The sequence below is a fragment of the Rhodococcus sp. Eu-32 genome, assembly GCF_003336925.1.
Taxonomy (GTDB): domain Bacteria; phylum Actinomycetota; class Actinomycetes; order Mycobacteriales; family Mycobacteriaceae; genus Rhodococcoides; species Rhodococcoides kyotonensis_B.
Genome location: NZ_QGNK01000016.1, coordinates 53,317 through 108,845 on the forward strand (window position 1 = coordinate 53,317; position 55,529 = coordinate 108,845).

The 55,529-nt window shown below is 64.6% G+C and carries 66 protein-coding genes and 3 tRNA genes (2 of these 69 only partly in view); 52 read left to right on the forward strand and 17 right to left on the reverse strand.

What is annotated here, in order from left to right; translation table 11 throughout:
- From DK926_RS18895 to DK926_RS18990, 20 genes are all read left to right on the forward strand, one after another.
- Positions 1–124, forward strand: the 3' portion of a protein-coding gene (locus DK926_RS18895; RefSeq protein WP_125833418.1) for a hypothetical protein. Its footprint begins 110 nt before the window's first position; the window shows 124 of its 234 coding nt (coding positions 111–234); its start codon lies beyond the left edge, outside the window; it ends in the stop codon at positions 122–124.
- Entirely contained in the window at positions 121–294 is a 174-nt protein-coding gene (locus DK926_RS26705) for a hypothetical protein (protein ID WP_165839610.1), read from the forward strand. The genes DK926_RS18895 and DK926_RS26705 overlap by 4 nt, the downstream gene beginning before the upstream one ends.
- Positions 291–572: a hypothetical protein gene (locus DK926_RS18900; protein WP_114331686.1), complete on the forward strand. Its 282-nt coding sequence runs from the start codon at positions 291–293 to the stop codon at positions 570–572. Before DK926_RS26705 ends, DK926_RS18900 begins: the two co-directional genes overlap by 4 nt.
- Positions 569–1,333 carry a hypothetical protein gene (locus DK926_RS18905; protein ID WP_125833419.1) on the forward strand — a complete coding sequence of 255 codons (765 nt, stop codon included), beginning with the start codon at positions 569–571 and terminating at the stop codon, positions 1,331–1,333. The genes DK926_RS18900 and DK926_RS18905 overlap by 4 nt, the downstream gene beginning before the upstream one ends.
- A 274-nt stretch (positions 1,334–1,607) precedes the next feature.
- Positions 1,608–1,676, forward strand: a tRNA-Ala gene (locus tag DK926_RS18910).
- A gap of 1,589 nt (positions 1,677–3,265) precedes the next feature.
- The gene (locus DK926_RS18920; protein ID WP_114331688.1) at positions 3,266–3,607 is read left to right on the forward strand and encodes a hypothetical protein; all 342 of its coding nucleotides are present in this window, start codon (positions 3,266–3,268) and stop codon (positions 3,605–3,607) included.
- Positions 3,597–5,168, forward strand: coding sequence for a hypothetical protein (locus DK926_RS18925; protein ID WP_114331689.1), 1,572 nt, complete (start codon positions 3,597–3,599; stop codon positions 5,166–5,168). Before DK926_RS18920 ends, DK926_RS18925 begins: the two co-directional genes overlap by 11 nt.
- A gap of 13 nt (positions 5,169–5,181) precedes the next feature.
- On the forward strand, positions 5,182–6,456 hold the full coding sequence (locus DK926_RS18930; protein ID WP_243636897.1) for a DUF935 domain-containing protein: 1,275 nt from the start codon (positions 5,182–5,184) through the stop codon (positions 6,454–6,456).
- A complete protein-coding gene (locus DK926_RS18935) occupies positions 6,453–7,694 on the forward strand; it encodes a head maturation protease, ClpP-related (RefSeq protein WP_114331690.1) in 1,242 nt (413 codons plus the stop codon). Before DK926_RS18930 ends, DK926_RS18935 begins: the two co-directional genes overlap by 4 nt.
- A complete protein-coding gene (locus tag DK926_RS18940) occupies positions 7,694–8,104 on the forward strand; it encodes a hypothetical protein (RefSeq protein WP_114331691.1) in 411 nt (136 codons plus the stop codon). The genes DK926_RS18935 and DK926_RS18940 overlap by 1 nt, the downstream gene beginning before the upstream one ends.
- 3 nt (positions 8,105–8,107) lie before the next feature.
- Positions 8,108–9,037 carry a hypothetical protein gene (locus DK926_RS18945; RefSeq protein ID WP_114331692.1) on the forward strand — a complete coding sequence of 310 codons (930 nt, stop codon included), beginning with the start codon at positions 8,108–8,110 and terminating at the stop codon, positions 9,035–9,037.
- Positions 9,037–9,420 carry a hypothetical protein gene (locus tag DK926_RS18950; RefSeq protein ID WP_114331693.1) on the forward strand — a complete coding sequence of 128 codons (384 nt, stop codon included), beginning with the start codon at positions 9,037–9,039 and terminating at the stop codon, positions 9,418–9,420. The genes DK926_RS18945 and DK926_RS18950 overlap by 1 nt, the downstream gene beginning before the upstream one ends.
- A gap of 13 nt (positions 9,421–9,433) precedes the next feature.
- Complete coding sequence (locus tag DK926_RS18955) at positions 9,434–9,790, forward strand: Gp19/Gp15/Gp42 family protein (protein WP_114331694.1); 357 nt, start codon at positions 9,434–9,436, stop codon at positions 9,788–9,790.
- Positions 9,790–10,122, forward strand: a complete 333-nt coding sequence (locus DK926_RS18960; protein WP_114331695.1) for a hypothetical protein — start codon at positions 9,790–9,792, stop codon at positions 10,120–10,122. The genes DK926_RS18955 and DK926_RS18960 overlap by 1 nt, the downstream gene beginning before the upstream one ends.
- Entirely contained in the window at positions 10,115–10,447 is a 333-nt protein-coding gene (locus DK926_RS18965; protein ID WP_114331696.1) for a hypothetical protein, read from the forward strand. The genes DK926_RS18960 and DK926_RS18965 overlap by 8 nt, the downstream gene beginning before the upstream one ends.
- Positions 10,447–10,854 (forward strand): hypothetical protein, encoded by a 408-nt coding sequence (locus tag DK926_RS18970; RefSeq protein ID WP_114331697.1) that lies wholly within the window; start codon positions 10,447–10,449, stop codon positions 10,852–10,854. Before DK926_RS18965 ends, DK926_RS18970 begins: the two co-directional genes overlap by 1 nt.
- 71 nt (positions 10,855–10,925) lie before the next feature.
- Entirely contained in the window at positions 10,926–11,600 is a 675-nt protein-coding gene (locus DK926_RS18975) for a hypothetical protein (RefSeq protein ID WP_114331755.1), read from the forward strand.
- A 135-nt stretch (positions 11,601–11,735) separates the two neighbouring features.
- Positions 11,736–13,157 carry a hypothetical protein gene (locus DK926_RS18980; protein ID WP_114331698.1) on the forward strand — a complete coding sequence of 474 codons (1,422 nt, stop codon included), beginning with the start codon at positions 11,736–11,738 and terminating at the stop codon, positions 13,155–13,157.
- Between the two features lie 8 nt (positions 13,158–13,165).
- Positions 13,166–13,384: a hypothetical protein gene (locus DK926_RS18985; RefSeq protein ID WP_114331699.1), complete on the forward strand. Its 219-nt coding sequence runs from the start codon at positions 13,166–13,168 to the stop codon at positions 13,382–13,384.
- A 99-nt stretch (positions 13,385–13,483) separates the two neighbouring features.
- The gene (locus DK926_RS18990) at positions 13,484–14,320 is read left to right on the forward strand and encodes an SGNH/GDSL hydrolase family protein (protein WP_165839611.1); all 837 of its coding nucleotides are present in this window, start codon (positions 13,484–13,486) and stop codon (positions 14,318–14,320) included.
- 6 nt (positions 14,321–14,326) lie between these two features.
- Here the strand turns inward: DK926_RS18990 and DK926_RS26710 are convergent, their stop codons facing one another.
- A complete protein-coding gene (locus DK926_RS26710; protein ID WP_165839612.1) occupies positions 14,327–14,503 on the reverse strand; it encodes a hypothetical protein in 177 nt (58 codons plus the stop codon).
- An 11-nt stretch (positions 14,504–14,514) separates the two neighbouring features.
- Complete coding sequence (locus DK926_RS26715; RefSeq protein ID WP_165839613.1) at positions 14,515–14,664, reverse strand: hypothetical protein; 150 nt, start codon at positions 14,662–14,664, stop codon at positions 14,515–14,517.
- Positions 14,665–14,777: 113 nt separating this feature from the next.
- Between DK926_RS26715 and DK926_RS18995 the strand changes: the two genes are divergently transcribed.
- Both DK926_RS18995 and DK926_RS26720 read left to right on the forward strand, forming a co-directional pair.
- Positions 14,778–15,110, forward strand: coding sequence for a hypothetical protein (locus DK926_RS18995; RefSeq protein WP_125833420.1), 333 nt, complete (start codon positions 14,778–14,780; stop codon positions 15,108–15,110).
- The gene (locus DK926_RS26720; protein WP_165839614.1) at positions 15,110–15,271 is read left to right on the forward strand and encodes a hypothetical protein; all 162 of its coding nucleotides are present in this window, start codon (positions 15,110–15,112) and stop codon (positions 15,269–15,271) included. The genes DK926_RS18995 and DK926_RS26720 overlap by 1 nt, the downstream gene beginning before the upstream one ends.
- On the opposite strand, the gene DK926_RS19005 is transcribed toward DK926_RS26720, so the two are convergent.
- Complete coding sequence (locus DK926_RS19005) at positions 15,240–15,503, reverse strand: hypothetical protein (RefSeq protein ID WP_125833421.1); 264 nt, start codon at positions 15,501–15,503, stop codon at positions 15,240–15,242. The two genes, DK926_RS26720 and DK926_RS19005, sit on opposite strands and share 32 nt — an antisense overlap.
- Before the next feature lie 219 nt (positions 15,504–15,722).
- On the opposite strand from DK926_RS19005, the gene DK926_RS19010 reads away from it, so the two are divergent.
- From DK926_RS19010 to DK926_RS19100, 19 genes are all read left to right on the forward strand, one after another.
- The gene (locus DK926_RS19010; RefSeq protein ID WP_114331704.1) at positions 15,723–16,052 is read left to right on the forward strand and encodes a hypothetical protein; all 330 of its coding nucleotides are present in this window, start codon (positions 15,723–15,725) and stop codon (positions 16,050–16,052) included.
- Positions 16,049–16,411 carry a hypothetical protein gene (locus DK926_RS19015; protein WP_243636898.1) on the forward strand — a complete coding sequence of 121 codons (363 nt, stop codon included), beginning with the start codon at positions 16,049–16,051 and terminating at the stop codon, positions 16,409–16,411. Before DK926_RS19010 ends, DK926_RS19015 begins: the two co-directional genes overlap by 4 nt.
- Before the next feature lie 44 nt (positions 16,412–16,455).
- A complete protein-coding gene (locus tag DK926_RS19020; protein WP_243636899.1) occupies positions 16,456–17,211 on the forward strand; it encodes a hypothetical protein in 756 nt (251 codons plus the stop codon).
- Between the two features lie 20 nt (positions 17,212–17,231).
- Entirely contained in the window at positions 17,232–22,613 is a 5,382-nt protein-coding gene (locus DK926_RS19025; RefSeq protein ID WP_114331706.1) for a hypothetical protein, read from the forward strand.
- 179 nt (positions 22,614–22,792) lie between these two features.
- A complete protein-coding gene (locus DK926_RS19030) occupies positions 22,793–23,449 on the forward strand; it encodes a hypothetical protein (protein WP_243636900.1) in 657 nt (218 codons plus the stop codon).
- A gap of 3 nt (positions 23,450–23,452) precedes the next feature.
- Positions 23,453–25,021 carry a hypothetical protein gene (locus DK926_RS19035; protein WP_114331708.1) on the forward strand — a complete coding sequence of 523 codons (1,569 nt, stop codon included), beginning with the start codon at positions 23,453–23,455 and terminating at the stop codon, positions 25,019–25,021.
- Between the two features lie 8 nt (positions 25,022–25,029).
- Positions 25,030–25,422 (forward strand): hypothetical protein, encoded by a 393-nt coding sequence (locus DK926_RS19040; protein WP_125833422.1) that lies wholly within the window; start codon positions 25,030–25,032, stop codon positions 25,420–25,422.
- Positions 25,419–25,949, forward strand: coding sequence for a M23 family metallopeptidase (locus DK926_RS19045; RefSeq protein ID WP_243636901.1), 531 nt, complete (start codon positions 25,419–25,421; stop codon positions 25,947–25,949). Before DK926_RS19040 ends, DK926_RS19045 begins: the two co-directional genes overlap by 4 nt.
- Positions 25,949–26,773 (forward strand): hypothetical protein, encoded by an 825-nt coding sequence (locus DK926_RS19050; RefSeq protein WP_114331710.1) that lies wholly within the window; start codon positions 25,949–25,951, stop codon positions 26,771–26,773. The genes DK926_RS19045 and DK926_RS19050 overlap by 1 nt, the downstream gene beginning before the upstream one ends.
- 1 nt (position 26,774) lies before the next feature.
- Positions 26,775–27,062: a hypothetical protein gene (locus DK926_RS19055; protein ID WP_114331711.1), complete on the forward strand. Its 288-nt coding sequence runs from the start codon at positions 26,775–26,777 to the stop codon at positions 27,060–27,062.
- A complete protein-coding gene (locus tag DK926_RS19060) occupies positions 27,062–27,349 on the forward strand; it encodes a hypothetical protein (RefSeq protein ID WP_114331712.1) in 288 nt (95 codons plus the stop codon). The genes DK926_RS19055 and DK926_RS19060 overlap by 1 nt, the downstream gene beginning before the upstream one ends.
- On the forward strand, positions 27,349–27,549 hold the full coding sequence (locus DK926_RS19065) for a hypothetical protein (protein ID WP_165839615.1): 201 nt from the start codon (positions 27,349–27,351) through the stop codon (positions 27,547–27,549). The genes DK926_RS19060 and DK926_RS19065 overlap by 1 nt, the downstream gene beginning before the upstream one ends.
- Positions 27,550–27,552: 3 nt before the next feature.
- Positions 27,553–27,951, forward strand: coding sequence for a hypothetical protein (locus DK926_RS19070; RefSeq protein WP_125833423.1), 399 nt, complete (start codon positions 27,553–27,555; stop codon positions 27,949–27,951).
- 3 nt (positions 27,952–27,954) lie between these two features.
- On the forward strand, positions 27,955–28,917 hold the full coding sequence (locus DK926_RS26725; RefSeq protein WP_165839616.1) for a hypothetical protein: 963 nt from the start codon (positions 27,955–27,957) through the stop codon (positions 28,915–28,917).
- 9 nt (positions 28,918–28,926) lie between these two features.
- A complete protein-coding gene (locus DK926_RS19080; RefSeq protein ID WP_114331716.1) occupies positions 28,927–29,187 on the forward strand; it encodes a hypothetical protein in 261 nt (86 codons plus the stop codon).
- Between the two features lie 324 nt (positions 29,188–29,511).
- Positions 29,512–29,829, forward strand: coding sequence for a hypothetical protein (locus DK926_RS19085; protein WP_114331717.1), 318 nt, complete (start codon positions 29,512–29,514; stop codon positions 29,827–29,829).
- A 33-nt stretch (positions 29,830–29,862) separates the two neighbouring features.
- Positions 29,863–30,207 carry a hypothetical protein gene (locus tag DK926_RS19090; protein ID WP_114331718.1) on the forward strand — a complete coding sequence of 115 codons (345 nt, stop codon included), beginning with the start codon at positions 29,863–29,865 and terminating at the stop codon, positions 30,205–30,207.
- A 2-nt stretch (positions 30,208–30,209) separates the two neighbouring features.
- The gene (locus DK926_RS19095) at positions 30,210–31,364 is read left to right on the forward strand and encodes a hypothetical protein (protein ID WP_114331719.1); all 1,155 of its coding nucleotides are present in this window, start codon (positions 30,210–30,212) and stop codon (positions 31,362–31,364) included.
- 157 nt (positions 31,365–31,521) lie between these two features.
- Positions 31,522–31,737, forward strand: a complete 216-nt coding sequence (locus DK926_RS19100; RefSeq protein WP_114331720.1) for a hypothetical protein — start codon at positions 31,522–31,524, stop codon at positions 31,735–31,737.
- Between the two features lie 252 nt (positions 31,738–31,989).
- Here DK926_RS19100 and DK926_RS19105 read toward each other — a convergent pair whose 3' ends face one another.
- Both DK926_RS19105 and DK926_RS19110 read right to left on the reverse strand, forming a co-directional pair.
- Positions 31,990–32,175: a hypothetical protein gene (locus DK926_RS19105; RefSeq protein ID WP_125833424.1), complete on the reverse strand. Its 186-nt coding sequence runs from the start codon at positions 32,173–32,175 to the stop codon at positions 31,990–31,992.
- A gap of 104 nt (positions 32,176–32,279) precedes the next feature.
- A complete protein-coding gene (locus DK926_RS19110) occupies positions 32,280–32,489 on the reverse strand; it encodes a hypothetical protein (protein WP_114331722.1) in 210 nt (69 codons plus the stop codon).
- A gap of 139 nt (positions 32,490–32,628) precedes the next feature.
- On the opposite strand from DK926_RS19110, the gene DK926_RS19115 reads away from it, so the two are divergent.
- Positions 32,629–32,871 (forward strand): hypothetical protein, encoded by a 243-nt coding sequence (locus DK926_RS19115; protein WP_114331723.1) that lies wholly within the window; start codon positions 32,629–32,631, stop codon positions 32,869–32,871.
- Positions 32,872–33,160: 289 nt separating this feature from the next.
- Here the strand turns inward: DK926_RS19115 and DK926_RS19120 are convergent, their stop codons facing one another.
- The 4 genes from DK926_RS19120 to DK926_RS19135 form a co-directional block, all read right to left on the reverse strand.
- Positions 33,161–33,784 (reverse strand): MmpS family transport accessory protein, encoded by a 624-nt coding sequence (locus tag DK926_RS19120; protein ID WP_114331724.1) that lies wholly within the window; start codon positions 33,782–33,784, stop codon positions 33,161–33,163.
- Positions 33,785–33,821: 37 nt separating this feature from the next.
- Entirely contained in the window at positions 33,822–34,436 is a 615-nt protein-coding gene (locus DK926_RS19125) for a DUF2637 domain-containing protein (RefSeq protein ID WP_114331725.1), read from the reverse strand.
- Between the two features lie 245 nt (positions 34,437–34,681).
- Positions 34,682–34,755, reverse strand: a tRNA-Ile gene (locus DK926_RS19130).
- Positions 34,756–34,789: 34 nt separating this feature from the next.
- Entirely contained in the window at positions 34,790–36,925 is a 2,136-nt protein-coding gene (locus DK926_RS19135; RefSeq protein ID WP_114331726.1) for a molybdopterin-dependent oxidoreductase, read from the reverse strand.
- 159 nt (positions 36,926–37,084) lie between these two features.
- On the opposite strand from DK926_RS19135, the gene DK926_RS19140 reads away from it, so the two are divergent.
- From DK926_RS19140 to DK926_RS19155, 4 genes are all read left to right on the forward strand, one after another.
- Positions 37,085–38,212, forward strand: coding sequence for an NDMA-dependent alcohol dehydrogenase (locus DK926_RS19140; RefSeq protein WP_114331727.1), 1,128 nt, complete (start codon positions 37,085–37,087; stop codon positions 38,210–38,212).
- 114 nt (positions 38,213–38,326) lie between these two features.
- Complete coding sequence (locus DK926_RS19145) at positions 38,327–39,139, forward strand: serine hydrolase domain-containing protein (RefSeq protein WP_114331728.1); 813 nt, start codon at positions 38,327–38,329, stop codon at positions 39,137–39,139.
- Between the two features lie 143 nt (positions 39,140–39,282).
- Positions 39,283–39,795: a DUF3145 domain-containing protein gene (locus DK926_RS19150; RefSeq protein WP_114331729.1), complete on the forward strand. Its 513-nt coding sequence runs from the start codon at positions 39,283–39,285 to the stop codon at positions 39,793–39,795.
- A 71-nt stretch (positions 39,796–39,866) separates the two neighbouring features.
- A complete protein-coding gene (locus DK926_RS19155) occupies positions 39,867–40,292 on the forward strand; it encodes a cold shock domain-containing protein (RefSeq protein ID WP_114331758.1) in 426 nt (141 codons plus the stop codon).
- Between the two features lie 76 nt (positions 40,293–40,368).
- On the opposite strand, the gene DK926_RS19160 is transcribed toward DK926_RS19155, so the two are convergent.
- The 6 genes from DK926_RS19160 to aceE form a co-directional block, all read right to left on the reverse strand.
- A complete protein-coding gene (locus DK926_RS19160) occupies positions 40,369–41,802 on the reverse strand; it encodes a carboxyl transferase domain-containing protein (RefSeq protein ID WP_068420917.1) in 1,434 nt (477 codons plus the stop codon).
- A 121-nt stretch (positions 41,803–41,923) separates the two neighbouring features.
- The gene (locus DK926_RS19165) at positions 41,924–43,174 is read right to left on the reverse strand and encodes a KasA/KasB family beta-ketoacyl-ACP synthase (RefSeq protein ID WP_068420921.1); all 1,251 of its coding nucleotides are present in this window, start codon (positions 43,172–43,174) and stop codon (positions 41,924–41,926) included.
- A gap of 8 nt (positions 43,175–43,182) precedes the next feature.
- Positions 43,183–43,482 (reverse strand): meromycolate extension acyl carrier protein AcpM, encoded by a 300-nt coding sequence (gene acpM / locus DK926_RS19170; protein WP_068420919.1) that lies wholly within the window; start codon positions 43,480–43,482, stop codon positions 43,183–43,185.
- Positions 43,483–43,634: 152 nt separating this feature from the next.
- Complete coding sequence (locus DK926_RS19175; protein WP_114331730.1) at positions 43,635–44,543, reverse strand: ACP S-malonyltransferase; 909 nt, start codon at positions 44,541–44,543, stop codon at positions 43,635–43,637.
- Positions 44,544–44,671: 128 nt separating this feature from the next.
- Positions 44,672–46,036: a helix-turn-helix domain-containing protein gene (locus DK926_RS19180; protein WP_114331731.1), complete on the reverse strand. Its 1,365-nt coding sequence runs from the start codon at positions 46,034–46,036 to the stop codon at positions 44,672–44,674.
- Positions 46,037–46,111: 75 nt separating this feature from the next.
- Entirely contained in the window at positions 46,112–48,934 is a 2,823-nt protein-coding gene (gene aceE, locus DK926_RS19185) for a pyruvate dehydrogenase (acetyl-transferring), homodimeric type (RefSeq protein WP_243636904.1), read from the reverse strand.
- Between the two features lie 267 nt (positions 48,935–49,201).
- Here aceE and DK926_RS19190 point away from each other — a divergent pair, with 267 nt between their 5' ends.
- The 3 genes from DK926_RS19190 (at position 49,202) to DK926_RS19200 (ending at position 50,256) form a co-directional block, all read left to right on the forward strand.
- A complete protein-coding gene (locus tag DK926_RS19190) occupies positions 49,202–49,624 on the forward strand; it encodes a DUF3052 domain-containing protein (RefSeq protein ID WP_114331732.1) in 423 nt (140 codons plus the stop codon).
- Positions 49,625–49,650: 26 nt separating this feature from the next.
- Positions 49,651–50,109, forward strand: a complete 459-nt coding sequence (locus tag DK926_RS19195; RefSeq protein WP_068420500.1) for a peroxiredoxin — start codon at positions 49,651–49,653, stop codon at positions 50,107–50,109.
- 75 nt (positions 50,110–50,184) lie between these two features.
- Positions 50,185–50,256 (forward strand) — tRNA-Val (locus DK926_RS19200).
- 93 nt (positions 50,257–50,349) lie between these two features.
- Here DK926_RS19200 and DK926_RS19205 read toward each other — a convergent pair.
- Positions 50,350–51,660 carry an MFS transporter gene (locus DK926_RS19205; protein WP_114331733.1) on the reverse strand — a complete coding sequence of 437 codons (1,311 nt, stop codon included), beginning with the start codon at positions 51,658–51,660 and terminating at the stop codon, positions 50,350–50,352.
- 192 nt (positions 51,661–51,852) lie between these two features.
- Positions 51,853–52,599 (reverse strand): FCD domain-containing protein, encoded by a 747-nt coding sequence (locus tag DK926_RS19210; protein ID WP_068420922.1) that lies wholly within the window; start codon positions 52,597–52,599, stop codon positions 51,853–51,855.
- Positions 52,600–52,742: 143 nt separating this feature from the next.
- Here DK926_RS19210 and DK926_RS19215 point away from each other — a divergent pair, with 143 nt between their 5' ends.
- The 3 genes in view from DK926_RS19215 to DK926_RS19225 are tightly spaced (at most 10 nt apart) and all read left to right on the forward strand, a layout consistent with a single transcriptional unit that may run on beyond the window.
- A complete protein-coding gene (locus DK926_RS19215) occupies positions 52,743–54,380 on the forward strand; it encodes an AMP-binding protein (RefSeq protein ID WP_114331734.1) in 1,638 nt (545 codons plus the stop codon).
- A gap of 10 nt (positions 54,381–54,390) precedes the next feature.
- Positions 54,391–55,155 carry an enoyl-CoA hydratase-related protein gene (locus tag DK926_RS19220; protein ID WP_114331759.1) on the forward strand — a complete coding sequence of 255 codons (765 nt, stop codon included), beginning with the start codon at positions 54,391–54,393 and terminating at the stop codon, positions 55,153–55,155.
- Positions 55,152–55,529: the 5' portion of an acyl-CoA dehydrogenase family protein gene (locus tag DK926_RS19225; protein WP_114331735.1), read on the forward strand. Its footprint extends 834 nt past the window's final position; only the first 378 of its 1,212 coding nucleotides appear in the window; the start codon lies at positions 55,152–55,154; its stop codon lies off the right edge, out of view. The genes DK926_RS19220 and DK926_RS19225 overlap by 4 nt, the downstream gene beginning before the upstream one ends.

Sequence of the window (55,529 nt, forward strand, 5' to 3'; positions counted from 1 at the left end):
GGAGTGCGACCGCGTGATCGCCGAGGCCCAGGCGCGGATTGACGCACGCAAGAGCGAGCTGGAGGGGACGCCTGAACTTGCCGAGCGCGACGGGCGGATGTCCGCGCGAAAGGACGAATCATGAACGAAACCATCGGGCAGTTGCCTGCGAAGTGGCGCGCTCGCGCGGAGGGTGAGCCCGACGCGGGATACCAGTGCGCACTCGGGAACTGCGCGGACGAACTCGACGAGGCGCTGAAAGTCACCGGCGAGAACATCATTGCCACATTCAAAGCGTTGGGAGATGCACTGTGAGCACCGTGAACGAACGCGCTGTGAGGCGCATCGGCAAGCAGCGCGTCGAGCGACAGTGGGCCGCGGTAGCCCGTAACTCGTCCGCCATCCTGATGCCCACAGGTGCCGACCTTCAGGTCAACCCTGCGAGCGGCGTCATCTCGCTCCCGGAGTCCGGAGGTCTCTGGTGGCCAGGCCCGGTGGCGGATCGTGTCGACCTCGAAGCCTGGGGCGATCCGATTGTCGACCGCCGCAAGGCCGAGTCCAAGACCGCTCGACCATGGTGGTGGTTCTGGTGACCGACGACCACCTGCTGATTCCGCGGTTCGTACTCACCGCGATGAGCGAAACCCTGCGCAAGATCCCCGATCTCGCGATCGATATCGAGATCACGGCGACGAGGCAGGACCGTCTCGGCTCACGTCAGGGCGGGGGAGGATCACCGCGCGAGAAGGTCTACCCGCTGCCGTTCGACGAGGCCGGCGCCGAAGCGATGTGGATTCTGCACAACGTGCTCACGACGTGGGTGCGGCACGTGCTCGAGTATCGCCAGATGACGTTCCTGCCCGTGGGCTACACGCATCGGCACGGCGAGTTCATCGGACCACTACGGCCGAACGAGCGGCGCGTGCCACCGGGTTACAACGTCGACACGCCCGCATGTCTGGCGAAATGGCTCGACGCACACCTGATTAGCCTCGCGATGACCGAGGGGTGTGAGGAAGCGCCGCACGAGATCAAGGATGCGTACACGCAGGCGTTCGCGTGCACTGATCGGCCGCCTCGTGAGCGGTTCGCGTTCATCACCGACGAGAAGCTGCAGCGAGCGCGCAAGACCAGGCTCAATGCGGCCGGAATCGTCTCACTCGCAAAGGAACTCGGCGGAGCAGTGGAGGGGCTGAACAAGAAGCGGTTCGAGACGCTCCTCGCGGCAGGCATACTCACGCCCGCGCCTGGACCGTGGAGGCCGGACTATCCGACGCTCTACATCGTGGGCGAGGTGTTCGATGCGCACGAGAAGTACCCGTCACGGAAGTCGAGATTGAAGATCAGCGCTTAGCAGGGGATACGCGCTTAAGTGCCTAGTGGACTGGTACGCTTGCGCTGGCGCGAGTGGTGACGATATCCCACAGCGCAAATCCCAATCTTCTCGGTTCAGCGTGAACGCTGGATCTTTTGTCGCTTTCTGCCAGCAAAGCAAGACACCATGGCCCGCGCCAACGGGCACGTCGCGCTGCGCTGAACCGAGACCAGATCATCCAGGGGTGCGACTGGACTGCCGACGTAACCGTCACTGCACACGTGCAACTGCAACGTCGGAACCAACGCACACACGGGTTCTCGTCCAACGGTAGGACGGCGGGTCGCGCCCGTTATTGCAGGTTCGAGTCCTGTATGCCCGACAACGCTTAGGGGTGAGCATGATCGATTGGTTGATCTACAACCTGACCCGATTGATCGTGCGGCTCACCGTGTTACGCCGATAAACGAACGGAGTTGGCATGCAGACAGCAACCGTATCGATCGCGACCAAGCAATGCTCGGCATGCGGCGAACGGAAGCCTCTCGCCGAGTTCTACTTCAATCGACGATTCCAGCGCCATTTCGCTCGATGCAAGCCCTGCCAATCCGCGTACACGCTCAAGCGCTATCACGAACGCAACCCTGGAACAGGGGAGCGCAAGGCGAAGCGTGACGCGAGTAGACGGGCGCAGCTGACAACCCCGCCCGATGTGACGTCCTCGAACACGAGGGAGAGAGGGCTGGGTTGGCAGCATCAACTTCAACGTGAGCGCCTAATAGAAGCGCTCGCAGAAGGTGAGCCATGCTGGTGGTGCGGACAAGAGCTTCACGCCAGCGCTAGCGACAATTGGGATGGCCGCAGCCTAGAAGCGGATCACAGCGTGCCGCGTGCGCACGGTGGGATCATTGCGGATCGTCTTCTACACATGCGATGCAACCGCGCTCGCGGCAACGGTGAGCGTGACCATCTGCGTCCTGCCATCTTTCTGCAGCGCGAGACGTAAGCGCACTTATGGCTGGACCTGCCCAATCGAGACATGAGCGCGGGTATGGGTACGCGCACGTCAAGGCCCGAGACGCTCTACTGCGTGACCTCGTTGATGGCACGCCCTGCTATTGGTGCGAGCTGGACCTCTTTCGAAATCCCGAATCGAACTGGGACAAGTCACCGCTAGCGGCTGACCACTCGGATGAACGGGCCGCCGACGGCGGCAAGGCTGACAGACTCCTTCACCTGCGCTGCAACTCACAGCGCCAAGACGGCTCGCGCGACGACGAACGACCCGCCGTCACCGGTATCCCGCCGTGGGAATGGGGCGCGACGCCGGGCCTGAGTCCAACGCAGAAGCCTGAACAATTGGGCGACGACATGGACATCGGAACGACCTGGTTCGACTGGCCAGAGCTCGACTGACACCCCCTCGCTTTTTCTTCAGGGTGGGGGGTGCTTCGGGACCGCCGCAGTCCCCATCCCTTTTTTTACGGCCGGCCTCAATCGCCCCAGCGAAGTAGGGGTCGAGCTAGTCAGCGACCGCGCCGAAGGAAGTCCTCAAGGCTGAAATCCGAGCTCGCTGTGGACAGCGTCGGACGTGTCGAGGGGGTGCTCCTGGTGCTCTTGGTCGGGCGAGTGCTTCTCGTGCTCTTGGTCGGTGAGGTGTGAACAGTCGTCGGGCAAGCTTGACGATTGAACCCAACTCGATGCCCGCGAAGATCGAAGATGATGCCGCGTACAAACCAGCCGAGATGCGATCCGTTCCATCCGTAGACGCGATCGTCGACGAGATAACACTGGGGAGTTCCTGACCAGCTGTAGATCGCCCCATCGTCGACGATGTATGCGACGGGCCTGCCATTTCGCTCGTAGAGCGTCGTCTGATCCATCGGGCCATTCTCGCCGGTCTTCAGTTCGCGAAGCGTCGTATTTCGCTGCGGGCGTAACCGTTCGAGCTAGCAGGGGGGTGTCGCTGCGATGGACGAAATCGACGCCCTCGACTACCCCGGTCGCGCCCTCTACGACGCGCTGCACCGCCCCACGGACTCGTACGACATCACGTCACTGACGATTGAGGCGGCGAGAGTCAAGGATCGACTCGACAAGCTCGATCTGGTCCTACGCGGCGACGTCGACACGTGGGCAGTTCTCGTACACGACCTGCGCACCCAGGACTACGAGCTGCGCATCAACAACGCGGCCGCCGAAGCGCGACAACAGGCCTCGGTGCTACGCCAGCTCATCTCCGAGATCCGCAAACAGCAAGGCGACGGCGGTGAACCGCCGAAGGCCGAAGAGGACGGCCTCGATGATCTGTGAGGAGTTCCCCACCCTCGAAGGGCGGCAGGAACCGCACGAAGAATCCATTTTCCCCGGCGATCTGACGCATGCAGGCAAGGCGATCGAGCTTGCTCGACGGGCCGGCGCGATCTCGATGCCGTGGCAGAAGCGCGCTCAGAACGCCATCCTCTCGACGACGCCAGCTGGACGATGGACGCACTCGGATTGCTGCCTGATCATCCCGCGCCAGAACGGCAAGTCGGAGATCCTTATTCTCCGCTGCCTATACGGGCTGTTCAAGCTTGGCGAGACTATCCTCTACACGGCGCAGCGCTGGAAGACGGCGCGCGACGGCTGGAAACGGCTGATGTCGATCATCAAGTCGCGGTCCTGGCTGAGCAAGCGCGTCACCCGTGCAACGTGCTCGCAGGGTGAAGGCGTCATCGAGATCAACGGCGGCGCAGGTGAACCGAACGGAGCGTCGATCTCGTTCGGCACCCGCTCGAACGACACCGGTCGAGGTCTGACCAAGGTCGATCTCATCATCTACGACGAGGCATACAACCTCACCGACGGTGAGATCTCGGCCATGTCGTTCACGCAGATGGCCGCCGACAACCCGCAGACGATCTACGCGTCGAGTGCGGTGAACAAGGACGAGCATCCGAACGGCGCGGTGCTGGCCGCGGTGCGAATCCGAGGCCTGAGTCGCGAGCCGGACCTGTACTTCGCCGAGTACATGGCGCCCGAGGGCATGCCGCACGACTCCGAGGAGACGTGGAAGTACGCCAACCCGTCATACGGCGTGGTGCAGACGGCAGGCAAGATCCGCAAGATCATGCGCGGTCTGTCGACGCCGGCCGGACGCAAGGGATTCGGCGTCGAGGCACTCGGCCGCGGCGATTGGCCCGTTGCCGATGCCGCACCGCAGTGGTCGGTCATCAACGAGGACGACTGGAACGGCCTGAAGGTCTACGAGAAGCCCGAATTCGTAGGCCCAAAGGCGATCGGCGTCGACAGGACGATGGATCGCGCGCTGTGGTGCATCGCCGCAGCGCAGCGGACAACCGAGGGCCGAATCCACGTCGAAGTCGGCTACTTTCGGCCGTCGACACAGGCTGGAATGGTCTCGAATCTGGCGAATCTCGTCGGGATTTGGGACCCCTGCGCCACCGGAACCGACGGAAAATCGCCGTCGACCGTCCTTGAACCGCTACTGGCCGCGCCTGGTACCGATATCGAGCTGTCGAAGTCGAATACCGGTCAGATCGCGGTTGCATGCACAGGAATGCTCGACGACATCGAGTCGGGGGTGCTCTCGCTCGCCGATCAGCCCGCGCTCAACGCGTCCGCCGAGGGCGCGGTCAAGCGGGAACTGCCCGGGGGCGATTGGGTCTGGTCGAAACGCGGCGAGGCGCAGATCGCACCACTCAATGCCATTACGCACGCCAGATGGGCGCTCCTGACATTCGAATCACGCTGGTCCGGACCGCCGGTAGCACCCGCGTGGGACCGAGAAGCGCAACCCGACAACCGTTTCGGCGGCGGGGCGTGGCACACGAACCCCAATGACTTCGATGCCCTCGCAGTCGGATTCTGAAAGGCGGTGACCAATGGTCGACATCGTCGTGCCGTCGCGCGAAACCGGTTACGTCACCGATCAGGCCACGGCGCTGCAGCTCTGGAACGACGACGAGGAACTGGTCGAACTTCAGTGGCCGCAGTGCAACCGCGTCTACAGCCGAATGATGAAGGAGGACGGCCGAGTGTCGTCCGTTCTCCAGGCGATCGGCCTGCCGATTCGCAGCGCGAACTGGTGGATCGACCCGAACGGAGCCCGCGACGAGGTCACCGAAGACGTCGCGCGCAACCTTGGGCTGCCGATTCTCGGGTCCGAGCCCGATTCGTTGCCGCGCACGAAGGGCCGATTCTCGTGGGCGCAGCACCTGCAGACCGTTCTGCTGATGCTGCCGTACGGGCACAGCTACTTCGAGCAGGTGTACTCGATCAACGAAGACGGCACTCGGGCTCGGCTGCACAAGCTCGCACCGCGTCCGCAGAAGACGATCTCGGACATCCTGGTCGCCCTCGATGGCGGACTCGAAGCGATCGAACAGTACGCCCCGGCGAGCACCAAGCGCGTGGTCTACGGACTCGGCAAGGTCAAGATTCCGGTCTCTCGGCTGGTGGCCTACGTCCGAGATCCGGAACCCGGCGACTGGAAGGGTAGCTCGATCCTGCGACCGGCCTATAAGCACTGGCTGCTTAAGGACGAGTACCTGCGCCTGCAGGCCGCAACGGCTCGTCGAAACGGCATGGGCGTGCCCGTGGGCACCGCGGCGACCAAGAACGACGACGAGGTCAAACACATGCAGGACCTCGCGTCGAGCTATCGCGGCGGAATGTCCTCGGGCGTCGGTCTCGCGCCCGGTCAGACGCTCGAACTGAAGGGCGTCTCGGGAAACCTGCCCGACATGCAGGCCGCAATCAACTACCACGACAAGTCGATTGCGCTCGCAGGCCTCGCCCACTTCCTGAACCTCGATCGCGGCGGCTCGTACGCGCTCGCGTCAGTCCTCGCTGACCCGTTCGCTCAGTCCGTCCAGGCGCTCGGAGAGTTCATCCGCGACGTCTCCAACGCGCACGTCGTCGAGGACCTGGTCGATCTCAACTTCGGCGAGGACGAGCCCGCGCCGCGAATCGTGTTCGACGAGATCGGTTCTCGTCAGGACGCGACTGCAGCAGCGCTCGGAACCCTGGTGCAGAACGGACTCCTCGAGCCCGATGACGACCTGAAGATCGCGCTGCGGCAGAAGTTCGGGCTCACCGCACCCGATCCCGACAGCGCCGATCGGGCGCCCGACACCGCCGAAGGGGTGGACGAGTGAACATCCGAAACGGCATGGGAGTGCCGACGAACACCTCGGCGAAGAAGCGGGACTGGTACCGCATTCAGAACAAGGCCGACGACGACGGACCCGCCGAGATCTACATCTACGACGAGATCGGCGAATCGTTTTGGGGCGGAATCAGTGCCAACCAGTTCGCGCGAGACCTCGCCGAGATCACGGCGGACGAGATCACGGTCCACATCAACTCACCCGGCGGATTCGCCTACGACGGCATCGCGATTCTGAACGCGCTGCGCGGACACAAGGCAAAGGTCACCACCATCGTCGACGGCCTCGCCGCGAGCGCCGCATCGATGATCGCAATGGCGGGTGAGACGGTCGTGATGAATCGCAACAGCCAGATGATGATTCACGACCCCAACGGCGTCTGTGTCGGCAACCCGAAGGACATGGCCGACTACGCGGCGTACCTCGACAAGATGGGCGAGAACATCGCCAGCATCTACGCCGAACGCGCAGGCGGCGAAAACGCCGAGTGGCGCAGCGCCATGCAGGCCGAAACCTGGTACTCCGCCGAGGAAGCCGTCGAAGCTGGCCTCGCGGACCGCGTCGAGGGAACCGACGCCGACGCCGACAAGGCGACCAACAAGTTCGACCTGACCATCTTCAACTACGCGGGACGACACGCGGCGCCCAAGCCGGCGAACCTCGCCACCCGCCCCAAGAATTCCTCTGCCACCGAGGCCGGGGACGCAGGAAAGGAGGGCACTGTGCCCACTCTTAAGGAAGGCCTCGCTGAACGCTTCGGATTCGACGCCGATGCTGACGACGAGACCGTACTCTCGGCCGTCGACGAGGCGCTCGCAGAGCAGACATCCGACGCCGGCAGTGACACCACCGGCGAGCCGACGCCGTCGCAGGTGTCGAACTACGCGCGCAAGCACGGCCTGACGATCATCGACCAGGCTCAGTACGACGAGGTCGTCGCATCCGCCAGCCAGGGACGCGAAGCCCGCGCCCAGCAGTTGCGCGACGCCGACGAGGCGCTCGTGACCAACGCGATCAAGGACGGCCGCATCGCTCCCGCTCGCCGCGAGCACTGGCTCACCGCACTGGCCGCCGACCGCGACGGCGCAACCCAGGTCCTCGACAGTCTCGAGAAGGGTCTGGTTCCCGTCGCCGAGCTCGGTCACGGGCAGAACGAGTCGACTGACGTCGACGAGGTCACGAACATTCGCGAGAGCGATGCCTACAAGGGTCTGGAGGGCTTCTGATGCCGGGAATTACCGTCAAGTTCGACAAGGGTCGGATCACCCACACGGCCGAGGCGCCGATCGTCGGCGGCCAGGTCGTCCACCCGGGCACGGGACCGCGGAGCGCCGTCCCCGCAACCGCAGACTCCGAGAAGGTTCTCGGCGTAGCGCTGACCGACGCCGCGCCGAAGGCAGCACCCGCACCCGGCGTGCTGTACGTCGGCACCGATCAGGTCGCGGTCGCATCCGCGCCTGCCGTGGTGCCGATCAAGTCCAACGGCTCCGCGAATCCGGGCGATCTCGTCGTCGCACACACCGCAGGCGCGGTGAAGAAGGCGTCCGAGACGGCGAAGGTCACCCAGATCGTGGGCCGCGTCATCGAAAAGAACACCGACGCGGACAACACGGTCCTCGTCCGATTGGGAGGCTGATTCATGGCTAGCACGAAGTCGACCGTCTCGATCGACGACGGCCGAAACATCACCGTCGATCAGATCATGGGGAATCCGAAGGCGATTCCCCAGCGCGTCATCGACCTGGTTCGCGACAACATCATCGGCGAAGCGATGTTCCGCAACGCCGGCAACCCCGGCAGCCTGTTGGTGCAGTTCGAGCGCTCGGTACCGCTGTTCCTCGACGGTAACCCCGAGGCCGTCGCCGAGTTCGGCGAGATCCCGGTGTTCGACCTGGGCGAGGGTCTGCCCGAGGTCGCTCGCGGCGTCAAGACCGCTGCGGCGGTGCGTGTCTCGCGCGAGATGCGTGACTTCAACCAGATCGACAAGGTTCGCAAGCAGATTACCGCAGTCTCGAACACGGTGATCCAGGCGAACGATCTGGCATTCCGCGACGCGCTGGAATCTGCCTCGGTGCCCGAGGTTGCAGCGACCGCCGAATGGGAGGACGCGACCAGCAAGATCCGCTCGGACGTCAAGGAAGCCGCCAAGCTCATCGCGAGCACGGTCCACAACGGCGACCCGACCAAGCCCAAGGGGTTCCGTCCCGACACCCTCGTCCTGAACAGCTCCGTGCTGTACGACTTCATGGACAACGAGGAGTTCAACAAGATCTACGTCGGCAACGTCGCAGACAAGTCGATCACCTACACGGGCCTGCTCCCGAACAAGGTGCTCAACCTGAACGTGCTGCACTCGCCGCTGTGGCCGCTCGATCGTGGCCTGGTGTGCCAGCGCGGAATCACCGGCTTCTACGCCGATCCTCGCCCGCTCGAAGGCACCGGCACGTACCCCGAGGGCGGCGGCCCCAACGGCGGACCGACCGAGTCGTGGCGTTCGGACACCACGCAGATCCGCATGATCGGCGTGGACGAGCCCGAGTCCGCTTGCTGGATCACGGGGATCGCCTGATGTCCGGGGCGTACGTCGTCACGGCGTCACTGTGGAAGGACGCGGAGGGCGTTCGGCACCGGAAGGGCTCGCTGCTCGATCCGCCAGCCGACCAGGTCGCTCGCTTGCTTCGCGCCGGGGCGATCAAGCTCGCCGACGACGTCGAGGATGACTCGACCGACCAGGGCGATGCCGAGGCCCAGAAGAAGGCCGAGGCCGAGCGTGTCGCCGCCGAACAGGAAGCGGCTCGCAAGGTGATCGAGCAGGGCAAGGTTCCGCCGCGTCCGAAGGCGACCGCCACCGAGCCTGCGTGGGAGAAGTACGCAACCCTGCGCGGCATCGATACCACCGGCCTGGACAAGGATCAGCTGATCGCGGCTGTCGACAAGCTGGACGCCAAGTAGGAGGTGGGCGCACATGGCCGATTTCGCGACAGCGGAAGATGTGCTGAACGGCTGGCGCCCACCCTCCGGCACTGATGAGGCGGATATCGTCGCGAAGATCGCCGCGGTCTCGCAGTGGATTCGAGACCGCAAGCCCGACCTTGCCGACGATCACCCGCAGGCGCAGTATGTCGTCGTCGACGTCGTCCGGAATGCTCTGACGAACGCGAAATACGCGGGCCACACCCAGTACTCGCGAACGGTCGGCGGCGTCACCCGGTCAGGGACGCTCGTCGACCCGGGCGGATCGCTGGTCATCACCGACTTTCATAAGCAACTCCTCGGCATCTCGCTCGCGACCATGCCGCAGTACCGCTTCGGTGATTGCTGATGGAGGAGCTCGGAAGTCAGACGGTCCGCGTGGTCGTGCGCCAGCTCGGTAAACGCGGCGTGCATACCGAGGTCACGGCCGCCGAGTACCCCGGATGTTCGGTTCAGCCCATCTCGTCGACCGAGGGTGTTCCGCTGGAACGCTCGGAGCAGTGGACGATCTTCGCCCCGGTCGGATTTCCTGAGTCCACCGAGAACGTCCTCGCCGTCGATGGAATCGGCGACCGACTTCATGTCGACGGTGATCTGCAGACGTGGTTCGACGAGGACGGCATTGCCGATCACGTCTGGGGCACGTTGACGAAATGGAATGGGGGAGTGGCCAATGGCTGATCCGAAACCCGGAACATTCAAGTTCACCGCCCGCGACAAGAAGGCGGTCGCGAACTCTCGGGCGGTACGCGCTGCCACGAGTCGTCGTGCGGACATCGGCATTGCTGCGTTCCATTCGGCGGCGCGAGTCCCCGGCGGTACGGGCAATCTCGCGGCCAAGGTCCGCAAGGAGCCGGCGGTCGACCGGCATGGAAATCCTGGTCATCGCATCGTCGCTTACTCCGAGGGCAACCTCTCGGCGCTGTTCGGCACCAGGCGCTCCAAGCGAGTCCGGGCCGTCGCCGCTGCGATGCGTGCCATGAACGGGAAAGGCAGGCGTCGCTGATGGTCGTCGAACTCGACGAGACGCTCTACCCGAACGTCGAGGACGTCCTCATGGCGTTCCTTGCCGACATCGAGGAGACCGACACCGAACCCCCGATCGAGGACGACGGTATCGGCATCCAGATCAACCGTGTCGGCGGCAGCGACGACGGCATCACCGACTATCCGCGGGTGAGTGTCACCTGCCACCATCCCGATCCGCGCGGCGCATCCAATCTGGCCCGCCGCGTGCAGCAGCGAATGCTGAACATCTCCGGGCGGGAGATCGTCGTCGACGGCGAGCCGAAGCCGGTGTGCGTGGACTTCTGCCGCACCGACACCCCGCCCGAAGCCGAGCCGTACGAGAATCCGGAAGCCCGCCGCGAGATCGCGTACTACCTGCTCGGCCTGCAGCGACCGCGTCGCTGATCTTCCCAGCTCGACCCCTTCACCCGTAGCGCCGACCGCTGCGGGCCTCACCCATGCCACAAGGAGGCATCATGCCCAGCAGAGTCGGCGAACTCGAAGTCGCCCGTCACCAGCGCGAACTGATTCTCAAGCCCAACGAAGCGCACGTCTTCGGCATGCCGATGACCGTCGCGCCGATCGAATTCCTGACGGCAGGTCCGCAGGCGGCGCTTGCCGAACTTCCCGACGGCGCATTCGATTTCGGACTCCTGAACAAGGAAGACGCCATCACGCTCTCGCGCGAGATGGAGAAGTCCGACATCAACGCGATCGGTTACTCGAACCCGGTCCGTTCCGACTTCACCTCGGACATCTCGGGGATGAACTTCACCGGCCTCGAAACGAACCGGCACAACATCGAGAACAACCTCGGTGTCGACCTGTCGGCGATGCAGGCTGACGCGGTCACCGGTGAGGTCGCGTTCGACGCGCCCGCGATCGCTGCCATCCGCCGCCTGCGGTACGTCCTGATCTCGAAGGCGAACACGGGCGTCGACACGATTTACGTCGGCCGCCAGTTCTACGCCGGCGAGGTCGTGGAGATGGGTGAGCAGACCATCACCGACGGCGAAGGTTCGCTCACCTGGCCGACGACCGTCAACGCGATGGTCGACACGGAGTTCGGCGTCTCAGTGCGGCACTTCTTCGGCGGCCCCGGCTGGCTCCGTGTTCTCGAGGACGCCGGATTCACGAAGGCAACCCCTTAGTGCCCCTGTTGCCGGGGAACGACCTGTTCCCCGGCAACGACGTGTTCCCCGGCTGAGCAGTGCCGGGAGACGCGGGGGCGATCCCGACTGCTATCTCATCCGATCGAGCACGACGCATCCTGAGGGGATTTCGCGATGCCATTCAATCCGAGGACGTGGTTCGGAAAGCCGAACACCACGACGCCCATCGACGCCACGAATCTCAACCGCATCGAGAAGGGCATCAAGGATGCGCACGACGGGCTCGGCAACAAGGCGAATGCGCAAGCTGTCGCCGACGCACTCGCCGACAAGCTCTCCGAAACGGAAGCTGACACACGTTATGCACCCTTGTGGCAGCCGTCGACTTCGTACTCGGCGGGCGCTCCGGTACTCCTGCCGAACGGCAAGACCGCAACCCGCACAGCGAACGGAACTTCGCGTGCGCAGTTCGACGCCACGGAGGAAGCGCTGTGGACGCCGACCGGTGGCGGCCTCGCCAAGACCGAAGCCGACGCGCTGTACGCGCCCGCATGGAAGGCGAACACCGCCGTCACTGCGGGCCAGGTCGTCATCGCGCCGTCCGGTGCCGCAATCTCCCGCATCGCCAACGGAACGACGCGGGCCAACTACGACGCGACCGAGGCGGCGCTGTGGACACTCGCGACAACCCCGTGGGTCACCGACCCGTCGAACATTCCGATCCTGCGCAGCCCCGGTGACGGCAGGGTCGCCCGGTGGGAGTACATCCACAACGGCGACAGCGGCGGGTACATCTGGCACCTGCTCGCGGGTGCGCAGTCCGCTGGCGGATGGTTCATCGGCGCAGGCCTGGACAACGGCAACACCGGCTTCGCGATCGTCCGCAACAAGGCCCAGGCTGTCGGTTTCAAGATCGAGCAGGCGGCGACGATCACGTCGGCCACCGCGTACGGCATGGCCGTCGAACAGAAGTCCGCTCTGGCTCCTGCGGTGTTCATGGAGCAGAAAGTCGTCACGGGGGGCGCGGCTCCGCTGTTGCAGCTCATCTCGTACGAGACTGACGCGACGAAGCATTTCTTTCAGTGGCAGGGCGCGAACGGCAAGGGCGGCTTGGTCCGGTCCGCGACCGGCGTACTCGAGATCGGCGCCGACATCGAGACGAACGCGGCGGCGTTCCGGGCCCGGTCCAACAACACCGTCGCCGCTGCGTCGCGCAGTCACGTCACCCTAGACGTCGTCGAAGGCACCGGTCCCGCGCTGACGTTCATGAACAACACGGGGTCAGCGGGGTCGTGGTGGCCCGCCCGTCTGCGCGGCAACGGATCGAACCTGCTGTTCGAAACAGCCGGTCAGTCGACGGCGCTGGGCACGTTCGGCACCGCCACCGAGATCATGCGTCTGCGAACCGGTGGGCAGCTCTCGTTCTTCGGGGCTACCGCCGTCGCGAAGCGCACCGGCTGGGCAGTGCCGACCGGCACGGCGAAGCGCACGACGTTCGACACCGGCACCGTCACGCTCGCGGATCTCGCGGGCGTCGTCATGGCCCTGATTCAGGACCTCAACGGAACGACAGGCTACGGCCTGTTGCAGGCATAGGAGACAACGTGACCGAGCAGAACCCCACCCGCCGACTCCGCGTCGCGCACGTCATCGTGCAGCCCGTCCTCGTGTGGGACGACGGCGAAGAGATGGAACCGGGACCGGCTGTGCAGCCGTCGACGTTGCCCGTGTCGAAGGTGGCCGAGGCCCTGGCATCACTGCCCGCCCAGCTCGCTCAGATGGAGCAGGCAGAGCTGGGCGAGACCGCCGCACCTACCGAGTAGCCGCCGCGCACAGCGTCATTCGACTGAATGACGCTGTGCAACATGAACCGCTTTCCGCCGATATGCTTCGCGCATCAATCAGGCAATTCGGAGGGCTTCATGAGCGGCGCACGTCGTAGGAATCGATCGTCACGAGAGACGCTGCTACCGCAGAACCGGGCGGTCATCGCAGTCATCGTTCTCGTTCTCTTCACGGTCGGCGTCTCCGCGTACGCTCTCACCCGCGACTACGGCCTGGACCCCGCCGAAGCCGCCGCGCAGGACAAGATTGCCGCCGAGAAATTCGTCCAGGCTGAAGCCGATCGTGTCGCCGAGTTGGACCGCAAGCTGAACGCCCAGGTTGTCCGTCCCGCCGACCGGCCGCTACGCGTCCTGTTCACCGGAGACTCGCTCACCTACGGCCTCTACGCCTCCACGCAGGACAAGGGATTCCGTGGGGTGATGGTCAACGAGCTGTCGAAGCAAGGCCCGGTCGAAGCCGCCGCGTCGGAGCGATCCGGTGCAGGCGCGGGCGTCGTGGCGAGCATCGTCGACGTCCCCGACAACCTCGATCTTGCGATCGTCGAACTCGGCACGAACGACGTCGGCGGCCAGACGCCGATTCCCGATTTCACCGCCACCTACGGTGCACTGCTCGACAAGATCCGCGCGAAGACACCGGGCGTTCCACTGATCTGCGTCGGAACCTGGGGAAGCGCTGGCGGCGGCTTTGGCTCCGACCCGTACAACAACGTGATCGAGGAGCAGTGCACCCAGCGTGACGGCAAGTTCGTCACGATGTACAAGCTGTACCCGCGCGAGGACTACCGTGGCCCCGCTGGGCTGGAGAAGTTCGGCGGCATCAGTGACGACTTTCACCCGAACGACGAAGGCTACCGGGCAATCGCGGACACGCTTTTGAAGCGGATCACCTTCGTCCAGCCCACCGGGGCGTAGGTCGGTCTAGCTCTGGTCGGCGGGGACGGACAGCTTGGAAACGCCAATGACGTCGTCGCGTTCAGCGACGACCTTCCCGGTGTCGTCCTTGATGTACAGGTGCCCGCTGTAGAGGTCCACCTCTGCGATGTTTCCTCGGAGCGATTCGGTTCGGCCGTCGGCGTAAGCGATTGTGATCCACATGCGCGGGAACGCTACAGATAGTCCGCGCCGCACGTGGTGCAAACGCGGTCGCCGGTTGCGGTTCCGAGGTAGTACTCGCGCTCGGTCTTGGGGTGATCGCAGTGCTTGTTGCCTTCGTCGATCCACTTCTTGTGCAGCTGTGCCGCTTTGTCTGATTGCATGCGCGAGAGGCTAACCGGCGGGGGGTGCAACGCGCATCTGAAAGCGGCGCATAACACGAGGAAAGCTGCGCAGTAGATAGGTCGCTGTCGGGCCTAATGATTACCCTGGCCGCATGACCGCAAATAGGACAGTTCGCCCGCGCCCTGGCAGTCACATCTGGCGACGCATCGACGGCCAGTTCACCGTCGTGGGGCACAAGGAATCTGGGCTGGGTTACGTCGACAAATTCCCCGGGGCGTCCGACGTGGACCGCCTCGCCGCTCAGATGCAACAGCCCGGCGGATACACCATCGGACAGGGTGTGGATCAGATCGAGGTCGAAGACATCCTCAATTGGGATGACCTCACTCACCCTGACAAAGATGTCGCCGCAGTGATTTTGGGACCGAACAAGCCCCCGTTCGGCGAATGGGAAGAACTTAGTGAATGGCCGGAAACGGTCTGATGCCTGATGAGCATGACTTCACGTTCCGTCCAGCGCCCGACGAAGGCCAGGCGGGCTGGGTCACCTTGCCCGATGGCCGTCGCGCTTACCGGTATCTCGGGTCCGACGATCTGATCATCGACGAGTCGGCTACAGCTCCGGGTCTGTCCGACCCCGAGTGATCGCGCGGCCGTCGAAGCTGCCGGACTGACAGCCCGGCCCGAGTGGCGGCGTGTAGACGACGTCGTCGCACGCGCGGCACCGGTGAGTCCGGTGATGATGGATGTCGCACGAGCAGACGTAGCTGCCGACGAGGACGCGACGCGGACCGAACTCGTGGCCGTTGTGGCAGTGTGTCGGCGGCGTCTCGGCCCAGCCTCCGGTGACTGCGTGCAGCGAGTTGTGATTCACCACGACCACCTCCCGAGAAAGCGATAGCGGGACCCGGCTTCCCTCCGAGTCCCGCTATCGACAACCTAACAGACTTCGAACGCCTGTGCGAAAGCATGGGCGTTTTTTCGTGCCCGAATCACGGGCCCTCAATCCACCGGGCAGGCGGAGATCGGCGGTCGACCGCCTGCCCGGTGTCTCCAGGCCGCAAAACCGATCGCCACACCGAAGGAGGGCTCCCAGATGGGAACCAAGATGCAGCAGTTCGACAAAAAGGCATTCCGGCCGACCAGGCTGACCGCGCCGGATGGCCGCGAGTTCACCGCGTCGACGCTCGCGGAATACAACGACCTCATCACCCGGGGGTACTCGGTGGAGGGCGCGGCCGAGCCCGACGCTGCGCAGGTCGACACCGACACCGTCGATCCCGCCTCGCTGACAGCGAACGACGCCGCGACCTCTGCGGATGCCCAGGCCCTCGCGGCTGACCCGGTGGCTCCTGCCGCCGACGAGTCTGCGCCCGCTCCCACCACCGGCAAGGCAGCCGGACGACGCAGCGGCGGTGCTCAGTGAGCGACTCGAACTATGACGCCCCGAGCGGCTCGGTGAACAAGAACGTCCGCACCTACGGAACCGACGCGCGAGCCGCGAAGGAACCGTTCGTGTTCACGCTCCCGGGGAGCCCTGAGTTCACCGTGACCGAACCGGACGCCGGAACGGTCATGGACATCGAAGAGGCGAAGACGTCTCGTCAGGTCCTCAAATTGTTCCTCGGTGAGGACTACGCGGATCTCGTCGAGTTCCTCGAGCCTCTGCACCCCGACGTCCTCGTCGATCTCGCCCAGGACATCTCGCGGCACTTCGGCCTGTTCGACACCGAGGCAGCCGGAAACCGCGCCGATCGTCGTCGGCGAGATCGCCGCCGCCGCTGACGATGGACGACGACGGGAGCGGGCCCTCCTTCTTTGTCACTCTGATGTCAGAGGCGGTCGGCCCGTTCTTCGTCGAGATCGACGATGCACCCGACATCGTGATCGACCCCCCGGCCGCCGAGAACATCGCCGAACTCGACCTCGTCACGTCGGTCACCGATCAGCTCGATCTCCTCGTCGGCGAGGAAACGGCCGACCTGATCATCGAGCACTTCGAGAAGCGCCCGGTCTCGGAACTCGCCGACCTTGTCGATGACATTCGCGAGCACTTCGGAATCCTGGTCGCGCCGCGCATCGGTTGGTCGGAGCTGATCGACGAGATCGACAAGTACGGCCCCGACATCGAGTGCGACCTGATGTACATCCCGAACGCGCCCAGCCTCTACGACTGGGTGCGCGATCACCGAAACACCCCATGGAATCAGCTGCTTCGGCTGCTCTCTCGCATGCCCGAGGGTGGCTGGTATCTCGCCGCTGTCGGCAGTGACGTCGGGCGTGCCGAGGCCATGCTGAAACTCGAATCCGAGGGTGAGATCAAACCGCCTTCCCGCCGACCCTCTCTCGTCGGCTGGACCTCGGAACGTGAGCGGCAGACCGAGATGGTGGAGACGCTCCGCCGCATCGAGCACGCGACATGGGGTGCGTCGCAGAAGTTCAAGGGCAAGGGCGGCCGACCGCCGAAGAACCTGCCTCGTCCGCTCACTGGCCGCGCTCAGGCCGAGGAGCTCCGGTCGTTCCGTGACCACGACGAAATCGGCGCGCAGGTGCTGGGGAGTCGATACAAGCCGATTCTGGCGTGACCTACAGGGGGTGAAGCGCTGTGCCCAACCTCCAGGGCGGCGAGACCTATATCAACGTCATGCCGTCGATGGATGCGTATTTCAAGCGCGTCCGTTCTGCAGTCAAGTCCAACAAGGTCACTCAGCACGTCGATGTAGAACTCGACCGCAAGTCGCTGAACAAGGCCAAGGCCGAGCTCGAGAAGTCGGGCCGCGAATCGGCCGCCGCGCGCAAGAAGCAGGCAGCGGCGGCCGGTTCGGTGCTCGCCGCCGAGAAGCAACTGTTCGCGCTGCGACAGAAGGGTGTCGCCGACGCGAACCGTCTCGCCGCAGCCGAGGACAAGGTCGCAAAGGCCAAGCGCGACAGCCACGCTGCCGCTGCTGCACTGAACGCTGCCGAGGCCAAGCGGGCCCGTGCGAGCAGTCGCGTCACACGAATCGAGACCAAGCTCGACACCCGTCGCGCCGAGTCGGACAGCGATTCGTTCCTGCAGCGTCTCGGTGCCAAGTTCGGCCGAGGCGGAGAAGCCGTGGGAGCGAAGTTCGTCGGCGGCATCAGCCGTGCGGTGAATGCGAACTCCGCTGGCGACAGGCAGGGCCGCGGCTTCATCGCGGGATTCGCCGCTGCCATCGGCTCCGGAATGCGCGCTTTGGTCGCCGGATTCGCGGTTGCCAGCGGCGCGGCCAGCTCGGTGATCCGGAATGTCGGCACTGTCGCGATGGTCATCAACCTCGCCGCACGCGCGGCGCGCTCGTTCGGCGTGGGAATGCTCGCCAGCTCGATGGCCGTGCGCGCGGTGTCGGGTGCTGGGATCGTGCGGCTCGCGGGAGCGCTCAAGCTGGCAGCTCGTGCGGCGGGCATTCTCGCGCGCGACATCGGACGGGTGACCGCTGCACTTCTCGTGTTGGCAACGGTCGCCAAGGTCGTCGGAACCCTGACGCGACTGGGCCGCGTTCTCGGCGTGGTCACAGTCGGCTCTGCTGTGGCGCTGGGCGCGATCGCTGCGCTCGGTTCGGTCGTCGGCAACTTCGTCGTCGGGCCGATGGTCCAGGGGCTCACCGCGCTTGCGGCCGCCATGGGAACTGTCGCGGCTGCTGCTGCTGGCATTCTCGGCCCCGCCATCGCTGTCGCGGGCATGGCCTTCTCCGGCCTGTCCGCGGGAGTCAAGGCGTGGACGGACTCGCAGAAGGCGATCGATACCGGCGCGTCGAAGACGGCGGCGGCGGTCAAGGCAGTCGAGCAGGCGAAGAAGTCGCAGGCTCGTACCGCCGAGCAGGGCGCACGTCAGATCGTCGACGCCGAGAAAGATGTCGTCGAGGCGCAGGAAGACGTCAAGGACGCCCAGGAGGACGTCAACAAGGCGCGCCAGGAAGCCACCCGCGACGCGCAGGGTTACGCCCGCAGTCTCAAGGGTCTCGCGCTCGACGAAGAGGGCGCATCGCTCTCGCTCGCCGAGGCGCAGAAGACTCTCCGCGAGACACTCGCGGACCCGGATGCCGACAATCTCGATCGCTGGCGCGCGAACCTCGGTGTCCGCGAAGCCGAGCAGGCATTCGAGGAGATCAAGGCATCGAGCGCACAGGAACGCGCGGAGATCGCCGACGCCCAGGCCCGCGGTATCGAGGGCTCGGACAAGGTCGTCGCCGCCAAGGAGCGCGAGGTCGACGCACAGGAACGACTGAGCGATGCTCAGGCGAACCTGGCGCAGACACAGAAGGACGTCGCGCAGGCCAACGTCGACGCGGCGGAAGCCGTTGCGGATGCCTACGCCAGCATGGCCGAGGCGCAGTCCGGCGGATCGTCGTCGATCGATCCGTTCGACGCCATGATCGGCGAGCGGTTGGCGCCGATGCTGCAGGCATTCAAGGACCTCCGCCAAAGCGTCACAGATCAGTTCAGTGGCGCGATGATCGGATCGTTCGGTCAGCTCGGTGGACTGCTCGGCACGCTGCAGCCACAACTCGGCGGGTTGGCAGCCACCCTCGGCGCCATCGGGTCACAGGTCGTGAACTCGATCGCCAGCCCAGAGGCGGTCGACGGCCTGAATCGCATGATCGCCGGCTCGAAGGCGTTCTTCGACAACTTCACGGGCGACAAGAACGGAATCGGCAACTTCTTCTCCGGACTGATTCAGGTACTCGGAACCGCTGCCGAGACGTTCTCGGGCGCCGGGGCGACGATCAACGACTTCCTGTTCGGTCTCGGTGAGCGACTGAAAAACATCACCGGCGATGACCTCAAGGGGACGTTCGACGGAATCCGTCAGACATTCGAGAACATTGGTGCCGTCGTCGGTCCACTGTTCGACCTGTTCAGCCAGTTCGGATCGGTAGCCGCAGCCGGGTTGGCACCCGGTTTCGCGTCGATGGGGCAGGCGATCACGGATTCGCTGCCCGGTCTGATGAGCATGGCCGAGACGCTCATGCCCGCGCTCGGGGAGGCGCTGACCAACCTCGCCCCGGTACTTCCGGGCTTGGTCGCGGCGTTCTCTCCATGGGCCGAGATCCTTGCGGTCCTGGCGCCGATTCTTGCGACGGTCATCGCGAGCCTCGCCCCGATGGCACCGCTGCTCCTGGCGGTCGTCACCGCGGTGAAGCTCGTCGGCGTCGCGATGACCATCTGGAATGCCGCGATGTTCGGCGCGTCAGTTGCGCAGGGCATCTTCGCTGCGGCGACCGGTAGGTCCACTGCAACGCTCGGCGCGAACACCATCGCGCTGACGGCACACCGGGTGGCACTGCTTGCGGGCACCGTCGCTCAGACGGCGTGGAACGCGGTGACCAACCTCGGCATCATCTCGGCGACGAGAGCTGCCGCGGCGTGGGTTGCGAGCAAGGTCGTCATGGTTGCCACCTCGGCGGCGACCGGTATCGCGACGGCAGCACAGTGGGCCCTGAACGCGGCGATGAGCGCCAACCCCATCGGTCTCATCATCGCGCTGCTGGCGGGACTCGTGGCCGCAGTCGTGGTGGCGTACAAGAATTCCGAGACGTTCCGGAACATCGTGCAGGCCGCATGGAAGGGCATCGAGGCGGTCATCACGTGGGTCTACAACAACGTGATCATGCCTGTCCTCGGCTACTTCATGGATCGCATCCGTGAGGTCGGCTCGGTCATCTCCTGGTGGTACGAGAACGTCGTCGAGCGCTACTTCAACCTCGTCGGAACCGTCGTGTCGACGGTCGTCGACGTCGCGGTGGGTGCCTTCGATAACTTCATGGGCGCGCTCCGCAAGGTGGGGGAGTTCGTCACGACCACCGCGCGAGGCATTGGGGAGCAGTGGGACAAGGTTCGCGGCTACCTGGCCAAGCCGGTCAATTACATGATCGGCACGGTATTCAACGGCGGAATCCTGAAGGCGTGGAACGCCATCGCCGGATTCCTGCCGGGTATCGATCCGATGGAGCCGCTGCCGACCATTCCTGAGTTCGCCCGGGGCGGATCGGTGTTCGGCCCTGGCACTGGAACGTCCGACGACATTCCGGCCATGCTCTCGAATGGCGAGCACGTCTGGACCGCGAAAGAGGTTCAGGCGGCGGGAGGTCACGAAGAAGTTCAGAAGATGCGGATGGCTGCGCTCCATGGCGGCCCGGCGCTCTATGCCGTTGGTGGACCAGTCGATCTGAATGCTGCACCGTGGCCAGGTGGCGGCGGCGAGGCAAACTTGAAGCCCGCTGCGATTCTGGCGCGACGCAACATCCATAAGTACTGGCCCACGATCGGAACAATCGGCGGCTATCGCGCCAGCGATCCATACCCCGACCACCCGTCGGGACTTGCCCTCGACGTCATGACCGGCGATCCGATCGGAACGCAGGTCAACGACTGGCTACACGCTCAGATGAATGCCCTTGGGCTGAACTACACAATCTGGAAGCAGTTCTACAAGCCGGCCGGCGGCGTGGGCAACTTGATGGAAGACCGAGGTTCCGTCACCCAGAACCACTGGGACCACATCCATGCCCTGTTCAACGCTAATGGCGTTCCGGGCATTCAGGATGGGGGCGTAGGCAGTAGCGCCATCATCAGTAGCGCGGCCCAGGAGTCGTTCCTGCAGTCGAAGATCGCCGAAGTGCTCGACAAGGCGCTCAATCCGATCAAAGAAACCATCGCGTCTGCTATCGGTTCACCGCCGCCGGAGTACCTCGGCATCCCGCCGAGGTACCTCGATGCGGGACGCGACAAGGTGTCAGGATTCCTCGCTGACAAGGCGTTAAATCTCGGCGAGATGCTGTCGGGGGCATGGAACAAGGCCAAGGACATCGGTGATGTCCTCACTGGAGGCCTGTTCCGTGACCGCGGTGGCTGGATCCCCAACGGCCGCTCCCTCGTCAACAACGAGACGGGCAAGCCCGAGGCGATCCTGAACTGGGAGCAGGTGTTCGCGCTTCGCGACCTGTTCATGAAGGGCGACTTCGCAGGAGCGCTCGGCATGAAGCCGCTCCCGCAGCAGGCCGACCCTGCCGCGGGCACCGAAGCCAGCAACCAGGCCGCAGCCACGGCGGCGACATACGGCAGCGATACGCAGACCAACGCGTTCGATGTCGACTGGCTCGGCGTCGGTGCGCAGATCGGCACCTCGCTGCTGGCCGAGTGGGGCAACGACCTGCTCGGCATGGCCGGATTCGGCGACCGCTTCGAAGGTCTGAAGTTGGTCGACGAGCGCGGCCACAGCACCAGGAACGAGGCCACCTTCGACAACACCACCTCGCCCACGGGCGCGGCCGACACGACCGGTGGATCGACGGCGCAACCTACTGCGTCGCCCGAAACGCCAGCCGTCCCGGCTGCACCTGTCGACGAAACACCGAGCCAGTCTGCGTCGGTGGTGGACAAGGTCAAGGCCGCGTTCAAGCCGTACGGCTGGGACTCCGGTGATCAGTGGGCTGCGGCCGAATGGATCATCGGAAAGGAATCGAGCTGGAATCCACTCGCGCGCAACCCATCCTCGGGTGCGTTCGGACTGTTCCAGTTCCTCGGGTCGACCAAGGATCAATACCTGCCGGACGAGAATCCGGACGGGTACATCCAAGGTCAGGCGGGCGCGAAGTACATCAAGGATCGCTACGGCGATCCTCTCGCCGCGAAGTCGTTCTGGGAGAAGAACAACTGGTACGACCGCGGCGGTCTCGCAGGCGGCAAGGGCTTCATGCTCAAGAACGTCATCCATCCCGAGCGGGTTCTCTCGCCTCGTCAGACGGAAGCGTTCGAGCAGCTCGTGCCGATGCTCGACCGGATGCACAACGCGACAAACGCACCGCCCGAGGCGTTCTCGTCGTCGGCTCGCGAATCGCTCGAGTACGCGCCGGTCAACAGCGGCGCTACGTACAACGTGACCGGAAGGGTGGATCGAGGAACGATGGACGAGCTCAGCCTTCACGAGCGTCAGGATTCGCGTAGGTACCTGTCGAGGCGCCGATGATGTCGATGCACGAGTCGATTGCGATTCGGGGCGTCGATGGGAGTTACTGGCCGCTGGGCGGGCCGAGGCACAACGATCGAGATGCGTGGATTCGCCACGGTCTTAACGGTGTGTTCAAGCGCGCCCCGCGGACTCCTACTCGCACGTCTCGCGCGTATCAGATCGGCTCGACTCCTCGAATGACGAAGACCGAGGAGCGTCTGGTCGACTTTCGGGTTCGTCTCGAAGGTCGCACCAGGCGCGATCTCGAAGAGCTGTTCGTGGCGTGGAACGAGGCGTGGGACTTCGACGCCGACCTCGAAATGCTCACCCGCTCCGAAGCGTACGGCGAGCGGACACTCCGGCTGCGTCTCGATCGTGAGATGCAGCCGGATGTCGGCACGTTCTCGATGCAATCCAATCGGATGGAAATCGAGATGGTCGCCGTCGCCTGCTGGCCGTTCCTGACCTCGGGCGTCGACACGATCACGAAGAACTTCGGCATCGGCACGACGAATCTCGAATTCGAGATCGACAACAAGACCGACGTGCCGCTGTGGATGGAATGGGGCGGCGACCCGATGACGTCCCTGCAACTTCCCGATGCGCTGTCGGGGCGCATGGTTCCCATTCCGGCGCAGACGAACGTGTGGAAGGTCCGCACCCGCAAGACGTTCGAGACGCTGTCGTCGGCGGATGGCACCAACCAGCTACCCGCTCTGCGTGGCCTGTCGTTCATGTACGAGATCCCGAAGCGGGTCATGAAGCCCGTCAAGCTGCCGGTCGTCGTCACTGCGTCGGCGCCGGGTCAGATTCGCGCGATCATGCGCCGTAATCACGAGATGCCGTGGGGGTGATCTGTGGTCTACAGCCTCGATGAGGGTCTACGGATCATCGATGAGCAGTTCGAGCAGGATCAGCGAGATGCCAACTCGCCGCCGCGGATTCACATCCGCGACAAGTCGCTGAGCTACGTCGGCGACGTCGAGGGCTTCAACAACTACTCGTGGGAAGACATCTGCAACGACGCCGGCGAGGCATGGTTCGAGCTGCCATCCGAGGACGACCTGTCCAAGTGGTTGCTCGAGCAGCCCGTCGACGCAGACATCTTCCTCGTCTTCGAGACGAAGTGGAAGCGGGAGACCTACAAGGTCTACGACATCGAGACCGACGTCGACGAGAACGGCATCGAGGTTGTGCGGCCCGTCGCGCTGCACATCTTCGACGAGACAAAGCATATCCGGTGCTGGCCGAACACCATGTCGACGATCCTGATCCAGGTACCCAAGGTGGACCTGCAGGCGGGCAACTCGATCGGCGTCGTCAAGGGTTACATGTTCCGGAACCTGTGGCGTGAGCAGGCGTCGTTCTGGATTCCCGGGTTCGACATCTGGTCACCGGCCAACTGGCGCGCGAACTTCCGCAACGCCGAGTGGCCGATGGTCATGCTGCCGCTGCTCGAATCGGAGAAGAAATCCGAGTGGTGCGTCCTGGGCGCGCGCATGGACAACTTCTACGACCTGGTCAAGCCGACGCTCGAAGATGCTGGCCTGCAACTGACCGCAAAACTGTGGCTGCCAGGCGATCCGCAGCCCGCGCCGAACCATATGACACTCGACCGGCCGACGATCGTGTTCGACGTCAAGCAGCGCAAACCGGTCTCGGGCATCACGGGAACGATCCTCGACGCGATCCGCGACCTGCTGCGCATCATCCTGCCCGACGGCACGACCGAGCAGGTCACGATCGCCGATCCGAACACCGACCCGTCGTCGATCACCGGCGACACCCCGTACGTGATCTGGCGCAAGGATCAGCACCTCGGACTGCGGTCGAAGATGACGATCCATAAGCCGCTCGAGCACACGATCACCACGGGCGGAAAGTCGCCCGACGCCATCAACCAGGGCGCCAAGCTCATCTCGAACATCCTGCTCGGCATGCTCGGCCAACTCATCGGCATGCCATGGCTGACTCTCGGCATATTCGACAAGGCCGTCGAGGACATCATTCTCGCCTGGGCGATCTTCACCGACTTCAACCGCAAGGCGGCCATGGGTCGGTACGCGCACAAGTCCGGGTTCGAATCCGGCGGGGGAGTGGCGGTCTCGCCATCCGGCCTGCAGACCGGCCGCGTCGGCCTGTTCAAGGCGCGCGGTTACGTCAGCTTCGCCGCTGCCGTCGACGACGCGTCGCCGTACATGCTCGGCAAGCACGTCGACGTCGGCCAGCACTGCGGATTCGAGATCGCAGACAAGGTGTGGCTGTCGAACATCGCCAGCGCCAAGCAGACCGGCTCCCGCGAGGACCCGCCCATGTGGACGATCTCGGTCGGCGACTACCGCCAGCAGGAACCGCCCGGAACCACCGCACTCCGACATCTCGAAACCTTCGCTGGCGCACTACAACAGCACGCCAGCTCCATCTAGGAGGATCTGTGGCCGACATCGAAGCCGTGATGCGCGACGAGGGCATGCACCCGCTCGCGTACCTGTTCATGCATCCGCCGTCGAACGGCGAGGATTCGCCGCCGATGAAGTTCGAACCGGACGCGATGAACTCGCTCGGACGTCATCTCGAGCGCCAGGGATTCGAGCAGGTGCGCGAATCCCTCGATCGCTACGACCCGCCTCAGGTCGGCGCGATTCATCCACACAACCCCGGCAAGTGGACGGCCAAGACTCGGCCCGAGCCGACCGTCGCCGCTGATCCCCTCGCGCAGGTGAAGGCGAAGCTGGAAGAGCTACCTCCCACCGAGCGTGGCGCATTCGTCCAAGACCTGCTGACAGCGTACGCGGGCCCGACCGAGGAATACGAGGAGGGCCAGTGACCGCACCGCGGTTCTACCCGCTCGAACGGGGCGTGAGCTACGAGTCGCCGTTCGGCGCACGCGTCAACCCGGTCACCGGGCGTCGCGAAGGCCACATGGGTCAAGACTTCGGCTACCCCGGCGGCAGCGAGGGCCGAAAGATCTACGCCTGCCAAGGCGGCATCATCCAGTACATCGGTGCTGCAACGGGCTTTGGTCAGTGGATCGTGATCGATCACCCGACCGAAGCCGGTAGCGGCACAACGGTGTATGGCCACATGTGGGATGCGTTCGCGACCGGGTTGAAGCGCGGCCAGTGGGTCGACGCCGGACAGCACATCGGCTATGTCGGTGCGAACGGTCAGGCCACGGGGCCGCATCTGCATCTGGAAGTGCACCCGTCGATCTGGCTGCCAGGATCGCAGATCGACCCGCTGCCCTGGCTGGCAGGCGCGCTGTGGCCCGGTGACTCAGTCCCGGCCGCAGCACAGCCCGACGAGTCCGCGCTGTGGGACGACGTGCTCGAGCAGTTCCTGGGGCCGCGCTGATGGACGCCCAGACGCTCGCGAAAGCGATGGACAACCGTGTTCCGATGGCACGGTACGAGGAACTGGCACCGCACTTCAACCGCGCACTGATTCAGGCCGGATGCACGACGATCTTGCGAGTGACGATGTGGTGCAGCCAGATCGGTCACGAGTCCGGCGGTCTGAAGTGGATGGAAGAGATCGCGGACGGCTCGGCGTACGAGTGGCGGAAGGATCTCGGGAACACGCAGCAGGGTGACGGGCGGCGGTTCAAGGGCCGCGGTCCGATCCAGGTGACCGGCCGCAACCACTACGCCAACCTCTCGCGATGGGCGCACCAGAAGGGCTACGTTGACAGCCCAACGAAATTCCTCGACGAGCCGACACTCTTGTCGCTGCCGGAGTACGGATTCCTCGGCGCGGTCTGGTACTGGACCACCGAGCGACCGCAGATGAATGCACTCGCCGACGCCGAAAACCTGATCGGTGCAACGCAAGCCGTCAACGGCGGCCAGCACGGTATCGACGACCGACGCAAGTTCTACTACCGCGCGCTCGCACTCGGCGACGCGCTCCTACCCATTGAGGAGTTCGACATGGCAGCAGCAGACGAAATTCAGAACCAGCTACTCGGACCGGACAGCAAGGACGAAGGCCGCGGCTGGCCGCAGCTCGGCGACTTCCTACGCAAGCGCCGCAGCCTCGTCGACGCCGTCGGGCGGTTGCTTCAGATCGGCAACTTCCAGGTCGGACAGCTCGACCGCGTCGAGAAGAAGCTCGACGCATTGTTCGAGGCGAACAAGACCCCCAACCCGGCACCGCGCCCCACGACGGAAGGCAAGTGACATGACCACTCTCAACGCAGGACTCGAAGCACTCCGCGATCTCGTCGCCGAGCAGCCCCTCGTCAAGCGGTACAGCAACACGATCACTTCACTGGTCGGCCTCGCGATTAACGTCATCTGGGTGCTCGTCAGCCTCGGCGTCGACGTCCCCGAGCAGACGACAGTCGGTGTCGCTGTCGCCATTCAGGTGCTCGCCACCATCGGCGTGCGACTCACTCCGAATGGCGTGACCGAGAAGCAGGTAGCTGAGATCGAGGAGTACGTCGGACGCCACCGCGCGGAGGACTGATGGCAGAACTGCTGGCCAGTGTCCCCATCGGGGACGTAGGAGCAGGCGCTTTGCTTGTCCTCGTCGTACTGCTACTGCTATCCGGCCGACTGATCACCAAGGCGCAGCACGACCGCGAGATGGCAGCCAAGGATAAGCAGATCGACAAGCTCTACGAGTTGCTGGATACCGAGCAAGGCATCTCTTCGGAAGTGTCAAAACAGAACACGGCGCTACTGCCTGGCGCGAACCTCGCCACCCACATCGCCGAAGCGCTCCACGAGATCGCCGACAAGCAGGTGACGTGATGTGGCCGTTCAGCAGAAAAAAGGCGGGGAACGAAAGCGCCATTCGCAGCCTGGATGAGCAGCTGTCGGAACGCCGCGAGCATCTCGCCGAGGTCAAGAAGAAAACACCGGAAGCTCAGCGCGCGGGAGCACGAGCGCAAGAGCTGGTGTCCGCAAACGGATTCACAACCGCGATCGCGGTCTCGATGGAAAGAAGGTAGCTGGTGTACCGAGCTATTGCAGCATCGGCTACGACGCTTGCGGTTGGCGCTGCGCTGGCGGCGGCATTCGAGGCGAAACAGGCTGGCGATATTTTGCTGCTCGTTGCGGCAACAGCGTCGTGGGTGTTCACCATTCTGTATGCGACGCGGTCGCGGTGGCGGCTGCTGAACGCGGGCCGCTCGCTGCTGTACGTGATGCTGTCGCTGTCGATTGTGTTGACGCAGAACGCCGCGTCGATCTACCTCGGCTCGAACTACCTGGGCCGCGGCGTGATCCGCGTCGAGATGTACTGGTGCCTCGTTGTTGCAGTCACCGCAATGACGTTCGTCTTGGTCCGGATACAGCGTTCCGAGAAGCGCACCGACTGCCCAAAGGGCAGCAAGGGTCGCGATGGGAGGTGACAGATGACCTCTCCCGACCACTCAACCGGCACGCAGCCGAACACGGGCTGGTCCGACGTCTCTGAGATGGCGACGGACTTCACGAAGAATGGATTGATCGGAATCCTCTTTGGAGGATTCGCGAATGGACTGGCAGGCTTCATATCCTCGCTCGTTGGCGGCATCTTCGGAGGCACAGGCGGCGGCGGACTCGGAGACCTGATCGGCGGACTTCTCGGCGTCAAGAACAAAGTGAACCACGTCGCCGACGTCGAGATCCCACGCGTGGACAACCGCATCGACGAGCTCGCCGGCGGCGTCACCCAGTTCACGTTCGCGCAGTCGGGGACGTTCACGAAACCAACAGGCGCAACACGCATTCAAGTCACACTGATCGGCGGCGGGGCTGGGGGTGCTCGCTATCAGCGCACAGTCAACCCAGGCGGTGGTTCTGGTGGGTGGACAAAATGGTACGAGTTTCTGGCGGCCGAGGTTCCCTCATCGGTCGCAGTCACCGTCGGTCCAGGCGGAGGCGGTGGCATCAGCGACGGCAGCCTCGGCGCTTCGGGCGGGGCCAGCGCCTTCGGGTCACTCCTCAACGTCGGCGGAGGTCGGTGTCAGCCGAGCGGCGCAATTCCAGGATTTGGAACTGAGCTGTACTACAACGGCTCTGGCGGCAAGGGGTATTCGGAATCGGGCGACGGTGCGCGCCCTGGCGGAAACGGCCCATTTTCCCCAGGCGGTGCCGCTGGCACTACGTCGAGCAAGAATGGCGAGAACGGCGTACCAGCGCCGGAAGGGCTTATCGGACCGGGGTCTGGCGGTGGCGGCGGCGAGAGCGTGTCGGGTGCGTCGGGCAACGGCGGGCATGGCGGCTACCCAGGCGGTGGCGGTGGCGGTGGCGCCAACTACAACTTTGCCGGAACCATCGGCAATGGCGGCAATGGCGCAGCAGGCCTTGTCGTCGTGCGCGTCTACTTCAACTAGGAGACCTCAATGGCGACAGCAACTCTCGTCGAAGAATCGATGTCCTGGTGGCAGCCAGGCACCAACCTGTACCGGCTATCCGAACCGTTCCAAGGAAAGGAGTACGTCGCTGTGACCGTAGCCCCAACCGGAACGGCGGTCATGCCCGCGACCGAGTCGGGAGCGTCGGTGGCTGCGCCGAATGAGATAGGCCTGGTGGCCTACCGTAGCGAGTACCCGCCGATCCCGCACGACGAGATGCTTCAGCGACTTGGCTATCAGGTCAAGTGATGACGCTGTCTTCGGTGGCAGTCACACGCGAACAACTAATAGAGCTTTTAGCTGACGACAGCTCGCCCGATGCAGTTTGGGTGTGCAGCGACACCGGAGCGAAATCTATCGTCCAGGCTCCATCGTCCGAGCAGCTCGATGCGCTGCGGTCGACAGACTCATGGCCGATGTACCTCATCCGTGTCGACATGGCCGAGAACTTCCTACGGGAATACGGGCTCGACGGTGCCGTGACAGCACTCAATCGAATATTCGCAACAACACAAACCCCTCGGGCGCGCTCACGCGGCTTTGCATCAACTTTCTGGCGCAGATAGGAGCACCATGAGCGGACTCGGATTCGCACCGGAACGCGGCGTGCCGCTGTATTTGTCCGAGGGGCAGGACTTCCTGCACGAGGAAGAGCACGAGACGGGGCAGTGGCCTTCTGGCACCTCGGCGCGCATCTCGTTCACGGGTGGGCCGGTGTGGTCCGGTGTGATCGAGGGGCGTTTCATCCGCTGGCGAGTCGAAGCAACCGGCACGACAGCGGCTCTCGTGCCTCACGGAACGAAGTACCGCATGTTCCTCACCATTCCCCGCGACGGCGGGCTGACCGACGACTGGGTGTGGTTCTCCGGTCAGGTCCAGCGAACCGACTAGAACCAACCTCCATCGTCGACAAGGAAGAATCTCATGCCACTGACAGCACAGTCCAAGGAAGACATCGCGATCTACGCCGGGTCGCTCGGCTCGTGGATCTCACTGCACACCGCCGATCCCGGCTCGTCGGGTGCCAACGAGGCGTCGGGCGGAACGTACGCGCGCAAGCAGACGACGTGGGCAGGCGGTCCGGTAGACGGCACGATCGCCGGGTCCGCAGTCACCATTCCGGTGCCGGCGGGCACGTTCGCGTGGGCAGGCATCTGGTCGGCGCAGACCGGCACCACGCGCTTCGTCGGGTCGATCCCCATCGCGTCCACACAGCTCGGCGCGCCGGGTGAGATCGTCGTGACGCCGACGGTGAACGTCGCGGGATAGCCGTGCGCACACTGCCTGCGCCGACCCGTGACAGCGGCGCGCGGCTGCCGACCGTCTCGCGCCGTCGCTCGGTGCTGCCGAAGCCGTCGCATCGACTGCTGACTCCTCGCGATGTGCCGCCACTGCCCACGCTAAGAGTAGTGGTCGCGGCAGACATGGTTGTCGTCGTTCGGTCGGCTGCCGAGACTCGCGTGACAGCTCGGGTCACGGCCGCCCTCGTGGTCGACGTCGTCGGGTCTGCGTCGGCGCGGGCCGATGGCGGACGCAAGGAAGCCGACGCGGACCTTGCGATCGTCGTATCGTCGGCGGCCACAGCGGTTGCGCGTTACCGCCGCACCGCACTGTCGGAAGTTACCGTGTCGACGGCGGCTCACGCGGCAGCTCACGCACGCGCCGATCTCGCTGTTGCCGTTGCCGCAGCGGGGGAGCTGTTCATCCGCGCAAATGTCGACGCCGTCCTCTCCGTCAATGTCACAGTCACCGCCGAGATCGTGGCGATCGGCGGCCAGATTCCGGTCGACGCCAACCTTGACATTGCCGTGGGGCAGCAGGCGTCGGCGGTCGGTCGCATCTACCGAGATGCGTCGCTCGCCGTTGACGTGACGGCCACGGCAGAGCGTCTGATCCGCATGGCCGCCAGCGCGGTGCAGAGCATCGCTGTCAGCTCAGCGGCCACCGTCAAGGTGCCCGTGAAGGCGGACCTCGGCGTCACAGTGTCGGCGACAGCCGACGCACGTCTGGCGTTCGACAATAGCGGCCTGACGAAGAACGACACACAGGAAGTCGCGTCGGGAACTACGGCGGCGCCAGCGTGGACTGTCGTTGCGCCCTGGGTGGTCCGCAGTGGATTCGCGACAACGATCATCGAGGACAACGGGATTCGCGTGCCAGCAGGGGTGACCGTCAACATCACCTACCGAGTGCCGTTTAGCTCGCAGCCAGGGCCGTCCGCGTACACGTACTCACGGCTGACGAACGACGGCGTCGAGATCCCGAACTCGGTCGTCTCCAATAGCGGCTACAGCGACGCGGCAGCGCTGACCTTGACCGGACTGGTCGGCACGGGCGGCATCGTTCGCGTCGAGGCGTACGGCAATAGCTCGACAGCCCGTCGCACCGTGACCGCCGCTGCGTACATCGAAATCATGCGAGCTTGAACGCTCGTCTGCAAAAGCGCCCCATCTCCCACAGCGGAGGTGGGGCGCATTCTGTGTTCGGGGCAAGAAACGTTAGTTACGCAAACAATAGAAAATCCCACTAATAGACCACTCAATGGGCTTGCGTTAGCACTCAACAAGGTGCTAGACTCTAGTCATGACAAACCCCAAGAACCTCCTCCTCGAGACCATCACCGCAGCCGGCTACCAGGCCAGCGACTTCGACCTCAAGGCCACGCTCAAGCGGATCGCCAACTACAACGACGCAGTCGCCGAGGGTGAGTACGAGGGAGAGGTCCTCGACATCGAGACCGCCATCGAGTGGCTGGACGAGACCAGCAACTTCCCCACCTACGTACTCGCGAAGTTCTGAGAGGGGGTCGGCCCCGAAGGGGGCGTACTCCTCTGCGTCTAGGTCGATACTTTGCGTAACGAACGATTGCCGGTTCGAACTCGGAGGTCCATCGCTGAAACTCCCCGGCGAGTATCCGATGCCAGGGGCGGCGTCGTCGAACCAGTCCTCTGCGTGCGCGCCTGAGGTGGTCGCATCGGTGACGGGTATCTGCCGGGTCTGACATCAGCGCCGCCCTACTCCAGGGGTGCTGGGGTAGGGCGCCCGCCGGCGTCAGTTCTCGGTGAGTCTTACCCGGGCAATGACGTTCCGGCTGATCGATTCGGTCACGTCGTAGACACTGTCGCCGAGGGGTACGAGATCCAAGCCCCGAAAGTCGCTGGCCGCCCAGATGACGTAGCGGGCGCTCTGTGCGTGGTCGAGGTCGAGGGTCTCGATCTGGTCGTTGGTGGTGATCATGTCGGTCTCTCCGGGTTCCATGAGCTGGCTTGTTCGCGGTTTGCGCTGAGCGGGTTCCAATGCGGCTCGAGAGGCTCGACCCTCTCGGGCCGAGCCTCTCGGCCTCAGTCCTTCCTGGCCCGGGAGCGGCCCTTGGCGGGGAGGCTGTAGCCGCAGCGCCGGAAGACTGCGTCGAGGCTGCTGTCGAGTTCGATGACCTCGACCTTCTCGCCCGAGCCTGCGAGGTAGGTGCCGTGGTAGGTGGCTCCGGCGAGGATGTCGGCGGAGGTGACGGTCTTGCGGGTCTGGCTGGCGAGGTTTTCCGTGTTTGTCATGACTTGAGTCTAGCACTCAACAAGGTGCAGAGGAAGGGTTTAGTGGGAAGTTTCGATAATTCGTTCGGTGTTGACCGCGCACTCGGTAGAGTGCTAGTTTCACTACAGTGAGAAAAAGGCTCTAAATCGTGGAGGTCGAATGAAGCGCTACCTGTCCGTCAAGCAGATCGCCGAACGTACCGGGCAGCCGTACGAGACTATTCGGTCTCTCGCTGGCCGGAAGATATCAAAGGGCGCTGGCGACTTCCCGCTGCCTGCTTGCGTCGTCGGCGAACTCGGCGGTCGCAGCGCGACGTACGGGTGGGACGATCGAGAGATTGACGACTGGTACGCGGGCTATGCACTGAACAAGCCGCATGCGCGCTCAAAGATGATTGAATGAAGCCGTCAAAAGTATCCGCTGATTAGCGCTTGACATAGCACTCTGCCAGGTGCTAATTTGTAGATACAACAAAAGAGAGTGAGGGTTCTAATCGGAGCCGAGATTGTCGGTAGCAATCGTCTCGCATCCGCCCCTCAACCGCGAGAGACCGGAACAACACCAGTTCCCCTCCAGGACCGGGAAGGCCAGCCGAAAGGCTGGCCTCTTTCTTTGCCCGAAGCCGTTGACCGAACACAGCATTCAGGCCGCGCCCCCACCTGGGGACGCGGCCTGAATGACGTAGGACGTGTCAGAGACCGGCGTTGCAGCTCACGACGGCGAACTGGCCCGTAGCGGTCTGCTCGTCCTCGATCTCGCCATCGACGACGATGCGGCAGGTGACCGACGTGCCGTCCGTCTGTGCGGTGACGCCGACGATCGCGAACGTAGAACTGTTCGTCAGCTCCATGGACCACGGCGCCGCGACGCTGCTCTCCTGCTGGATCGCAGAGTCCTCGTCGAAGTAGGTCACGTTGCCGAGAGTCGGGCTGTCGCTGATGACCTCGTAGGTGATCTGTTTGCCATCTCCCGACGGCGCAGCGGGGACGAGCGGAGGAATGGTCGTACCTTCGGTCTCCTCGGCTGCCGGCGGGTTCTGGCCCTGCGCCTGGCCCTCGGAGTTCCCGGCTGTCGTCGGCGCGGCTGTGCTCGTGTCCGAGTCGCCGCCCTGGCTCGTCGCGACGCCGATGATGACGAACACGACGATCAGCGCGAGAACGATCCAGGGCCATTTGCGCTTCTTCTTCACCGGCTGAGGGGGAGGCTGCTGTCCGTACGGCTGCTGCGGGTACGGCTGACCCTGCGGAGCGCCGTAGGGCTGCTGCGGATTGGGCTGCTGACCGTAGGGCTGGTTCGGATCGTTGGGGTTGGTCATTGTTTCCTGATCTCTCGTGGTGGATTCGTAAGTGGTATCAGACAAACTGGACGGATCGTTTCAAACTGTCGGCGCTGTCATTCGATTGACCGACGGCAGCTGCGGCCTTGCGCCACTTGCCGATTGTCGTGTCGGAGACCCCGATCTCGGCGGCGATCGCACGCTGCGACAGCTCGCCCTCGGCAAGGAGCCTGAGGGCGCGCGTGCGGCGGTCCTCGCCGTTGGCCTCTGTCTCGACGTCCGGCTCGCTGCACTCCTCGTCGGCGGTTGAACTCTCGACAGCGGTCCGGTGCATCAGGCGGACGGTGAGATGTGTCGACGCGAGAAGCCACAGCGGCGGCACGAGCGAGACGCAGACAGCGACGGGGGAGCGGGTCAGTTCCCACGCATGGATGCCGTTTCCGGCGAGAGAGACCGCAGCGCCGAGAACGAGTAGTGCCCACGGGTAGACCGCACGTGGCATCGCCATCGCGGCGGCCGTCGACACGACGATCAGGCCGTCGACGATCAGCGGCCACGCGAGAGCCTGTGGCTCGGCGAAACCGGACCGCCGAGCGAGGTCCGCGAGCGCGACGAAGCTGAGCCAGAACGACAGCGCGGCGATGCCGATATTGCCGATCTGCGCGATGAGGGCGGCGGTGGATCGGGACATGAATTCCCCCCTGGAACCTGACACCGGTGGCCGGCGTCTGAATGGGCATGGATGCATACGAGAGAGCAGCCGCGGTCGAGGCTGGATTCGATCCGGACGACCCGGCGGTGGAGGCGGCGTTGCTGAGGGTTCGCCACGCGCTTGCCCACGCGAGTATTTGTGACCGTGGGCAAAAAGTGGGCAGGAATGCTCGACCACTGGAGAGCCTAGGGCGGTGCGAGTGCGCTGACCTGGTGCAGAATGGGTGGGGCGGGCGGGGCTCGAACCCGCGACCAATGGATTATGAGTCCACGGCTCTAACCGACTGAGCTACCGCCCCATCTCGCACAGCGAGCGGTCAGAATGTTACTGGATCACGTCCGCGAGATCGTCACTGGGACGCCGTTGAGGATCGCGTTCGCGGACACCGCGTCGACCTGCTGAGAGTCGGTGACGTCGTTGGCGCTCGCGCCGACCACGGTCGTCGCCACGGCCAACGCGACGCCGTCGCGCTGGTGGCCGAAACCGTGCGGCATGCTGACCACGCCCGGCATCATCCGGTCGCTGGCGTGCACTTCGATGCGAACCATCCCGGCTGCCGAAGTCACCGACACGACGGAACCGTCGTCGATTCCGCGAGCGGCGAGATCGTCGGGATGTGCCCACAGGTGGTGTCTCGGCCGACCCTTCGTCAAGCGGGGAGCGTTGTGCATCCACGAGTTGTTGCTGCGCAGATGTCGTCGACCGATCATCAGCAGTTCCTCACCCGTGGTGACGGGTGCGTGGTGCAGGACGTCGTGCAGTGCGGGAAGCTCGGCGACGACGACGTCGTGTATCAAGTGAATCCGTTTGTTCCGGGTGTGCAGTTTCGCGGGCAGGCTTGGTTCGAGCGGTCCGAGATCGATCCCGTGGGGCGACGCCGTCAGTGTGGACACCGACAGGCCTCTGCGTGCCGTTCGCAGCAGCAGGTCGACGGTACGGCGCGGTGAAAGTCGCAAGCGTGCTTCGGTTTTCAGTGACTTCGGGGTCAGGCGTCGGCGCACCCGGTCCGTACGAGAGCGCGACAGCGCGGCCTGATACCGGACTGCGAGGTCACGGTAGATTTCCCAATCGGCCTTCGCGCCGGGCTTCTTCGTCACGACGGCAGGGGAGAATTTGGCGGTGTTGCGCACGCCGAACGCCTGGAATATCAGGTCGTAATGATCTCGTTCGAGCGACATCGTCGGCGGCAGAATGACATTCGCGTGTCGTGAGGTCTCGTTGATGTAGAAGTCGAACGAGACCATGAAATCGAGATGGGCGAACGCGTCGTCGAGCTTACGGCCGCCGGGCACCGACAGCACCGGGTTGCCCGACAGGACGGCCATGGCACGAATCTGCCCGCCGCCGGGCGTCGTCATTTCGTCGACCAGCGTCGAGGCGGGGAATTCGCCCGCGAATTCGGGGAGATCGCGAACTCGACTGCGCCACTTGTCGAAATGGCCCCGGCCGACGATCGATCTGCCGACCAGGTCGATCGCAGGGTCGGTCATCAATGAGCCGCCGACCCGATCCAGATTTCCGGTCAGGATGTTGAGCACCTGAATGGCCCACTGGCAGACGGTGCCGAAGCGTTGCGTCGAGACGCCCATTCTTCCGTACGCGACGGCAGCTTCCGCGGATGCGAAACGTGTTGCGAGCGAGACGATGTCCTTCGGTGACATCCCGACGGCGGGAGCAACCGCTTCCGGTGTGAAGTCGGCGGCGATCCGAGCGACCTGGTCGACGCCGTCGACGTACTCGGCGACGCGCGTCCTGCCGGACTCGACGACGACATGGATCAACGCCATCAGCAGCAGGGCGTCGGTTCCAGGGCGGACGAAGTGGTGTTCGTCGGCGACGTCGGCGGTTTCGGTCCGGCGCGGATCGACGACGACGAGCGTTCCGCCCCGTGCCTTCAATGCTCGGACGCGATTGGCGAAGTCCGGCACGGTCATCATCGAGCCGTTCGACGCCATCGGATTGCCGCCGAGGACGAGGAAGAAGTCGGTGCGGTCGATGTCGGGGATCGGCAGGGCAAGTTGGTGGCCGTAGAGCAGGTGGTTCACCAGCTGGTGTGGCAGCTGATCGAGAGACGTCGCCGAGTACCGGTTCCTGGTGCGCAGCATCGACGTGAACGGAATGCCGTGCGTCATCGATCCGAGACTGTGCACGCTCGGATTTCCCTGGTAGATACCGACGGCGCTCGGCCCGTACCGCTCACGCGTCGACACGAGGCCGTCGACGACGAGGTCGTATGCGACGTCCCAGTCGATCTCCTGCCAGCCGTCGCCGACGCGTCGCACCGGTTTGATCAACCGATCGGGGTCCTCGTGCAGGTCGATCAGCGACAGGGCCTTCGGGCATATGTGTCCGCGCGACAGTGGATCGTCCTTGTCGCCGCGAATCGACGTGACGGTGTTGTCCTCGACCGTGAACTCGAGTCCGCAGACGGCTTCGCACAGGTTGCAGGATCCGTACTTCTTCGTCATCGACCACCCCTTCGTCTGCCGAGAGCCTAGCGCTGCCGCGTTCGGGCGAACGAGAACGAACCTAGAACGTGTTCCAATTCTGGCGGTGTCTGCGTTATCGTCGGACGTGAAACCGGCCCGGCGGGCGGGTCGATTCGGCGGGCGAAAGGCGAGTGGGTCATGAAAACCAAGGGCGCTGTGCTGTGGGGTTTGAACGAGCCGTGGTCCGTCGAGGAGATCGAGATCGGCGACCCGGTGGCGGGCGAGGTCCAGATCCGGATGGAAGCGGCCGGTATGTGTCATTCGGACCACCACATCGTCACCGGTGCGACGCCGATGCCGTCGTTCCCGGTCATGGGTGGGCACGAGGGGGCAGGTGTCGTGACCAAGGTGGGGCCGGAGGTGAAGACTCTGCAGGAGGGCGATCACGTCGTCCTGTCGTTCATTCCGTCGTGCGGTCACTGTCCGGCGTGCGCGAACGGGCATCAGAATCTGTGCGACCTCGGCATGGGCTTGCTCAGCGGAATGGCCATCAGCGACGGCACATTTCGCATCCAGGCGCGGGGCCGGAACGTCATCGCGATGTGTCTGCTCGGAACGTTCTCTCCGTACATGACGGTGCACGAGACGTCGGCGATCAAGATCGACGACGACATACCGTTCGACGTCGCCTCACTCGTCGGCTGCGGCGTGCCGACGGGGTGGGGTTCGGCCGTCAACGTCGCGAAGGTCGCACCGGGTGACACCGTCGTCGTCATCGGCGTCGGGGGAGTGGGTATCAGTGCGTTGCAGGGTGCCGTGCGATCGGGTGCGTCGAAGGTCGTTGCCGTGGATCCTGTTCCGTTCAAACGGGATCAGGCCCTCAAATTCGGTGCCACGCACGTATTCTCCAGCGCCGCAGAGGCATTGATGCCGCTGATGGAACTGACGGAGGGGCGGATGGCGGAGAAGACGATCATCACCGTCGGCGAGATCAAGGGTGATGACATCGAAGCCGCGCTGCTTCTCACGGCCAAGGCGGGCCGGTGCGTCGTCACCGGAATGGGTCGGATGGAGGACATGGACGTCAAGCTGAACTTGTTCCTGTTCACGATGCTCCAGAAGGATCTTCAGGGCGCGATTTTCGGCGGCGGAAATCCGCGACACGACATTCCGCGGCTGTTGTCGATGTACAAGAGCGGACAGCTCGACCTCGACGGGATGATCACCAACACGTACACCCTCGACACCATCAACACGGGCTACCAGGACATGCTCGACGGCAAGAACATCCGCGGGGTCATCGAGTACACCGACGCGGATCGGTAGGCGGGCGCTGTCGCCATCGTTCCAGTCGACATCGATGGCCCGTGGCATCCGATAGACGGCTTTCGTGTGACATCGATGCCGTGAGGACGGGCGACCCCCATTAAAGTTGTCGCCGTGCACAGTCTGGATTTGATTGCCGGTTGGCCCGTCGACAATGCTGCAGCCCGGGTGGTCTCGGTTGCGGGTGTCACCGACGAGTACGGCGACGTCGAGCGCGTCTTCGAACTCGCGTCGGTGACGAAGCTTCTGGTCGCGTACGCGGCGCTCGTCGCGATCGAGGAAGAGGCCGTCGACCTCGATCAACCTGCAGGTCCTGAGGGGTCGACGGTTCGGCATCTGCTGGCGCACACGTCGGGTCTCGCGTTCGGCGAGCAGAAGGCGCAGGCCGCACCGGGGTCCAAGCGCACCTATTCGAGTGCAGGCTTCGAGGTGCTCGCCGACAAGATCGCGTCGGAGTCGGGTATCCCGTTCGAGACCTATCTCGACGAGGCGGTGTTCCAACCGCTCGGGATGACGAATTCGACGCTGACAGGCTCGGCTGGGCACGGCGCGCAGTCGACGGTCCGTGACCTGTCGGCGTTCGCGGCCGAACTTCTCGCTCCCCAGCTCGTCTCTCCCGACATGCTCGGGCGAGCGCGCACGGTGCAGTTCGACGGGCTGTCCGGCATTCTGCCGGGCTACGGGATGCAGAAGCCCAACGACTGGGGCCTCGGCTTCGAGTTGCGCGACTCCAAGAGCCCCCATTGGACCGGTGCGAACAATTCCCCGCGGACCTTCGGTCACTTCGGCCAGTCGGGGACATTCCTGTGGGTGGACCCTGACGCGAATCTTGCCGCCGTGGTGCTCACCGATCTGGCGTTCGGAGAGTGGGCGAAGCCGCTGTGGCCCGAGCTGTCGGACGAAATTCTGCACAACAACCGCAGGTGACACGCATGAATTCACGAATGCACTAGCGCAACAGGGGTAACTCCGGGCACACTAGTGCACGCACGTGTTCTCACCGAGCATCTGCAGCCCGTGTCGAGGTCGTTGGGGAAGACGTCCCTCGTCGAAGCTGGAGGTGTTGTGGAATGCGCGCGTTGAATCAATTCGCGGACGCGACGTCGGGTGTGGTCTACATCCACTCGTCGCCTGCCGCGCTGTGCCCGCACGTGGAATGGGCGCTGTCCGATGCACTGAACTCCCGCGCGAACCTCGGTTGGTCGGCTCAGCCTGCGTCGGACGGTCAGCTGCGCGCCACCACCAACTGGGTCGGTCCTGTCGGCACCGGCGCCGCGCTCGCCGGCGTGCTCAGGGCGTGGCAGATGCTGCGGTTCGAGGTGACCGAGGACGCGAGCGAGGGCGTCGACGGAGAACGCTTCGCACACGTGCCGGGACTGGGGCTCTGGCGCGGTTCGACCAGCGCCAACGGCGACGTCATCCTGGGGGAGATGCGCCTGAAGTCGATGATCGAGGGCAGCTCCGGCAACCTCGCTGCCGAGATCGAGCACGCCCTGGGGAGTGCGTGGGACGACGCGCTCGAGCCCTACCGCACCGGCGGTGGCGGTTCCGAGGTCACGTGGTTGAGCCGCACCGCGGGCTGACCTCGCCCCGGTAGTATCCGCACCGCGGCACGAGAAGTGGTGCACAACAGCCGGCGATGTGGGTGGTGTCGATGTTCTCGACGGGCAGGATCATTCGTTTCGACGAACACAAGGGGTACGGCTTCGTCGCGCCCGACGCCGGGGGTGAGGACGTCTTCATCCACGTCAACGATCTGACGTTCGACAAACGACTGCTGGCACCCGGTGTGCGCGTCGAATACGTCGCTGAGGACGGCGACCGTGGGCCCAAGGCGGGTCAGGTCCGCGTCATCGAATCACCGAAACCGGTTACCCGCGCGGCCGTTCCCGCGGTGGTCCCGCCGGCCGAGACCAGCTACGACGACGTCGTGTGCGACGTCCTGTCCATCCCTGCCTTCACCGCCGAATTGACCGAGGCTCTGCTGCACTCGCACCCCGGGCTCACTGCCGAACAGGTTCTCGATGTCCGCGAGGTCGTCACCCGCATTGCACGGTCTCACAACTGGGTCGAGGGCTGACGCAGCCGGTGCTCGACCGCTACGGACGACTGTGCCCCGGTGTGATCACCGGGGCACAGTCCTGACTCGAACGTCCTTACAGCGGGATGTTCTTGTGGTCGCCGCGCAGAGCGGGAGCGGCCGCGAGCGCTTTCGCGATGATCGAACGGGTGCGTGCCGGATCGATGACCTCGTCGACGACTCCGATGGAAACGGCACGGTCGACGCCTCCCGCGATGGTCTCGTGCTCGACGGTCAAGCGGTCGTGCAGGGCTTCGCGCTCGGACTCGGGCGCGGCGGCCAGCGCCTTCTTGTGCAGAATGCCGACCGCGGCCTTGGCGCCCATGACGGCCACCTCGGAACCGGGCCACGCGTAGACGGCGGTCGCGCCGAGTGCGCGCGCGTTCATCGCGATGTAGGCGCCGCCGTAGATCTTGCGGGTCACCAGCGTCACACGCGGAACCTTCGCTTCGGCGAATGCGTGCAGAAGCTTGGCTCCGCGTCGCACGACGCCTTCCCACTCCATGCTGACACCGGGTAGGTAGCCGGGAACGTCGACGACGACCACGAGCGGAATGCCGAACGCGTCGCACAGCCGGACGAAACGTGCCGACTTCTCGGCACTTTCGGAGTTGAGGCAGCCGCCGAGACGAATCGGGTTGTTCGCGATGACGCCGACGGTGCGGCCGGACAGTCGACCCAGACCGGTGACGATGCTGCGTGCCCAGCCGCCCTGGAATTCTTCGAACGTCGATTCGCCTTCGACGTTGTCGAGCAGCTCGTCGATGATCGGGTGGACGTCGTAGGCGCGTCGGTTCGACTCCGGCAGCAGAGCGCGCAGGTCGGTGTCCCCGTGCTCGGCGGCGGCGATGTCGAACGTGCCCTGCTCACTGAACATCGAGACGAGACGCCGAGCGCGGGTGAGCGCGTCGAGCTCGTCGTCGGCGACGATGTGGCAGACGCCTGACTTCTTGTAGTGGGTCTCCGGTCCGCCGAGCGACGCCATGTCGACCTGCTCGCCGGTGACGCTGCGGACGACGTCGGGACCGGTGACGAATACGCGTCCCTCGGGAGCCATGATGACGACGTCGGTCAGCGCGGGACCGTACGCGGCGCCACCGGCTGCGAAACCGAGGACGACGGAAATCTGGGGGACGAGGCCGGATGCGCGGACCATAGCCTCGAACACGAGTCCGACTGCGTGGAGCGCTTCGACGCCCTCGGCGAGGCGGGCACCACCGGAATGCCAGATTCCGACGATCGGTGCGCCGCGGTCGATCGCGGTGTCGATGGCGTCGACGATGTGGGCACACCCGTCGACACCCATTGCGCCACCCATGACGGTGGCGTCGGAGCAGTAGGCGACGGTGTGCACACCGTCGATGTCGCCGGAAGCGGCGAGAAGACCGGACTTGTCACGGTCGTGGAGAGGGACCATCGTCCCGGCGTCGAAGAGCTTCTCGAGGCGAGCGACGGGATCACGGGGATCGGTGGAACTGCCGGACCTGGTGACGGGGGACAGAATGGTCATCACGTTCTCCTTCTGCATGCCCCGAGGGGGGCGGTGCCCGGGTGGGACCTTCGAACGAAGGTCCCACCCGGGTTCGAGTACCTGCTGAGCAAGCTCGGTCGAGCTGTGAAGCCCTACCGAATCAAGCTCGACCGAAGGCGAGCGCGACGTTGTGCCCACCGAATCCGAACGAGTTGTTGATCGCGTAGTCGATCTGCGTCCTGCGGGCTTCGCCCTTGACGACGTCGAGATCGATTTCGGGATCCTGATTCTCCAAATTCAGTGTGGGAGGGATGATTCCCTCGCGCACTGCCATCACCGTCAGCACCGATTCGAGGGCGCCGACGGCACCGATCGAGTGTCCGAGTGCGGACTTCGGTGCGTACACCGCTGCGTGATTTCCGACGGCTTTGTTGATCGCGAGCGCCTCGGCCGTGTCACCGATCGGAGTGGCCGTGGCGTGCGCGTTCACGTGCTTGATGTCGGACTTCTGCAGGCCTGCGTTCTCGATGGCCTTCGTCATCGCACGAGCAGCGCCCGTGCCTTCCGGATCGGGAGCCACGAGATGGAACCCGTCGGAGGTGATTCCGGCACCGAGTAGGCGAGCGTGAATCGTCGCTCCGCGCGCCTTGGCGTGCTCCTCGGTCTCGATGACCATGAGCGCACCTGCCTCGCCGAACACGAATCCGTCACGGTCCTTGTCGAACGGCCGCGACGCGCCCTTGGGGTCGTCGTTCCTGGTGCTCATCGCGCGCATCATCGAGAAGCTCGCGATCGGCACGGCGTCGATGTATCCCTCGACGCCACCGGTGACGACCATGTCGGCGTCACCCATGACGATCATGCGCCATGCGTGAGCGATGCCCTCGGAGCCCGAGGAGCACGCCGACACCGGCGTGATGACGCCGGCTTGTGCTTTCAGTTCCAGTCCCACGACCGCTGCCGGTCCGTTGGGCATGACCATCTGAACTGCGAGAGGCGACACCTTGCGGTAGCCACCGGCCTTCATCTTGTCGTTGGCGTCGATGAGCGAGTCACCGCCGCCGAGGCCGGTTCCGATCGACACTCCGAGACGAAGTGGATCGACCTCGGGGCTGCCCGCGTTCTTCCACACCTCACGACCGAGGACCGTGGACAGCTGCTCCACGTAGCTCAGTCGCCGAGCCTCGACCCGGCTGAGGAGGGTCGACGGGTTCACCGCGAGGTGGCCGCCGATGCGAACGGGAAGGTCGAACTCCTTCACGAAGTCGTCCTCGAGCGCAGTGATTCCGCTCTCGCCGTTCAGCAGACCCTTCCACGTGGCATCGACATCGCCCGCGATGGACGTGGTCGCAGCGAGGCTGGTGACGACGACATTCGGGAAGCGCCCGTTGTTGGTGGATGGGTTGGTCACGGTTCGACTCACTCGCCCGAGTCGTCGAGCTTGGCCTTGATCGCCTCAGCGGCTTCCGGGTTCTCCGCCTCGAGCTTCTGGATGTACGCAACGGCGTCGCCGACGGTACGCAGGCTGGCGAGATCCTCGTCGGGGATCTTGACGCCGTACTTGTCCTCGGTCTGGACTGCGATCTCGACCATGGACAGCGAGTCGATGTCGAGGTCGTCGACGAACGACTTCTCGATGGTCACCTCGGAGGGCTCGATACCCGTGACCTCCTCGATGATCTCTGCAAGTCCGGCGATGAGGTCTTCCTGGCTGGCCACTGTTGTGGCTCCCTTCTTGTCGGTATCGATCTTTTCGATGTCGGTGCGACGGGAATCGCCGCACCGAAGTTCTCGTTGACGGCGCACATCTCTCGCGAGACGACGCCCTCTTCCGTACCCGCGGCGTTCGCGCCACGGGAGGTCTGTGTCGATCAGGCCAGTTCGGCCAGAGCGGCGATGTCCTCGGGGGTCTTCAGACCGAGGTTCGGCGTTCCGCGCATCTCGCGCTTCGCGATGCCGACGAGCGTGCCTGCCGGGGGAAGCTCGGCGACCGCGGAGACGGTGTTCTCCTTCAGCGTCGCCGTGCAGAGATCCCACCTGACCGGCTTGGTGACCTGGGCGGCCAGCTTGGCGAGTGCGTCGGCGCCGGACGTCACGGGCTTGCCGTCGGAGTTCGACAGTAGCGTCCGTGTGGGCTCGGACGGAGTGATCGCCGACGCGGCAGCAGCGACGGCGTCCTGCGCCGGTGCCATGAAACGCGTGTGGAATGCGCCTGCAACCGGCAGCGAACGCACGCGAGCCTTCTCCGGCGGGTTCGCGGCGAGTTCTTCGAGGGCGGTGTGCAACCCTGCTGCAACGATTTGACCTGCAGCATTGATGTTGGCGGGTTCGAGGCCGAGTTCGCTCAGTCGAGCGAGCACGGCTGCTTCGTCACCACCGAGGACCGCCGACATTCCGGTCGGCTCGAGGGCGCATGCCTTCGCCATCTCCGCGCCGCGGACGGCAGCGAGGGCGACGGCTTCGTCGGAGGTGATGACGCCTGCCACCGCGGCGGCAGCGAGCTCGCCGACCGAGTGACCTGCAACGATGGCGTCCGCGGGAACGATTCCGCGGCCGTCGGCTTCTTCGAACGCGAGGAGCGCAGCGGCGACGACGAGCGGCTGGGTGACCGAGGTGTCGGTGATCTCCTCGGCGGTTGCCGTCGTCCCGAGCCGAGCCAGATCGAGTCCCGACGCTTTGGACCAGAGAGCAATCCGATCCGCAGCTCCGGGGAGTTCGAGCCATGGCAGGAGCATGCCGGGTGTCTGAGAGCCCTGACCGGGCGCAAGCAACGCAATCACATCGTCTAGAGAACACTGTGGCGGCCCCGTTGGCCGATGTCGCCCTCGTCAAACCTTCGGCATCCAATTTGTAGGGACCCAACAAATCGGCACGTGGTCCGGTGACATCGCCACACCCTGCCTCGGCGTTACGTCACCACTTCACCGAATGTTACGTGTGTGATCTGTGGGGCGGGATACTGCGGTTCGTGATGCATTTGGGCTAGACGGCCGACCGTTGCGGCGACACGTAATACATACGCATCACGCGATTGTGTGGGATCTCGGCCTGTGACTTCCGCTATACGTTTCAGGCGATACCGGACAGTATTTGGATGAACAAACAGCTGCCGTGCACAAGTCTCGACTGCACCTCCACAGTCGAGGTAGGCGTCGAGAGTGTCCGCCAGACCCGATCCAGCGGCGGCGAGCGGATGCACCACCTGCTCGTTCAACGCGGCGATCGCGGCCCCGTCGCCGAGGAGTGCGCGTTCGGGTAGCAACTCTCCGGCATGCACCGGGCGCGGCGCCCCGCGCCATCCCGCGACGGCCTGCATTCCCGCGAACGCCTCGACGGCGCTCGAATGCGCGGCGCCGAGCGTCCGCGTCGTCGGGCCGATGACGACAGGTCCGTCGGAGAAGTTCTCGAGCATGTCCTCGAGAAAGGCGCTGCTCGTCGGGCTGTCGATCAGCTCGCCACTGACGACCATGACGAGCCGCGTGCCCTGAACGACGGCCAACGCGGCCCGATGGTGTTTCTGTGCGACGGTGTGCACGGTGCCAACGACGGACACGCCTTGGTTCTCCGGCGGCGTACCGACCAGGACCGTCGCAGGCGCCGTCGCGTCCCAGTTCAGCGTCGCGGCACGCGACAGCATGTCCGAACCGGTGTCCCCGCGGACGACCGCGTCGACGACGAGAGCTTCGAGCCGGGTGTCCCATGCACCGCGAGATTCGGCGGCGCTCGCGTAGACGGACGCGGCCGCGAAACCCAGCTCTCGCCCGTATCGCAGTACCGCCTCGGTGAGCGCCACCAGCTGCTGATCGTTTCTCGCCAGCGCGGGGAGCCACTGCTCGAAGAACTCCATCGCGACGCGAACCATGTCGACCGTCTGGCGCAGAGTGAGTCGACGTGCGAGATCCTGCGGAATCACCTGGAACGCGTCGAGGCTGAACCGGATGTCGCTCTGCGGATTCTTCAGCCACTCCAGAAAATTATCGACGGCAGTCTGGATCAGAAGCTGAACGCTGGCCCGCTGGGCCGCGTCGAGACCCCCGAAGAACGGGAGCTGGTCCTGCATCGTCGTGACTGCTTCGGTGGACAGACGCCCCGAGAACTGCTTGACGCGCCGAAGGAGGGCGTCGGGCAGGGGATCCCTCTTGTGCCGCGACGGAGCCAAGGCCTTGACCGGCAGGTGTACCTCGTTCTCGGTGACGATCCCGTCGGACTCGACGGGGTAGCCGCCGGCGTCGGTGTGCTCGTGCGCTCCGGCGGGCTTCTTGCTGTCGACCATGTGAAAAACCTACGCCCGCCCGCCGGCGTCCGGTGACACGGACACGGGCGAGCGGGCGTCGGATATCGGCTGCGGCTACGCGGAACCGGTGTCGGCGTACGACGTCTCTGCAGCGTGGACGTCGTCGATGCGGTACTTGGCCGCAGCGTCGACCGCCTTCGACTTGTCGATCTCACCGGACTCACCGAGCGCGGTCAGCACGGCCACGACGATGGATTCGGCGTCGACGTTGAACACGCGACGGGCTGCGGGACGGGTGTCGGAGAATCCGAATCCGTCGGTGCCGAGGGTGACGTAGTCGCCCGGGACCCACTGACGGATCTGGTCCGGCACGGCGCGCATCCAGTCCGACGCGGCGACGACGGGTCCTGCCGCAGCGGACAGAGCCTGCGTGACGAACGGGACCCGCTTCTCGGCACCCGGGTTGCGCAGTGCCTCCTGCTCGGCCTCGACGCCGTCGCGACGCAGTTCGCTCCACGAGGTGACCGACCAGACGCCGGAACGCACACCCCACTCGTCCTCGAGGAGCTGGCGGGCCTTGCGTGCAGAGACCAGGCCGACACCCGATGCCAGGATCTGTGCCTCGGGTCCGTCGCCCTGCTGCGGCTTCTCGAACAGGTAGATGCCCTTCAGCAGAGCATCGACGTCGAGGTCCTCGGGCTGAGCCGGCTGCTGGTACGGCTCGTTGTAGAGAGTGATGTAGTAGAAGATGTTCTCTCCACCGAATCCCTCGGTACCTTCGGTGCCGCCGTACATCCGTCGCAGACCGTCCTTGACGATGTGCGCGATCTCGTAGGAGAACGCCGGGTCGTAGGCCACTGCCGCCGGGTTGGTCGCGGCGAGAAGCAGCGAATGGCCGTCGGCGTGCTGTAGACCCTCACCGGTGAGCGTCGTGCGACCGGCCGTCGCGCCGAGGACGAAACCGCGGGCCATCTGATCGGCCGCGGCCCACAGGCCGTCGCCGGTGCGCTGGAACCCGAACATCGAGTAGAAGATGTACAGCGGGATCATCGGCTCGCCGTGCGTGGCGTACGAGGTGCCGACGGCGGTGAACGACGACGTCGATCCGGCCTCGTTGATGCCCTCGTGCAGGATCTGGCCGGTGGCGTTCTCCTTGTAGGCGAGCATGAGCTCGGAGTCCACGGACGTGTACAGCTGGCCGTTGCGGTTGTAGATCTTCAGCGACGGGAACCACGAGTCCATACCGAACGTGCGCGCCTCGTCCGGGATGATCGGCACGATGCGATGGCCGATCTCCTTGTCGCGCAACAGCTCCTTCATGACGCGCACGAGCGCCATGGTGGTGGCGACTTCCTGCTTGCCGGAGCCCTTGAGCAACGTCTTGTAGGTGTCGTCCTTCGGCTGCGGCAGCGGCTTCGGGCTGGTGCGACGCTCGGGGACGAAGCCGCCGAGGTTCTTGCGCCGCTCGAGCATGTACTGGATCTCCGGCGCGTCGGGGCCCGGGTGGTAGTACGGAGGCAGGTACGGATCCTTCTCGAGCTCCTCGTCGGAGATCGGGATGTGCTGCAGGTCGCGGAACTTCTTCAGGTCGTCCAGCGTCAGCTTCTTCATCTGGTGGGTCGCGTTGCGGCCCTCGAAGCTCTTGCCGAGTGTGTAGCCCTTGATGGTGTGGGCCAGGATGACCGTCGGCTGTCCCTTGTGGGCCATCGCGGCCGCGTAGGCGGCGTGGACCTTGCGGTAGTCGTGGCCACCGCGCTTGAGGTTCCAGATGTCGTCGTCGGACAGGTCCTTGACGAGCTCTTTCGTCCGCGGGTCGCGGCCGAAGAAGTGGTCGCGAACGTAGCCGCCGTCGTTGGCCTTGTAGGTCTGGTAGTCACCGTCGGGGGTGACGTTCATGAGGTTGACCAGCGCGCCGTCCTTGTCGGCGTGCAGCAGCGAGTCCCACTCGCGTCCCCAGATGACCTTGATGACGTTCCATCCGGCGCCGCGGAAGAACGACTCCAACTCCTGGATGATCTTGCCGTTTCCGCGGACCGGGCCGTCGAGGCGCTGCAGGTTGCAGTTGACGACGAAGGTCAGGTTGTCGAGGCCTTCGGTGGCCGCGACGTGCGCGAGGCCGCGCGACTCCGGCTCGTCCATCTCGCCGTCGCCCAGGAACGCCCACACGTGCTGGTCGGAGGTGTCCTTGATGCCGCGGTCGTGCAGGTAGTGGTTGAAGCGAGCCTGATAGATGGCGTTCATCGGGCCGAGGCCCATCGACACCGTCGGGAACTCCCAGAAGTCCTGCATCAGGCGTGGGTGCGGGTACGACGGCAGACCGCCGCCCTGGTCGCTGTGGCTGTACTCCTGCCGGAACCCGTCCATGCGCTCGGCGGGGATGCGGCCCTCGAGGAACGCACGCGCGTAGATGCCGGGGGAGGCGTGGCCCTGGATGAAGATCTGGTCGCCGCCGCCCGGGTGATCCTTGCCGCGGAAGAAGTGGTTGAAGCCGACCTCGTAGAGAGCGGCGGACGACGCGTAGGTGGAGATGTGGCCGCCGACGCCGACGCCGGGGCGCTGCGCGCGGTGCACCATGATCGCGGCGTTCCAGCGGATCCAGGCACGGTAGCGACGCTCGACTTCTTCGTCACCGGGGAACCAGGGCTCGTTCTCGGTGGGGATGGTGTTGACGTAGTCCGTCGACGTCAAGGACGGGAGCGCGACGCGGCGCTCGCCGGCGCGTTCGAGCAACCGGAGCATCAGGTACCGGGCTCGGGCGGGTCCGGAGCGTTCGAGCAATCCGTCGAACGACTCGATCCACTCGTCGGTTTCCGAACTGTCGATATCGGGCAGGTACGACGCGACACCCTCACGGATGACGCGAACCCTGCCGTCCGAGCCGGTGGGCCCGCTGGTCTTGCCGGCAGCATGTGTGGTCTGCCGTTCGTCCTTGTTCAACTCGGACAACGTGTGTACTCCTCAGTGTGGCGGACGCTCGGTGCGGCGACCGTTCCCTGTATCTCGCGCTCTGTGACGGCGAGACACGTTCATCATTTCCGGTGATCCACCTCAATCCTCCTACACATCTTCCACCGCGGTGGTACGGAGTCCCCCTACCCGCGAGTAGAAATTTATGTACGCAATTTCGGCGCGGTCCGCTTGCGCACGCGGCGAAAACACTGTTCGCTTGCACTACTTCACCCACAATGCAAGGAGGTCACCACCGTGGTCGCCGCGGCGGACGCTCAGAACTACGCTCAGAAGCTTGGAATCACCCGCGACTTGGTCGTTCAGGAACTGGGCTGGGACGAGGACACAGACGACGATCTGCGTGCCGACGTCGAGGAAGCCATCGGTGGTGAAACCCTCGACGAAGATTCGGACGAGGTGATCGACGTCGTGCTGCTGTGGTGGCGCGATGGAGACGGAGACCTGGTCGACGCCCTCATGGACGCGATCGGTCCGCTGTCGGACGACGGTTTCGTGTGGGTCCTCAGCCCCAAGACCGGCCTGCCGGGACACGTCGAACCCAGTGAGATCGCCGAGTCGGCACCGACCGCGGGTCTGACTCAGACCTCCGCGGCCAACCTGGGCGACTGGATCGGAAGCCGCCTGGTGCAGCCCAAGGCGCGCGCAGGCAAGCGCTAGACACGTCGGAACAGGAAACAGATCTGATGCCACTCGAGGTGGGCGCGCAGGCGCCTGACTTCACTCTCAAAGATCAGAACAACCAGGAAGTTTCTCTGGCGTCGTACCGCGGCGTCAAGAACGTGCTTCTGGTGTTCTACCCGCTTGCGTTCACCGGTACCTGCCAGGGCGAACTGTGCAAGGTGCGCGACGAACTGCCGAAGTACGAGAACGACGACACCGCCGTTCTCGCCATTTCGGTGGGACCTCCACCGACGCACAAGATCTGGGCTGCCGAGCAGGGGTACACGTTCCCTCTGCTGTCCGACTTCTGGCCGCACGGAGAAGTAGCCCAGGCGTACGGCGTGTTCAACGACAAGGCCGGGTTCGCCAATCGCGGCACCTTCGTCATCGACAAGGACGGCATCATCCGGTTCTCCGAGATGAAGCAGCCCGGCGAAGCGCGCGATCAGTCCGTATGGGACGACGCGCTCGCCAGCGTCTGACTTGCGGAATTGTAGATCGCGACAGGACGCGCTAAGTTTTTCCATGCGTTCCGGCGGCTTCGGTCGCCGGCACTCGGGCGTATAGCTCAGCGGTAGAGCTCTGGTTTTACACACCAGCGGTCGGGGGTTCGAACCCCTCTGCGCCCACCCTTCTTCTCATTCGGCGCAACTCAGTGCACACAATCGGCCCGAATCGACGGGATTCCGTCGAGCCGGGCCGATTTCGTGCAGTCCGTTGCGTCAGACCGCCGCCGGTGTCTTTTGCTCCGCGCGCGAACCCAGGTACGTCGTCTGGCGAATGGTCGCAAGCGTGATCAGGCCGACGATGCAGGACCCGACGACGAAGAACGCGGGGGAGACCGAGCTTCCCGTGCGGTCGATCAGCCACGTCGCGATGTACGCGGCCGTGCCGCCCGTCGCGATCGTCGCGAGATTGAACCCGAGGGCGACACCCGTCAGGCGAACGCGGGAATCGAACAACGACGGGAACAGTGGGGCAGTCGCCGTCTGGATCAGCGGAGTTCCGAACGCGAAGAAGCCGAATGCGATGGCGGCGACGAACAATCCGTGCTCGCCCATCATCAGCATCGCCGGGTAGGCGATGACTGCCGACGCGACGAGACCGACCACCAACACCCTCTTGCTTCCGAACCTGTCGACGAACAGTCCCGCGACCGGCATCGACAACGCGACCAGAACGATGACGAGCGCAGCCGTCCACGTCACCGCGGTCTGGCTGTAGCCACCTTCGCGAACGAGGTGAATCCCGATGTAGGTGAGTACCATGTAGCCGGTGGCGTTCTGTGCGACGCCGAGACCGAACACCTGCAGCACCTGCTTCGGATGTGTGCGAAGCAGTTCGCCGAGAGGCGCTTTCGCGAGTTGATCCTTCGCGGCGACCTTCTCGAATTCGGGGGAGTCCTCGATGCGGGTTCGGGTCCACAGACAGAACAGCACGAGCGGCACGCCGAGGAGGAACGGGATGCGCCATCCCCAACTGGTCATCTGCGCATCGGACGTCAACGCCGACGTCGTCGCCACCACGATCGCGGCCAATGCGAAACCGCTGTTGCTGCCGAACGCGACGAACGACGCGCCGAGGCCCTTGCGCTTCTCGCCGACCGTCTCGTAGACGTAGGTCAGCGCACCGCCGAGTTCGCCGCCGGCCGAGAAGCCCTGCACGAGACGCGCAATGACGAGCAGGACGGGTGCGAGAATTCCCGCGTTCTCGTAGGTGGGCAGGAACGCCATCAGTGCACTACCCGCTCCCATCAGCAGGACGGAGAACAGCAGTGCCCGCTTACGGCCGTGCCGATCTCCGAGCCTGCCGAAGAAGATGCCACCGATCGGTCGCATCAGGTACGCCGACGCGAACACCGCGAGACTGGCCAACAGGGACGCAGTCGGATCGTCGCCGGGGAAGAACAGAGGGCTGACCACGACCGCCAGGTAGGCGTACACGGTCAGGTCGTAGTACTCGACGATGGTTCCGACGGCGGCGGCGAGAACACCGCGGCGTCGGGTCTGCTCGAGGGTGCGTGTGGTTGCCACGAACGGCTCCGGTTCTGTGTGAAGGAGATCGGTCGCGCATTCACCGGGCGCCGGTGTCCTGTGTCGTCGGCCGGCTACGGGCGAATCGGGTGTGCGCGGTCACACTGTAACCCCAAACCCTGTCAAATGTGTACATGTTTGGATCCGGACGGATTCATCCGGAGTCGGTGGCGAGCAACCACGGCCCGTGCGTCAGAGCTGCCAGTGCACCGGCTGAGAGATGATCGCGGACAGGCGCTTTCGGTAGTACCGCGCGGTGTCGTGGACGAAGTCGCTCATCGCCGCCGCCGCGGCGTCGGCGTCGCGCTCGCGCATCGCGTCGAGAACGGCCTGCTGCGCCTCGGTCGCGGCCTTACGGGTCGCGATGGGGTGCTCGTTGGGTTCGGCGTCGCGCACGAGGAGCCACAGCGTTTCCATGACGATACGAAACGCCGGGTTGCCCGCGGCTTTGTAGATCGACGTCTGGAACAGCGCGTTCTTCTCCTGGAAATTCTCGTAGTCCTCGGGCGCCTCACGCATGCTGTCGAGCGCGGCCTGCATCGTGTCGAGTTGTGCGTCCGTGATGCTGGAGGTGGCCTGCCGAGCGACGATCGGTTCGAGTGTCAGTCGCACGTCGATGACGTCGCTGATGTTGGCGCCCTCGAGTTGAAGAAACAGCTTCATCGTGTTGCCGAGGGACTCGAACTTGGGCCTGCATGCGACGGGGCCGCCGCCGATTCCGGCCTTGATGGTGACCAGATCGCGGCTTTCCAGCAGCCGGAGCGCTTCGCGCACCGTCGTGCGCGCGACCCCGTATTCGGCCACCATTTCCTTTTCGGTGGGCAAGCGTTGACCGGCGACGATACCGCCGCCGAGAATCTCGTCGGCGATCACGTTGGCCACGCGTTCGGACATCTTCTGGGGGCGGCCCATTCGATGGCGATGGTCTTCGGTGGTCATCTGTGAGTCCTCACGTGGTGTCGGCAATTGATTCACCTTACCGACTACCAACGAAGCGATACGGGCCGAAACCTGTACATATTTGACAGGGATTGGTTACTGTAGAGCGATCCCACCACAGGGCGGTTCTTCTGGAGGTTCGCATGCTGCCGACTCGGCTACCGGATTCGTCTCTCGCGCAGTCGTTTCGCGACGGTGGTCACTGGCAGGATAAGCCGGTCGGTCATTTCCTGACGCGGGCGGCGTCGCAGTTCCCGGATGCCGTGGCCGTCGTCGACGGCGATCGCCGGTTCACGTTCGCCGACATCGACCGAGAGGCCTGCCGTCTCGCTGCTGCCATGCACGGCCGGGGAATCGGAACGGACAGCGTCGTCTCGTTCCAGCTGCCGAATTGTGCGGAAGCGGTCATCGTGTTCCAGGCCATCATGAAGCTGGGCGCGATCGCGAACCCCATCGTGCCGATCTATCGCGGTCGGGAAGTGGGGTTCATCATCGGTCAGGCGCGCAGTGCCATGGTGTTCGTACTCGGGTCGTACCGCGGTTTCGACTACGCGGCGATGTACGACGCGCTCGGCTTTTCCGGACTCGATGTCATCGTCGTCGGCGACACGTCCTGGTCCGACCTGCTGAACGAGGCGAGACCGGATGCACTGGAGGGCCTTTCGGAGCCCGACCCGGACGGCGTCTGCCTGCTGCTCTACACCTCGGGCACGACCGCCGACCCGAAAGGTGCGCTGCACAGCCACAACACGCTCGTCTTCGAGAACCGGTCGATGATCGACTGGTTCGGCCTCAACGAGCGAGACGTGATCTTCAACCCGTCCCCGGTGACGCACGTGACCGGTGTGAATTGTGCTCTGACGCTTCCGTTTCTGTTGGGAGCGCCCGTCGTTCTGCAGGATCTGTGGGAGCCGACGGTCGCATTGGAACGGATCGTGCGAGAGGGCGCCAGCTTCATGATCTTCTCGACACCGTTCCTGCGTGGACTGCTCGACGCCGCGGACGCCTCCGAGCAGGCGACACCGTCGATCCGCTACATCATCTGCGGAGGAGCGGACATCCCCGATTCGCTGACCGCGGCAGCGACCGAGCGTCTCGGAACGGTCGTGCGCATGTTCGGTGCGACCGAGGGGCCGTCGGTGACATGCACGGATCGGTGGGACACCGTCGAGCTCCGTACGAGAACGGACGGTAGGCCCATGGCGCCGACCGAGGTGATCGTCTCCGACGGCAACGGCGGCGTCGCGTCGCCGGGTGTCGTCGGGGAGGCGCTGTGGCGCGGACCGGACACGTTCCTCGGGTATCTGGATTCGTCGCTGAACGACGCGGCGTTCACGCCCGACGGCTTCTTCCGCACGGGCGACCTCGCCACCGTCGACGAGCTCGGTGGCCTGCACATCGTCGGACGCATCAAGGACATCATCAATCGGTCCGGTGAGAAGATCAGCACGCACGACGTCGAGAACCTGCTGAGCGAGCACCCCGCCGTCGTGGAGGTCGCCGTCGTCGCAGGCCCCGATGCCACGACGGGCGAGCGAGGATGCGCGTTCGTCGTGACGCGCGATGCTCGCGATCTGAGCTTGACGGAGGTGTACGAATTCCTCTCCGGTCGCGACGTCGCGGTGCAGAAGATTCCGGAAAGCGTGTTCGTCGTCGACGCACTGCCCAAGACGGCCAGCGGCAAGATCCAGAAGTTCGCGCTGCGCGACTGGACCCGCGACAGATCCGTCGTTCCGAAACAAATGGCCGGGGTGACCATCTCGGCGAGTTACGAGAAGTGAGGTGTCGAAAGTGGCAGAAAGTGTAGTCGTCACCGTTCCCGAACCGGGTATCGCGGTCGTCGAACTCGCGCACGGAAAGGTCAACGCTCTCGACTCGGCGATGTACGACGCCATCGCAGACGTGTTCGACACGCTGTCGGACGACGCCGATGTGAAGGTAGCCGTCTTGACCGGGCGCGGCCGAATCTTCTGTGCGGGAAACGATCTGAACGAGTTCCGTGTGATGGACGCGACGAGCGGTGAAGTGCAGATGCGCCGGGTGCGGCGTGCGCTCTTCAACATGATCGACTGCGCGATCCCCGTCGTCGGCGCGATCAACGGACCGGCCTTGGGTAGCGGGTTCGGACTGACGGCAGTGTGCGACCTCGTCGTCGCATCCGAAAAGGCGACATTCGGACTCCCGGAGATGAATGTCGGCGTGCTGGGCGGTGGCCGATTCGCGGCGAGAATGCTTCCGCAGCAAGCGATGCGTCGCATGTTCTTCACTGCCGAGTCCGTCGATGCCGAGACGCTGCAACGATGGGGCGCTCCGATCGAGGTCGCGTCGCACGACGAGTATTTCGAGCTCGCGATGCAGCGTGCTCGAACCATCGCCGCGAAGAGCCGCTACGCGATCACGCTGGCCAAGCAATCGTTGAACGGCTGCGAGTCCCTCGATCTCAAGCGCGGATACGAACTGGAACAGACGTTCACCGTTCGTCTTTCGGAGCACCCCGATTCGAAGACTGCGGTCGAAACGAGAATGGCGCAGATGGCAGGAAAGGTGCGGACATGACGTCGACGATCGAGAACACCGAAGTCGGACTGGGCGAGTTCGACGCCACGTGCACGGCGTGGCTCTCCGAACATCTCGAACGTAGAACGAGCGAAACCGCCGAGAAGCCCTCCTACGCAATCTTTCACAATCACAGCGAATCCGAGGAACGCGCTCTCATCGAGGCGGCCAAGACGTGGCAGTCGACGCGCGTCGACGCCGGGTTCGGCGCGATCACGTGGTCTCCCGAATGGGGCGGTCCTGGTCTCTCGGCGAGCCACGAACGCATCTACGTGTCCCGCGAGCGTGAGTTCCGTGCGCCGGAGCGACACGAAACCGTCCTGGTGACAGTCGAACTGGTGGCTCCCACCGTTCACCTCCTCGGTACCGAGGAT

Excerpts from the sequence above, each read along its gene's own strand:
- DK926_RS26705 (WP_165839610.1), top strand. The coding sequence starts at position 121 with ATGAACGAAACCATCGGGCAGTTGCCTGCGAAGTGGCGCGCTCGCGCG.
- DK926_RS18920 (WP_114331688.1), top strand. The coding sequence starts at position 3,266 with ATGGACGAAATCGACGCCCTCGACTACCCCGGTCGCGCCCTCTACGAC.
- DK926_RS18925 (WP_114331689.1), top strand. The coding sequence starts at position 3,597 with ATGATCTGTGAGGAGTTCCCCACCCTCGAAGGGCGGCAGGAACCGCAC.
- DK926_RS18930 (WP_243636897.1), top strand. The coding sequence starts at position 5,182 with ATGGTCGACATCGTCGTGCCGTCGCGCGAAACCGGTTACGTCACCGAT.
- DK926_RS18940 (WP_114331691.1), top strand. The coding sequence starts at position 7,694 with ATGCCGGGAATTACCGTCAAGTTCGACAAGGGTCGGATCACCCACACG.
- DK926_RS18945 (WP_114331692.1), top strand. The coding sequence starts at position 8,108 with ATGGCTAGCACGAAGTCGACCGTCTCGATCGACGACGGCCGAAACATC.
- DK926_RS18950 (WP_114331693.1), top strand. The coding sequence starts at position 9,037 with ATGTCCGGGGCGTACGTCGTCACGGCGTCACTGTGGAAGGACGCGGAG.
- DK926_RS18955 (WP_114331694.1), top strand. The coding sequence starts at position 9,434 with ATGGCCGATTTCGCGACAGCGGAAGATGTGCTGAACGGCTGGCGCCCA.
- DK926_RS18960 (WP_114331695.1), top strand. The coding sequence starts at position 9,790 with ATGGAGGAGCTCGGAAGTCAGACGGTCCGCGTGGTCGTGCGCCAGCTC.
- DK926_RS18965 (WP_114331696.1), top strand. The coding sequence starts at position 10,115 with ATGGCTGATCCGAAACCCGGAACATTCAAGTTCACCGCCCGCGACAAG.
- DK926_RS18970 (WP_114331697.1), top strand. The coding sequence starts at position 10,447 with ATGGTCGTCGAACTCGACGAGACGCTCTACCCGAACGTCGAGGACGTC.
- DK926_RS18975 (WP_114331755.1), top strand. The coding sequence starts at position 10,926 with ATGCCCAGCAGAGTCGGCGAACTCGAAGTCGCCCGTCACCAGCGCGAA.
- DK926_RS18980 (WP_114331698.1), top strand. The coding sequence starts at position 11,736 with ATGCCATTCAATCCGAGGACGTGGTTCGGAAAGCCGAACACCACGACG.
- DK926_RS18990 (WP_165839611.1), top strand. The coding sequence starts at position 13,484 with ATGAGCGGCGCACGTCGTAGGAATCGATCGTCACGAGAGACGCTGCTA.
- DK926_RS26710 (WP_165839612.1), bottom strand. The coding sequence starts at position 14,503 with ATGTGGATCACAATCGCTTACGCCGACGGCCGAACCGAATCGCTCCGA.
- DK926_RS26715 (WP_165839613.1), bottom strand. The coding sequence starts at position 14,664 with ATGCAATCAGACAAAGCGGCACAGCTGCACAAGAAGTGGATCGACGAA.
- DK926_RS18995 (WP_125833420.1), top strand. The coding sequence starts at position 14,778 with ATGACCGCAAATAGGACAGTTCGCCCGCGCCCTGGCAGTCACATCTGG.
- DK926_RS26720 (WP_165839614.1), top strand. The coding sequence starts at position 15,110 with ATGCCTGATGAGCATGACTTCACGTTCCGTCCAGCGCCCGACGAAGGC.
- DK926_RS19010 (WP_114331704.1), top strand. The coding sequence starts at position 15,723 with ATGGGAACCAAGATGCAGCAGTTCGACAAAAAGGCATTCCGGCCGACC.
- DK926_RS19020 (WP_243636899.1), top strand. The coding sequence starts at position 16,456 with ATGTCAGAGGCGGTCGGCCCGTTCTTCGTCGAGATCGACGATGCACCC.
- DK926_RS19030 (WP_243636900.1), top strand. The coding sequence starts at position 22,793 with ATGACGAAGACCGAGGAGCGTCTGGTCGACTTTCGGGTTCGTCTCGAA.
- DK926_RS19050 (WP_114331710.1), top strand. The coding sequence starts at position 25,949 with ATGGACGCCCAGACGCTCGCGAAAGCGATGGACAACCGTGTTCCGATG.
- DK926_RS19055 (WP_114331711.1), top strand. The coding sequence starts at position 26,775 with ATGACCACTCTCAACGCAGGACTCGAAGCACTCCGCGATCTCGTCGCC.
- DK926_RS19060 (WP_114331712.1), top strand. The coding sequence starts at position 27,062 with ATGGCAGAACTGCTGGCCAGTGTCCCCATCGGGGACGTAGGAGCAGGC.
- DK926_RS19065 (WP_165839615.1), top strand. The coding sequence starts at position 27,349 with ATGTGGCCGTTCAGCAGAAAAAAGGCGGGGAACGAAAGCGCCATTCGC.
- DK926_RS26725 (WP_165839616.1), top strand. The coding sequence starts at position 27,955 with ATGACCTCTCCCGACCACTCAACCGGCACGCAGCCGAACACGGGCTGG.
- DK926_RS19080 (WP_114331716.1), top strand. The coding sequence starts at position 28,927 with ATGGCGACAGCAACTCTCGTCGAAGAATCGATGTCCTGGTGGCAGCCA.
- DK926_RS19085 (WP_114331717.1), top strand. The coding sequence starts at position 29,512 with ATGAGCGGACTCGGATTCGCACCGGAACGCGGCGTGCCGCTGTATTTG.
- DK926_RS19090 (WP_114331718.1), top strand. The coding sequence starts at position 29,863 with ATGCCACTGACAGCACAGTCCAAGGAAGACATCGCGATCTACGCCGGG.
- DK926_RS19100 (WP_114331720.1), top strand. The coding sequence starts at position 31,522 with ATGACAAACCCCAAGAACCTCCTCCTCGAGACCATCACCGCAGCCGGC.
- DK926_RS19105 (WP_125833424.1), bottom strand. The coding sequence starts at position 32,175 with ATGATCACCACCAACGACCAGATCGAGACCCTCGACCTCGACCACGCA.
- DK926_RS19110 (WP_114331722.1), bottom strand. The coding sequence starts at position 32,489 with ATGACAAACACGGAAAACCTCGCCAGCCAGACCCGCAAGACCGTCACC.
- DK926_RS19115 (WP_114331723.1), top strand. The coding sequence starts at position 32,629 with ATGAAGCGCTACCTGTCCGTCAAGCAGATCGCCGAACGTACCGGGCAG.
- DK926_RS19120 (WP_114331724.1), bottom strand. The coding sequence starts at position 33,784 with ATGACCAACCCCAACGATCCGAACCAGCCCTACGGTCAGCAGCCCAAT.
- DK926_RS19125 (WP_114331725.1), bottom strand. The coding sequence starts at position 34,436 with ATGTCCCGATCCACCGCCGCCCTCATCGCGCAGATCGGCAATATCGGC.
- DK926_RS19135 (WP_114331726.1), bottom strand. The coding sequence starts at position 36,925 with ATGACGAAGAAGTACGGATCCTGCAACCTGTGCGAAGCCGTCTGCGGA.
- DK926_RS19140 (WP_114331727.1), top strand. The coding sequence starts at position 37,085 with ATGAAAACCAAGGGCGCTGTGCTGTGGGGTTTGAACGAGCCGTGGTCC.
- DK926_RS19150 (WP_114331729.1), top strand. The coding sequence starts at position 39,283 with ATGCGCGCGTTGAATCAATTCGCGGACGCGACGTCGGGTGTGGTCTAC.
- DK926_RS19155 (WP_114331758.1), top strand. The coding sequence starts at position 39,867 with ATGTTCTCGACGGGCAGGATCATTCGTTTCGACGAACACAAGGGGTAC.
- DK926_RS19160 (WP_068420917.1), bottom strand. The coding sequence starts at position 41,802 with ATGACCATTCTGTCCCCCGTCACCAGGTCCGGCAGTTCCACCGATCCC.
- DK926_RS19180 (WP_114331731.1), bottom strand. The coding sequence starts at position 46,036 with ATGGTCGACAGCAAGAAGCCCGCCGGAGCGCACGAGCACACCGACGCC.
- DK926_RS19195 (WP_068420500.1), top strand. The coding sequence starts at position 49,651 with ATGCCACTCGAGGTGGGCGCGCAGGCGCCTGACTTCACTCTCAAAGAT.
- DK926_RS19210 (WP_068420922.1), bottom strand. The coding sequence starts at position 52,599 with ATGACCACCGAAGACCATCGCCATCGAATGGGCCGCCCCCAGAAGATG.
- DK926_RS19215 (WP_114331734.1), top strand. The coding sequence starts at position 52,743 with ATGCTGCCGACTCGGCTACCGGATTCGTCTCTCGCGCAGTCGTTTCGC.